The sequence below is a fragment of the Dactylosporangium sp. NPDC049525 genome (assembly GCF_040676755.1).
In the GTDB taxonomy this organism is placed as follows: Bacteria; Actinomycetota; Actinomycetes; order Mycobacteriales; family Micromonosporaceae; genus Dactylosporangium.
On sequence record NZ_JBFAPO010000005.1, the window covers coordinates 1 to 57671 of the forward strand.

General features: G+C 72.2%; 52 protein-coding genes and 1 tRNA gene. 37 read left to right on the forward strand and 16 right to left on the reverse strand.

Annotation, left to right across the window (positions count from 1 at the left end; genetic code table 11):
* Together AB0K00_RS10380 and AB0K00_RS10385 are read right to left on the reverse strand one after the other, a co-directional pair.
* A partial coding sequence (locus AB0K00_RS10380) for a hypothetical protein (protein WP_363518345.1) occupies positions 1-399 on the reverse strand: 399 nt, incomplete at its 3' end.
* A gap of 21 nt (positions 400-420) precedes the next feature.
* The gene (locus tag AB0K00_RS10385; RefSeq protein WP_363518347.1) at positions 421-978 is read right to left on the reverse strand and encodes a CGNR zinc finger domain-containing protein; all 558 of its coding nucleotides are present in this window, start codon (positions 976-978) and stop codon (positions 421-423) included.
* Between the two features lie 88 nt (positions 979-1066).
* On the opposite strand from AB0K00_RS10385, the gene AB0K00_RS10390 reads away from it, so the two are divergent.
* The gene (locus AB0K00_RS10390; protein WP_363518349.1) at positions 1067-1480 is read left to right on the forward strand and encodes a hypothetical protein; all 414 of its coding nucleotides are present in this window, start codon (positions 1067-1069) and stop codon (positions 1478-1480) included.
* A 64-nt stretch (positions 1481-1544) separates the two neighbouring features.
* Positions 1545-2759 carry an NADP-dependent isocitrate dehydrogenase gene (locus tag AB0K00_RS10395; RefSeq protein WP_363518351.1) on the forward strand — a complete coding sequence of 405 codons (1215 nt, stop codon included), beginning with the start codon at positions 1545-1547 and terminating at the stop codon, positions 2757-2759.
* 127 nt (positions 2760-2886) lie between these two features.
* Here the strand turns inward: AB0K00_RS10395 and AB0K00_RS10400 are convergent, their stop codons facing one another.
* Positions 2887-3813 (reverse strand): glycosyltransferase, encoded by a 927-nt coding sequence (locus AB0K00_RS10400; protein ID WP_363518353.1) that lies wholly within the window; start codon positions 3811-3813, stop codon positions 2887-2889.
* Positions 3810-4733: a sulfotransferase gene (locus AB0K00_RS10405; RefSeq protein ID WP_363518355.1), complete on the reverse strand. Its 924-nt coding sequence runs from the start codon at positions 4731-4733 to the stop codon at positions 3810-3812. The genes AB0K00_RS10400 and AB0K00_RS10405 overlap by 4 nt, the downstream gene beginning before the upstream one ends.
* A gap of 79 nt (positions 4734-4812) precedes the next feature.
* Between AB0K00_RS10405 and AB0K00_RS10410 the strand changes: the two genes are divergently transcribed.
* The gene (locus tag AB0K00_RS10410) at positions 4813-5625 is read left to right on the forward strand and encodes a WecB/TagA/CpsF family glycosyltransferase (protein ID WP_363518357.1); all 813 of its coding nucleotides are present in this window, start codon (positions 4813-4815) and stop codon (positions 5623-5625) included.
* A 51-nt stretch (positions 5626-5676) separates the two neighbouring features.
* Here the strand turns inward: AB0K00_RS10410 and mfd are convergent, their stop codons facing one another.
* The gene (gene mfd, locus AB0K00_RS10415; RefSeq protein ID WP_363518359.1) at positions 5677-9273 is read right to left on the reverse strand and encodes a transcription-repair coupling factor; all 3597 of its coding nucleotides are present in this window, start codon (positions 9271-9273) and stop codon (positions 5677-5679) included.
* A 305-nt stretch (positions 9274-9578) separates the two neighbouring features.
* Between mfd and ppc the strand changes: the two genes are divergently transcribed.
* The 11 genes from ppc to AB0K00_RS10470 all read left to right on the forward strand — a co-directional run bounded on the left by ppc (position 9579) and on the right by AB0K00_RS10470 (position 24439).
* Positions 9579-12404 carry a phosphoenolpyruvate carboxylase gene (gene ppc, locus AB0K00_RS10420; protein WP_363518361.1) on the forward strand — a complete coding sequence of 942 codons (2826 nt, stop codon included), beginning with the start codon at positions 9579-9581 and terminating at the stop codon, positions 12402-12404.
* A gap of 56 nt (positions 12405-12460) precedes the next feature.
* Positions 12461-14005 (forward strand): adenylyl-sulfate kinase, encoded by a 1545-nt coding sequence (gene cysC / locus AB0K00_RS10425; protein WP_363518966.1) that lies wholly within the window; start codon positions 12461-12463, stop codon positions 14003-14005.
* Between the two features lie 112 nt (positions 14006-14117).
* Complete coding sequence (locus AB0K00_RS10430; RefSeq protein ID WP_363518363.1) at positions 14118-15932, forward strand: Wzz/FepE/Etk N-terminal domain-containing protein; 1815 nt, start codon at positions 14118-14120, stop codon at positions 15930-15932.
* 70 nt (positions 15933-16002) lie between these two features.
* The gene (locus AB0K00_RS10435; RefSeq protein WP_363518365.1) at positions 16003-17373 is read left to right on the forward strand and encodes a hypothetical protein; all 1371 of its coding nucleotides are present in this window, start codon (positions 16003-16005) and stop codon (positions 17371-17373) included.
* Positions 17370-18578 carry a hypothetical protein gene (locus AB0K00_RS10440; protein ID WP_363518367.1) on the forward strand — a complete coding sequence of 403 codons (1209 nt, stop codon included), beginning with the start codon at positions 17370-17372 and terminating at the stop codon, positions 18576-18578. The genes AB0K00_RS10435 and AB0K00_RS10440 overlap by 4 nt, the downstream gene beginning before the upstream one ends.
* Positions 18579-18580: 2 nt before the next feature.
* Entirely contained in the window at positions 18581-19468 is an 888-nt protein-coding gene (locus tag AB0K00_RS10445) for a sulfotransferase domain-containing protein (RefSeq protein ID WP_363518369.1), read from the forward strand.
* A complete protein-coding gene (locus AB0K00_RS10450) occupies positions 19465-20949 on the forward strand; it encodes a lipopolysaccharide biosynthesis protein (RefSeq protein WP_363518371.1) in 1485 nt (494 codons plus the stop codon). Before AB0K00_RS10445 ends, AB0K00_RS10450 begins: the two co-directional genes overlap by 4 nt.
* Positions 20946-21692: a methyltransferase domain-containing protein gene (locus AB0K00_RS10455; RefSeq protein ID WP_363518373.1), complete on the forward strand. Its 747-nt coding sequence runs from the start codon at positions 20946-20948 to the stop codon at positions 21690-21692. Before AB0K00_RS10450 ends, AB0K00_RS10455 begins: the two co-directional genes overlap by 4 nt.
* Positions 21693-21719: 27 nt before the next feature.
* The gene (locus tag AB0K00_RS10460) at positions 21720-22787 is read left to right on the forward strand and encodes a glycosyl hydrolase (RefSeq protein ID WP_363518375.1); all 1068 of its coding nucleotides are present in this window, start codon (positions 21720-21722) and stop codon (positions 22785-22787) included.
* 2 nt (positions 22788-22789) lie between these two features.
* A complete protein-coding gene (locus AB0K00_RS10465) occupies positions 22790-23485 on the forward strand; it encodes a hypothetical protein (RefSeq protein ID WP_363518377.1) in 696 nt (231 codons plus the stop codon).
* Between the two features lie 6 nt (positions 23486-23491).
* Entirely contained in the window at positions 23492-24439 is a 948-nt protein-coding gene (locus tag AB0K00_RS10470; RefSeq protein WP_363518379.1) for a MazG family protein, read from the forward strand.
* Here the strand turns inward: AB0K00_RS10470 and AB0K00_RS10475 are convergent.
* Genes AB0K00_RS10475 through AB0K00_RS10485 form a run of 3 tightly spaced genes read right to left on the reverse strand, consistent with a single transcriptional unit; the run spans position 24409 to position 27205 of the window.
* Positions 24409-25542 (reverse strand): Fic family protein, encoded by a 1134-nt coding sequence (locus AB0K00_RS10475; protein WP_363518381.1) that lies wholly within the window; start codon positions 25540-25542, stop codon positions 24409-24411. The genes AB0K00_RS10470 and AB0K00_RS10475 overlap by 31 nt on opposite strands.
* Positions 25543-25574: 32 nt before the next feature.
* Complete coding sequence (locus AB0K00_RS10480) at positions 25575-26363, reverse strand: patatin-like phospholipase family protein (protein WP_363518383.1); 789 nt, start codon at positions 26361-26363, stop codon at positions 25575-25577.
* Complete coding sequence (locus tag AB0K00_RS10485) at positions 26249-27205, reverse strand: DMT family transporter (protein ID WP_363518385.1); 957 nt, start codon at positions 27203-27205, stop codon at positions 26249-26251. Before AB0K00_RS10485 ends, AB0K00_RS10480 begins: the two co-directional genes overlap by 115 nt.
* A 69-nt stretch (positions 27206-27274) precedes the next feature.
* Between AB0K00_RS10485 and AB0K00_RS10490 the strand changes: the two genes are divergently transcribed.
* The 5 genes from AB0K00_RS10490 to AB0K00_RS10510 all read left to right on the forward strand — a co-directional run bounded on the left by AB0K00_RS10490 (position 27275) and on the right by AB0K00_RS10510 (position 32762).
* Entirely contained in the window at positions 27275-28642 is a 1368-nt protein-coding gene (locus AB0K00_RS10490; RefSeq protein ID WP_363518387.1) for a PLP-dependent aminotransferase family protein, read from the forward strand.
* A 10-nt stretch (positions 28643-28652) separates the two neighbouring features.
* Positions 28653-30266, forward strand: a complete 1614-nt coding sequence (locus AB0K00_RS10495) for a DUF885 domain-containing protein (RefSeq protein ID WP_363518389.1) — start codon at positions 28653-28655, stop codon at positions 30264-30266.
* Between the two features lie 87 nt (positions 30267-30353).
* On the forward strand, positions 30354-31631 hold the full coding sequence (gene eno, locus AB0K00_RS10500) for a phosphopyruvate hydratase (protein ID WP_363518391.1): 1278 nt from the start codon (positions 30354-30356) through the stop codon (positions 31629-31631).
* A gap of 64 nt (positions 31632-31695) precedes the next feature.
* Positions 31696-32235 (forward strand): septum formation initiator family protein, encoded by a 540-nt coding sequence (locus tag AB0K00_RS10505; RefSeq protein WP_363518393.1) that lies wholly within the window; start codon positions 31696-31698, stop codon positions 32233-32235.
* A 2-nt stretch (positions 32236-32237) separates the two neighbouring features.
* Positions 32238-32762: a DUF501 domain-containing protein gene (locus AB0K00_RS10510; RefSeq protein WP_363518395.1), complete on the forward strand. Its 525-nt coding sequence runs from the start codon at positions 32238-32240 to the stop codon at positions 32760-32762.
* A gap of 310 nt (positions 32763-33072) precedes the next feature.
* Here AB0K00_RS10510 and AB0K00_RS10515 read toward each other — a convergent pair whose 3' ends face one another.
* The 3 genes from AB0K00_RS10515 to AB0K00_RS10525 all read right to left on the reverse strand — a co-directional run bounded on the left by AB0K00_RS10515 (position 33073) and on the right by AB0K00_RS10525 (position 35320).
* Complete coding sequence (locus AB0K00_RS10515; RefSeq protein WP_363518397.1) at positions 33073-34014, reverse strand: phosphotransferase; 942 nt, start codon at positions 34012-34014, stop codon at positions 33073-33075.
* A gap of 66 nt (positions 34015-34080) precedes the next feature.
* Positions 34081-34824: a hypothetical protein gene (locus AB0K00_RS10520; RefSeq protein ID WP_363518399.1), complete on the reverse strand. Its 744-nt coding sequence runs from the start codon at positions 34822-34824 to the stop codon at positions 34081-34083.
* Positions 34825-34867: 43 nt separating this feature from the next.
* A complete protein-coding gene (locus AB0K00_RS10525; protein WP_363518401.1) occupies positions 34868-35320 on the reverse strand; it encodes a cellulose binding domain-containing protein in 453 nt (150 codons plus the stop codon).
* Positions 35321-35359: 39 nt separating this feature from the next.
* Here AB0K00_RS10525 and AB0K00_RS10530 point away from each other — a divergent pair, with 39 nt between their 5' ends.
* Both AB0K00_RS10530 and AB0K00_RS10535 read left to right on the forward strand, forming a co-directional pair.
* Positions 35360-35866, forward strand: coding sequence for an amino-acid N-acetyltransferase (locus AB0K00_RS10530; protein ID WP_363518969.1), 507 nt, complete (start codon positions 35360-35362; stop codon positions 35864-35866).
* 9 nt (positions 35867-35875) lie between these two features.
* Positions 35876-36799 carry a Ppx/GppA phosphatase family protein gene (locus tag AB0K00_RS10535; protein WP_363518403.1) on the forward strand — a complete coding sequence of 308 codons (924 nt, stop codon included), beginning with the start codon at positions 35876-35878 and terminating at the stop codon, positions 36797-36799.
* On the opposite strand, the gene AB0K00_RS10540 is transcribed toward AB0K00_RS10535, so the two are convergent.
* Positions 36800-37222, reverse strand: a complete 423-nt coding sequence (locus AB0K00_RS10540) for a hypothetical protein (RefSeq protein ID WP_363518405.1) — start codon at positions 37220-37222, stop codon at positions 36800-36802. It lies immediately after the preceding gene.
* A gap of 156 nt (positions 37223-37378) precedes the next feature.
* Between AB0K00_RS10540 and AB0K00_RS10545 the strand changes: the two genes are divergently transcribed.
* The 10 genes from AB0K00_RS10545 (at position 37379) to AB0K00_RS10590 (ending at position 45922) form a co-directional block, all read left to right on the forward strand.
* Entirely contained in the window at positions 37379-38068 is a 690-nt protein-coding gene (locus AB0K00_RS10545) for a hypothetical protein (RefSeq protein ID WP_363518407.1), read from the forward strand.
* Positions 38069-38176: 108 nt separating this feature from the next.
* Entirely contained in the window at positions 38177-38500 is a 324-nt protein-coding gene (locus tag AB0K00_RS10550; RefSeq protein WP_203845204.1) for a PadR family transcriptional regulator, read from the forward strand.
* Positions 38497-39447: a hypothetical protein gene (locus AB0K00_RS10555; protein WP_363518409.1), complete on the forward strand. Its 951-nt coding sequence runs from the start codon at positions 38497-38499 to the stop codon at positions 39445-39447. The genes AB0K00_RS10550 and AB0K00_RS10555 overlap by 4 nt, the downstream gene beginning before the upstream one ends.
* A 9-nt stretch (positions 39448-39456) precedes the next feature.
* Positions 39457-40149: a uracil-DNA glycosylase gene (locus AB0K00_RS10560; RefSeq protein WP_363518411.1), complete on the forward strand. Its 693-nt coding sequence runs from the start codon at positions 39457-39459 to the stop codon at positions 40147-40149.
* A 19-nt stretch (positions 40150-40168) separates the two neighbouring features.
* Positions 40169-40891: a DUF4129 domain-containing protein gene (locus AB0K00_RS10565; protein ID WP_363518413.1), complete on the forward strand. Its 723-nt coding sequence runs from the start codon at positions 40169-40171 to the stop codon at positions 40889-40891.
* Positions 40881-41549, forward strand: a complete 669-nt coding sequence (locus AB0K00_RS10570) for a hypothetical protein (protein ID WP_363518415.1) — start codon at positions 40881-40883, stop codon at positions 41547-41549. The genes AB0K00_RS10565 and AB0K00_RS10570 overlap by 11 nt, the downstream gene beginning before the upstream one ends.
* Positions 41546-42535 carry a MoxR family ATPase gene (locus AB0K00_RS10575; RefSeq protein ID WP_363518417.1) on the forward strand — a complete coding sequence of 330 codons (990 nt, stop codon included), beginning with the start codon at positions 41546-41548 and terminating at the stop codon, positions 42533-42535. The genes AB0K00_RS10570 and AB0K00_RS10575 overlap by 4 nt, the downstream gene beginning before the upstream one ends.
* Complete coding sequence (locus tag AB0K00_RS10580) at positions 42528-43877, forward strand: DUF58 domain-containing protein (protein WP_363518419.1); 1350 nt, start codon at positions 42528-42530, stop codon at positions 43875-43877. The genes AB0K00_RS10575 and AB0K00_RS10580 overlap by 8 nt, the downstream gene beginning before the upstream one ends.
* Complete coding sequence (locus tag AB0K00_RS10585) at positions 43874-44446, forward strand: hypothetical protein (protein WP_363518421.1); 573 nt, start codon at positions 43874-43876, stop codon at positions 44444-44446. Before AB0K00_RS10580 ends, AB0K00_RS10585 begins: the two co-directional genes overlap by 4 nt.
* A 99-nt stretch (positions 44447-44545) precedes the next feature.
* The gene (locus AB0K00_RS10590) at positions 44546-45922 is read left to right on the forward strand and encodes an NAD(P)/FAD-dependent oxidoreductase (RefSeq protein WP_363518423.1); all 1377 of its coding nucleotides are present in this window, start codon (positions 44546-44548) and stop codon (positions 45920-45922) included.
* On the opposite strand, the gene AB0K00_RS10595 is transcribed toward AB0K00_RS10590, so the two are convergent.
* Positions 45919-47631: a hypothetical protein gene (locus tag AB0K00_RS10595; RefSeq protein ID WP_363518425.1), complete on the reverse strand. Its 1713-nt coding sequence runs from the start codon at positions 47629-47631 to the stop codon at positions 45919-45921. The genes AB0K00_RS10590 and AB0K00_RS10595 overlap by 4 nt on opposite strands.
* A 148-nt stretch (positions 47632-47779) precedes the next feature.
* Here AB0K00_RS10595 and AB0K00_RS10600 point away from each other — a divergent pair.
* From AB0K00_RS10600 to AB0K00_RS10615, 4 genes are all read left to right on the forward strand, one after another.
* Positions 47780-47863, forward strand: a tRNA-Leu gene (locus tag AB0K00_RS10600).
* 194 nt (positions 47864-48057) lie between these two features.
* Positions 48058-51144 (forward strand): lamin tail domain-containing protein, encoded by a 3087-nt coding sequence (locus tag AB0K00_RS10605; protein WP_363518427.1) that lies wholly within the window; start codon positions 48058-48060, stop codon positions 51142-51144.
* A 104-nt stretch (positions 51145-51248) separates the two neighbouring features.
* Positions 51249-52079, forward strand: coding sequence for a Bax inhibitor-1/YccA family protein (locus AB0K00_RS10610; RefSeq protein WP_363518429.1), 831 nt, complete (start codon positions 51249-51251; stop codon positions 52077-52079).
* Positions 52079-52396: a hypothetical protein gene (locus tag AB0K00_RS10615; RefSeq protein WP_363518431.1), complete on the forward strand. Its 318-nt coding sequence runs from the start codon at positions 52079-52081 to the stop codon at positions 52394-52396. The genes AB0K00_RS10610 and AB0K00_RS10615 overlap by 1 nt, the downstream gene beginning before the upstream one ends.
* Positions 52397-52450: 54 nt before the next feature.
* Here AB0K00_RS10615 and AB0K00_RS10620 read toward each other — a convergent pair whose 3' ends face one another.
* The 3 genes from AB0K00_RS10620 to AB0K00_RS10630 form a co-directional block, all read right to left on the reverse strand.
* Positions 52451-53698 (reverse strand): acetyl-CoA C-acetyltransferase, encoded by a 1248-nt coding sequence (locus tag AB0K00_RS10620; RefSeq protein WP_363518432.1) that lies wholly within the window; start codon positions 53696-53698, stop codon positions 52451-52453.
* Positions 53699-53769: 71 nt separating this feature from the next.
* Entirely contained in the window at positions 53770-54555 is a 786-nt protein-coding gene (locus AB0K00_RS10625) for an SGNH/GDSL hydrolase family protein (RefSeq protein WP_363518434.1), read from the reverse strand.
* Positions 54552-55598, reverse strand: a complete 1047-nt coding sequence (locus tag AB0K00_RS10630; RefSeq protein WP_363518436.1) for an SGNH/GDSL hydrolase family protein — start codon at positions 55596-55598, stop codon at positions 54552-54554. Before AB0K00_RS10630 ends, AB0K00_RS10625 begins: the two co-directional genes overlap by 4 nt.
* Positions 55599-55916: 318 nt before the next feature.
* On the opposite strand from AB0K00_RS10630, the gene AB0K00_RS10635 reads away from it, so the two are divergent.
* Positions 55917-56267: a DUF1232 domain-containing protein gene (locus AB0K00_RS10635; protein WP_363518438.1), complete on the forward strand. Its 351-nt coding sequence runs from the start codon at positions 55917-55919 to the stop codon at positions 56265-56267.
* Between the two features lie 27 nt (positions 56268-56294).
* Positions 56295-57659, forward strand: coding sequence for a cystathionine beta-synthase (locus AB0K00_RS10640; RefSeq protein WP_363518440.1), 1365 nt, complete (start codon positions 56295-56297; stop codon positions 57657-57659).
* The last annotated feature ends 12 nt before the right edge of the window (positions 57660-57671 follow it).

The window sequence follows — 57671 nt, forward strand, 5'->3', positions numbered from 1 at the left end:
CCGCGCTGCGCGCGCCCCGCGACGCGGTCGTCGAGGTCGACGGCGAGAACGTGGTGCCGGGCCGCCGAGCCCGACGCCGGCGCTCGGCTCGACCAGCCGGGCGAGGCCGATCGCGACCAGGGTCGCGGCGAGCCCGGCCACGGCCGCGACGGCGGCGGTCAGCCGGAACCGGCGCGGCTCGGTGCGCACATAGGCCAGGCAGAGCCCGCTGAGCAGCGGTCCGAGGAACACGATGCCGGCGATCGTCACGACGTCGGGGTGGCGGCTGCCGGCCAGGGTCCAGGGCAGCGCGAGGCCGGTGATGACGGCGGCGGTGCCGAGGGCGAGCGCGACGAGCCCGGTCCCGCGGATGACGGGACGCACGGCGAAGCGGCCAGCGGGACGGGCGATGGGATTCACGAGGAACAGGATGCCGGGTACCTACGACAATTTCACGCGGCGCTTCTGTCGGTAAGCGGCGGACTTCGCGCGGTTCTGGCACGCGAGCGAGCAGAACCGCCGCGACGCGTTCTTGGTGACGTCAAGGAAGTACGCGTCACACGCCTCGGCGTCGCACCGGCCCAGGCGGTGGGTCTGCCGGGTGCCGACGAGAAAGGCCAGGCTGGCGGCCGACTCCGCGGCCCAGGCATCGACGATGGTCGCGTCCACGGCGTGGAAGGCGAGGACCGGCGCGTCGTCGGCGGAGGCGTGCAGGTTGGGCACCGCGCCGTGGTCGGCGAGGACGCCGTTCAACACCCCCGCGGCGCCGTGCAGGTCGCCGGCGAGGCAGGCGTCCACCGCCACCCGCAGCCGGGCCGCGACCGCCGCCAGGACGTCGACGTCGGCGTCGGACAGCGCGAAGCCGCGCAGCCGCGGGCTCAGCGCGAGGTCGGTGAACGCGGTGCCGATCCGCTGGTCCACCCCGAAAGACCGGCCCTGCCGCGGGGACACCGTCAGGTCGTTGACCAGCGTCAGGCACAGATCGACGTGCGCGAGCACGTAACTGTCTATTTCGCCTTGACCAGTGATGCCGTTGCCGCCTATCGTCACTGGCATAGCCTAGCTTGATAGTGACGGGGAGTCCGAGATGCAGTTCGAGTTCACCGATGCCGGTCGCATCCTTGCCGGCATCGCCCTGTTGTCGATCGTGACGATCGAGGTCGGTGGCTGGTTCCTCACCAAGATCGTGCGTGGTGACGTGCCGATGACGCCGTTCCAGCAGGCGTTCGCCCGCGCGGGGCACGCGCACGCCGGCGTCCTGGTCACCCTCGGCCTCGTCGGCATCCTCTATGCCGACCTCGCGAGGATCGAGGGAGTGCTCGGCTGGTTCGCGCGCGCCGGTGTACTGGTCGCCGCCATCCTCATGTCCGGCGGCTTCTTCGCGTCGTCGGCGGGCAAAGGCCGTACCACGCCCAACGGCGCCATCGCGATGGTCTGGATCGGCGCACTGTCACTTGCGACCGGGGTGATCAGCCTCGGAGTCGGGGTCCTCGGCTCCTGATCCCTTCGATGCAGTACGCTCGTACTGCTAAGCGAAGGCAAGCCGCGAGAGGAGCGCCCGGCCGATGGCGAAGATCAAGGTAAACAACCCTGTCGTCGAGCTCGACGGCGACGAGATGACCCGCATCATCTGGAAGCAGATCCGCGAGCAGCTGATCCTGCCGTACCTCGACGTCGACCTGAAGTACTACGACCTGTCGATCGAGTACCGCGACCAGACCGACGACCAGGTCACCGTCGACGCCGCCAACGCCATCAAGCAGCACGGCGTCGGTGTCAAGTGCGCGACGATCACGCCCGACGAGGCCCGGGTCGAGGAGTTCAAGCTCAAGAAGATGTGGCGGTCGCCGAACGGCACCATCCGCAACATCCTCGGCGGCGTCGTCTTCCGCGAGCCGATCATCATGTCCAACGTCCCGCGGCTCGTCCCAGGCTGGACCAAGCCGATCATCATCGGCCGTCACGCCCACGGCGACCAGTACAAGGCCACCGACTTCGTCGTCCCCGGCCCGGGCAAGGTCACCGTGACCTACACGCCCGACGACGGTGGCGCGCCGATGGAGTTCGAGGTCGCCAAGTTCCCCGGCGGCGGCGTCGCCATGGGCATGTACAACTTCGACGACTCGATCCGCGACTTCGCCCGCGCGTCGCTGCGCTACGGCCTCGACCGCGGCTACCCCGTCTACCTGTCGACCAAGAACACGATCCTGAAGGCGTATGACGGCCGGTTCAAGGACCTGTTCGCCGAGGTCTTCGAGAGCGAGTTCAAGGCCGAGTTCGCGTCGGCCGGCATCACCTACGAGCACCGCCTCATCGACGACATGGTCGCCGCCGCCCTGAAGTGGGAGGGCGGGTTCGTCTGGGCCTGCAAGAACTACGACGGCGACGTCCAGTCCGACACCGTGGCGCAGGGCTTCGGCTCGCTCGGCCTGATGACCAGCGTGCTGATGACGCCGGACGGCAAGACCGTCGAGGCGGAGGCCGCGCACGGCACCGTCACGCGGCACTACCGCCAGTGGCAGAAGGGCGAGAAGACCTCGACCAACCCGATCGCCTCCATCTTCGCGTGGACGCGCGGCCTCGCCCACCGCGGCAAGGTCGACGGCACGCCGGAGGTCACCGCGTTCGCCGACACGCTCGAGCAGGTCTGCGTCGACACGGTCGAGGCCGGCCAGATGACCAAGGACCTCGCGCTGCTCATCTCCCGCGACGCCCCGTGGCTGACGACCGACGAGTTCATGAACGCGCTCGACCAGAACCTGGCCAAGCGCCTCGCCTGATCAGGCGACCGACCACGACGGACCGGCCGGGGTGTCCCGCATGGACACCCCGGCCGTTCGCAACACCGCCCGGATCGCGGCCACGCAGCCGTCCACGTCCCGCGCCTCGTAGCGCCGGCCCGGGCAGCTAGATGCCGTGGCCCCGGCGGTGGAGGGCGCCGAGGACGCTTTCGACCTTGACCATGCCGGTGACGGCGGCGAGGGCGATGGCGGCGCGGGGCTCGCGCCAGTTGGAGCGCATCGCGGCCTTGGTCCACAGCCAGGCGTCGCGGCGGTTGCCGGAGGCGGCGGACCAGCAGGCGAGCTGGCCGTAGACGCGGCCGGCGCCGGTGCCGGAGCCGGCGATCTCCGGATGGCGGGTCATCATCCAGCGCAGTGAGGCCATTTTGGTGGCGTACTCGTAGGCGAACATCGAGGTGCGGCCCCACAGGACGCGCACCAGCGGCTCGTCGACGTGGACGATCTCACCGCGCTTGGCGGCGCGCAGCAGCAGGTCCCAGTCCTCGTTCTGGCTGCCGGGGGCGTCCTCGGCGACGAGGCCCATCTCGTCGCCGGCGAACACGAAGCGGCGCACCAGGAACGTCGAGGAGTGCAGCATCGACATCCTGGAACGGACCAGGTCGTCGAGGCCCACCAGAGACGCGCCCGCCAGGCGTGGGGTGAGCCGGTCGCCGAACTCGACCTCGATCGCCGCCGTGCAGAACTCCGCCTGGGGTCGCTGCTGCAGCGCGTGTACCTGACGCCGAAGCTTTGTAGGAGTCCAGGCGTCGTCGTCGTCGCAGAACGCCACGAGGTCCGTGTCGAGGGCCACGATGCCGGTGTTGCGGGCGCCGGCGAGGCCGGGCTTGCGCAGGTTGGGCAGGACGTCGAGGGGGCGGTCGCCGCCGCGGCACAGGGTCGCGTCCGGGTCGTGCTGGTCGAACACCACGATCGTGCGGACCGGGCCCGGGTAGTCCTGGGCGACGATGCCCTCCACGGCGCGGGCGAGCAGCTCGGGCCGGTTGCGGGTCGGCACGACCACGCCGACGCTGGGCCAGTGGCCGGCGGTGTTCATCGGGCCCCCCGGTAGCCGTACATGCCGAGCAGCGGAGCCGTGAGTGCGCTGACGACCCGCCGTTGCCGCCCCGGCAGGGCGGTGCGCCAGGCGTCGTCGCGGCGCAGCGGCACCGGTCCGACGGTGAACCGCATCGGGTTGCCGGCCGCGCTGTGGCAGGGACCGAGCTCGGCGGTGCCGCCGCGAAGGAAGTCCATGCCGCCGCTGGCCAGTCCCGAAAACTCGGAAATCTCCGACAGCACCGTCTCCGGGGAGTCCAGCAGCGACTCGTAGCGGACCCGCATCACCGGTACCCCGCAGCGGTCCAGCACCGACAGCGCCATGTTGTGCGCGTTCCACAGCAGCGCCGACCGGCCGGGGGAATACCGGGTCATCTCCTCCAGCCCGTCGGTCTCCGGCCGGGTCACCGTCTTCGTCCAGGAGTACGCCACGCCCCGGCTGTCCCGCACCATGTGCACGACCCGCAGGTCGATGCTCGGCGCGAAGCGCAGGCAGTACGCCAGCGCCGCGTGCTTCGACGAGTCGACCAGCACTGAGGCGCCGGACACGACCGCGGCCGCCTCGTAGAGCCGGGCGTACCAGTCCGCGTACTCCTCGACGAGCAGCCGGTGCGCCGGGCTCATCCGCACGCTGGCCAGCCGCGGGATGTGCCGCGTCCGCTCGACCGCGTGCCGCAGCGCGAGCACCCGCCACACGTCGACGTGCTGCCACCCGCCGAACGCCTTCTCCCCGACCGCCTGCCAGAAGTCGCAGGACGAGAAGTGGGCGCCGCAGGCGCAGCGTTCGTCACCGGCGACGTCTCGCTCCCACAGGTGGACGACCTCGCCGAGCGGGCACACGCCGGGCAGCTCGCCGAGCAGGCGCTCCAGCAGGGTGGTCCCGCTGCGCCCGAGCCCGCCGAGGAACAGAACGCGTACCAACCGTCCTCCTTGGTCGTTTTGACAGATATGTCAGCTGTGCTGGCATCTGTTAGCTCTAACGACGAATTACGGATGAACGATGCTGCACACCAGAGCGCGCTGGCGGCGGGTCCCTCTCGGCGGCCTGTCCGTGGACCCATTGACCGAGGCGGAAGTCGTCTCCCACGTACGATCGGCGCTCGCCCGCGGCGAGGGAGGCTGGATCGTCACGCCCAACGTCGACATCCTCCGCCACGTCTCCCGCGACCCTCAGCTGCGCGCCCAGCTCCGCGAGGCCGACCTCGTCGTCGCCGACGGCACCCCGCTCGTCTGGGCCGCCCGCCTCGCCGGCTGGAACCTCCCTGCCCGCGTCGCCGGCTCCGACCTCATCTGGTCGCTGTCCCGCGCCCTCGCCGAGGACGGCGGCAGCGTCTTCGTCCTCGGTGGCGCTCCCGCCGCCGACGGCCCCGACGGTGCCTACCGCGCCGGCGCCGTCCTCGCCGACACCTGCCCTGGCCTGCGCGTCGCCGGTACGCTGTGCCCCCCGTTCGGCTTCGACGCCGACCCCGCGAGCCTCGACGCCGCCTGCGCCGCGGTCATCGACGCCGAGCCTGACATGGTCTACGTCGGCATCGGCTTCCCGCGCCAGGAGCACCTGATCCGCCGTCTCCGCGAGGCGCTGCCGGGCACCTGGTTCCTCGGCTGCGGCGCCGCGGTCAACTTCGTCGCCGGCGACATCCAGCGGGCCAATCCGGCCATGCAGAAGGCCGGGCTCGAATGGCTGGACCGCCTTGCCCGCGAACCCCGCCGGCTGGCGCGCCGCTACCTGCGGGAGGACGCCCCGTTCGCCGCGGCGCTCCTGGCGCGCTCCCTCCACCACCGCCTGACGCACCGGCCGGCCCATCGAGCCTGATGCGCCGGCTACCGTCCGGCCCGGCCCGCGCGGGCCGGGCCGGAACGTTGGTCAGGCCTTCGCCGCGGCCGGAACCGGCTCGCCGAGCACTGACTTCAGCAGCTCGGCTCCCCACTCCAGCAGTTGCGTGTCGCGCATCGGCTCGCCGCCGACGCGGCGGGTCGACGGGCGGGGCAGGGAGACCGTGTCCGCCGCCGTCTTGTAGACCGACTCCGGATACAGCCGCTTCAGCCGCATCTGCTTCGAGTCGGCGAGCTGCAGCGGCCCGAAGCGGACGTGCTTGCCCTGCAACGACACGTCGGTCAGGCCGTAGGCGCGGGCGAGGAACCGGAACCGGGCGACCGCAAGCAGGTTGGCGACGGGCAGCGGCGGCTCGCCATAACGGTCCTTCATCTCGGCGACGATCTCGTCGAGGGCGGCGTCGTCCTTGGCGCCGGCGATCTTGCGGTAGATCTCCAGGCGGAGACGCTCGGCGGCGATGTACTCCAGCGGCAGGTGGGCGTCGACGGGCAGGTCGATCTTGACGTCGGGCTCCTCCTCCTCGGGGCGCTCGCCCTTGAACTGCGCGACGGCCTCGCCGACCATCCGCACGTACAGGTCGAAGCCGACGCCCTCGATGTGACCGGACTGCTCGCCGCCGAGGAGGTTGCCGGCGCCGCGGATCTCGAGGTCCTTCATCGCCACATACATGCCGGCGCCGAGCTCCGTGTGCTGCGCGATGGTGGCGAGCCGCTCGTGGGCATGCTCGGTCAGCGGCTTGTCCGGCGGATAGAGGAAATAGGCATACGCGCGCTCGCGGCCACGGCCGACGCGGCCGCGGATCTGGTGCAGCTGGGACAGGCCGAGCAGGTCGGCGCGCTCGACGATGAGGGTGTTGGCGTTGGGGATGTCGATGCCGCTCTCCACGATCGTGGTGCAGACGAGGACGTCGAACTCCTTCTCCCAGAAGCCGACCATGATCTTCTCGAGGGCGTCCTCGCCCATCTGGCCGTGCGCGACCGCGATCCGCGCCTCGGGGACGAGCTCGCGCAGCCTCCGGGCGGCGCGCTCGATCGACTCGACCCGGTTGTGCAGGTAGAAGACCTGGCCGTCGCGGAGCAGCTCGCGGTGGATGGAGGCGGAGACCTGCTTGTCGTCCTGCGCGCCGACGAACGTGAGGACCGGGTGCCGCTCCTCCGGCGGGGTCGCGATCGTCGACATCTCGCGGATGCCGGTGATCGCCATCTCCAGGGTGCGGGGGATCGGGGTGGCGGACATGGTCAGCACGTCGACGGAGGCCCGCAGCTGCTTCAGGAACTCCTTGTGCTCCACGCCGAAGCGCTGCTCCTCGTCGACGATGACCAGGCCGAGCTGCTTGAACCGGGTCGCGGTCTGCAGCAGCCGGTGGGTGCCGATGACGATGTCGACGGTGCCGTCGGTGACCTTCTCCATGGTCAGCTTCGTCTCAGTCGGGGTCTGGAAGCGCGACAGCTGGCGCACCTCGACCGGGAACTGGGAGACCCGCTCGGAGAACGTGTTGAAGTGCTGCTGGGCGAGCAGCGTCGTCGGCACGAGGACCGCGACCTGCTTGCCGTCCTGGACGGCCTTGAACGCGGCGCGCACCGCGATCTCGGTCTTGCCGTAGCCGACGTCGCCGCAGATGAGCCGGTCCATCGGGGTCGGCTTCTCCATGTCGCCCTTGACCTCTTCGATCGCGGCGAGCTGGTCGGGGGTCTCCTGATAGGGGAACGCGTCCTCCAGCTCACGCTGCCACGGCGTGTCGGGGCCGAACGCGTGGCCCTGCGAGTTCTGCCGGACCGCATACAGCTGGATGAGCTGCGCGGCGATCTCCCGGACCGCCTTGCGGGCCCGTGACTTGGCCTTCTGCCACTCCGAGCCGCCCATCTTGTGCAGGGTGGGCGTCTCACCGCCGACATAGCGCGACAGCTGGTCGAGCTGGTCGGTGGGCACGAAGAGGCGGTCGCCGGGCTGGCCGCGCTTGGTCGCGGCGTATTCCAGGACCAGATACTCCCGGTCGGCGCCGTTGACGGTGCGCTGGACCATCTCGACATACCGGCCGATGCCGTGCTGCTCGTGCACGACATAGTCGCCGGTGCGCAGCTCCAGGGGGTCGATCTGGTTGCGCCGGCGGCTCGGCATCTTGCGCATGTCCTTGGTGGACGCGCCCCGGCCGCCGGAGATGTCGGTGCCGGTGATGATCGCGAGGCGGGCGCCCTCGTCGAGATAGCCGTTGCCCAGCGAGCCGGTGGTGACGGTGACGACGCCGGGGTCGGGCAGGTCGGTGATGCCGTCGACCAGGGTCACGCCGAGACCGGCGTCGCGGAGCACCTCGACGGCGCGCTGCGCCGGTCCGCTGCCCTCGAAGACCAGCACGAGCCGCCAGCCGTCGCCGGCGAGCCGCTTCAGGTCGTCGACGACCCGGGTGGTCTCGCCGTGATACAGCGGCGCGGGCTGCGCCGGCAACGCGATGGAGATCGCGTCGTCGGAAACGACAACCGGCGCATCCTCGCCCAGCCGCCAGGGCTCGTCCGGAACCGGAGCAGCGGCTAGGGAGAACGAGCTCAGCGACCACCACGGCAGGCCCAGCGACGCGGCGGCGGCCCGCACCTCGGACAGGCTCTTGAACGCGGCCGCGCCGAGGTCGATCGGCGCCTTCCCGCCGACCGCGGCGGCGGCCCAGCTCGCCTCCAGGAACTCCTCGCTGGTGCGGACCAGGTCGTGCGCCCGGGTGCGGATCCGCTCCGGGTCGCACAGCAGCACGTGGGTGCCGGCGGGCATGGTGTGCAGGACCAGCTCGAGGGAGTCGGTGTCGCCGAGCAGCGCCGGCGCCAGGGACTCCATGCCCTCCACCGGGATGCCACCGGCGAGCTTGTCCAGCAGCTCCGCCAGCTGCGGGTGGTCGGTGGACAGCGCCGCGGCCCGGGCCCGGACCTCGTCGGTGAGCAGCAGCTCCCGGCACGGCGGTGCCCACAGCCGGTCGACCTTCTCGATGGTGCGCTGGTCGGCGATGGCGAAGGTGCGGATCTCCTCGACCTCGTCGCCCCAGAACTCCACCCGCATCGGGTGCTCCTCGGTCGGCGGGAACACGTCGAGGATGCCGCCGCGGACCGCGAACTCGCCGCGCTTGGTGACCAGGTCGACCCGGGCATACGCCAGCTCGGTCAGCCGGGTGACGAGCGCGTCGAGCTCGGCGGACCCGCCGGGGTGCAGCTCGATCGGCTCCAGGTCGCCGAGGCCCTTGAGCTGCGGCTGGAGCACCGACCGGACCGGGGCGACGACGACCCGCGGCAGGCCCGCCTCAGGGGTCGGGTGGGCGAGGCGGCGCAGCACGGCGAGCCGCCGCCCGACGGTGTCGGAGCGGGGCGAGAGTCGCTCGTGCGGCAGGGTCTCCCAGGCCGGATACACCACGACCGACGAAGGGTCGAGCAGGCAGCCCAGCGCCGCGGCCAGGTCCTCGGCCTCCCGCCCGGTTGCGGTGACCGCCAGGACCGGGCGCTCGGCGGCGACGACCGCGGTGAGGAAGGTGCGCAGCGCCGGTGGCGCGGTCACGTCGACCTGGTCGCTGTGGCCGGCCCGGGCAAGGTCACGGGCGCGGGCGAGCGCGGGATCAGTGAGGGCGGCGGAGGTGAGACCGGCAAGCCTTGGCATTGGAGCACCCATCTGCACGGCAAACAGCCCCGCGCCCAGAACGGGCGGGGGTGTATCGAGCAGTACCAGACTAGCTCCGGGGTCTGACAAAACCACCGAGGGTGAGGGGCGGAGGGTTTGAGTGGGAGCGCAGCGAGCATGGTGAGGGTGTGGGGTGGAAATCCCCCACGGGACCGCTGGCGAATCCGACAGGCCGGAAACAGTGGCGCTACTCACCGGATGGCCACGGTGCGTTGGCGCAGCCGATACGATGCCGGTGAAAACGGACAGCGCCGTCCCAGCCGACTCGCCCGGAGGGATCCAGCATGTCTGCAGAGGCACCCGTGTCCAGCGACGCCGACGCCGCGCTGCGCGCCGACATCCGCCGCCTCGGCTCGCTGCTCGGGCAGAGCCTCGTGCGGCAGGACGGCCAGCAGCTGCTCGACCTCGTCGAAGAGGTCCGCGCGCTGGTCCGCAGCGACCCGGAGGCCGCCGCCGAGCGCCTGACCGGCCTCGACGTGGTGGCCGGCACGCAGCTGGCCAGGGCGTTCTCCACCTACTTCCATTTGGCCAACATCACCGAGCAGGTGCACCGGGCGCGCGAGCTGCGCCGCATCCGCGTGCGTGAGGGTGGCTGGCTGGAGCGGGCCGCGAAGCTGATCGCCGACCGCGGGGTCGGGGTGAAGGAGATCGGCACGATCGCCTCGAAGCTCGCGGTGCGGCCGGTGTTCACCGCCCACCCGACCGAGGCCGCCCGCCGCTCGATCCTGACGAAGCTGCGCGCCGTCGGCGACGAGCTGGACGCCGAGGCGCTCGCGACCGCGCTGGACGGCTCGCTCGAACCGGACAAGACCCGCACCGCCCGCACCGACCGGCGCCTCGCGGAGCTGCTGGACCTGCTGTGGCAGACCGACGAGCTGCGGCTGGAGCGGCCCGAGCCGAGCGACGAGGCCCGCAACGCGGTCTACTACCTGGCCGACCTCGCCGGTGGTGCCGCCCCGCAGGTGCTCGACGACCTTTACGAGACGCTGAAGGACCTCGGGGTGCAGCTGCCCCCGACCGCCCGCCCGCTGAGCTTCGGCACGTGGATCGGCGGGGACCGCGACGGCAACCCGTTCGTCACTCCGGCCGTCACCCGCGACGTCCTGCTGATCCAACATGAGTACGGCATCCGCGCCGCCGAAGGCATCATCGACGGCCTGATCGACGAGGTGTCGGTCTCCAAGCGCCTGCGCGGGGTGTCGCTGGACCTGTCCGCGAGCCTCGCCGCCGACCTGGACAACCTGCCGGAGCTGCCGCCCCGCTACCGGCGGGTCAACCTCGAGGAGTCCTACCGGCTGAAGCTGCGCTGCATCCGGCTGAAGCTGCAGCACACCCGCACGCGCCTGGCCACCGGCACGCCGCACAAGCAGGGCCGCGACTACCTCGGCACCGGCGAGCTCATCGCCGACCTGGAGCTGATGCGGGCATCCCTGGCGCGCAACGGCGGCCAGCTCGCCGCGACCGGCAAGCTGGCCTCGGCGATCCGCACGCTGTCCGCGTTCGGCCTGCAGCTGGCCACGCTCGACGTGCGGGAGCACGCCGACGCGCACCACGAGGTGCTCACCCAGCTGTACCGGCGGGTCGGCGAGGTCGACTACTCGCACCTGGACCGTGCCTCGCGCCGCCAGCTGCTGATCGACGAGCTCAACGGCCGCCGCCCCCTGGCGACCCGCGACACCGGGCTGACCGACAGCGCGCGCAAGACGTTCGACGTGTTCGCCGCGATCCGTGAGGTGCAGGACCGCTTCGGCCCGGAGGTCGTGGAGACCTACATCATTTCGATGACGCAGGGCATCGACGACGTGCTTGCCGCGGTCGTCCTGGCCCGCGAGTGGGGCCTGGTCGAGGTCAGCGCCGGCGCCGGGTTCGGCGGGGCGTCGATGGAGTCGGCCCGGGCCCGGGTCGGGTTCGCGCCGCTGCTGGAGCAGGCCCGCGAGCTGGAGATGGCCGGCGAGCTGCTGGACGACCTGCTGTCGATCCCGGTGTACCGCGCGATCGTGCGCGCCCGGGGCGACGTGCAGGAGGTCATGCTCGGCTACTCCGACTCCAACAAGGACGCCGGCATCACCACGTCACAGTGGATGATCCACAAGGCGCAGCGGCAGCTGCGTGACGTCGCCGCCCGGCACGGGGTTCGGCTGCGGCTCTTCCACGGCCGCGGTGGCACCGTCGGACGTGGCGGCGGCCCGACCCACGAGGCGATCCTGGCGCAGCCGTGGGGCACGCTCGACGGCGCGATCAAGGTCACCGAGCAGGGCGAGGTCATCTCCGACAAGTACACGCTCCCGGCCCTGGCCAGGGAGAACCTCGAGCTGACCCTGGCCGCCGTGTTGCAGAGCGCCTTGCTGCACACCGAGCCCCGGCAGCCCGCCGACGCCCTGGCCCGCTGGGACTCGGCGATGGAGACGGTGTCGACGGCCGCGTTCGCCAACTACCGCGCCCTGGTCGAGAACCCGGACCTCCCGGCGTACTTCTGGGCGGCGACCCCGACGGAGCTGCTCGGCGCGCTCAACATCGGCTCGCGCCCGTCGAAGCGGCCGAACGCCGACGCCGGCCTCGGCGGGTTGCGGGCCATCCCGTGGGTGTTCGGCTGGACGCAGTCGCGGCAGATCGTGCCGGGCTGGTTCGGCGTGGGCAGCGGCCTGGAGGCGGCCCGGGTCGCCGGCCTCGGCGACGTGCTGCGGGAGATGCACGAGAAGTGGCACTTCTTCGGCACGTTCCTGTCCAACGTCGAGATGATGCTGGCCAAGACCGACCTGGAGATCGCATCGCGGTATGTCGACACGCTGGTGCCCGGGCCGCTGAAGCCGGTGTTCGAGGTGATCCGCGCGGAGTACGAGAAGACCGTCGCCGAGGTCCTCGCGATCACGGGCGAGTCGACACTGCTGGAGCGCCAGCCGGTGCTGGACCGCACGCTGGGCGTCCGCGACAGCTACCTGCAGCCGCTGCACCACCTGCAGGTGTCGCTGCTCGCCCAGTACCGCGCCAGCAAGATCGCCGACAGCGGCGTCTGGGGCGGCGGCCGAAAGGCCTCGCCGGACCCGGCCCTGGAGCGGGCGCTGCTGACCACGGTCAACGGCATCGCCGCCGGCATGCGCAACACCGGCTGAAGCGGACCCCAGCGGGGTGAAATCAAAGTAAAGCTGCCAGACTGTCTCGCGTGTCTGTGAACGGTTGGGCTGTCGATGGATGGACGTTGCCGGACGAAGTGCTTCGGGACGCGCCGACCTACACGCCCAGGCCCTCGGAGATCGCTGACCTGGAGCTCCTGCTGTCGGAGGCGTACCGGCCGCTGACGGGCTTCCTCGGACCGGCCGACCTGACGTCGCTGCGGCGCAACGGCCGGCTCGCCGACGGGACCGCCTGGCCGGTGCCGGTGACCCTGGAAGTGCCGCAGACGGTGCTGCAGCAGCTCGACGTCGCCGACCCCAACAAGCGGGTGCTGATCCTCGCGGATCTGGAAGGCGCGCCGATTGCCGCGCTGGACACCACCGAGGTGTATCCGACGCGGGAGGGCTTCGGCGGGGCCGCCGGCCGGGTCAAGCGCCTCGGCGACGGCGGCCACGGGGTGTTCCGCCGCATGCGCAGGACCCCGGCGGAGGTGCGCGGCACCCTGCCGCAGGGCCGGATCCTCGGGGTCATCGCGGACCGCCCGCTGCACCGCCCGCAGCTGGCGCAGATCGCGCGCGCCGCCCGCACCCTAGCGGCGCACCTGCTCGTCCTGGTGCCGGTCGGCAGCCCGGGCCCTGACGGGCTGGCCCCGGAGGCCCTGGTCCGCTGCGTGCTCGCGGCGCGGGACCGGATGCCGGCCTGCACGATCGTGGCGCTGCCGCTGCCGCACCACGACGGTGACGACATCCGCGCGGCGATGCTGCGCACCCGGGTCGCCGCCGCCTACGGCGTCACCCACCTGCTCGCGTCCAGCGACTCGATGCTGTCCGGCGGCGGGCTGCGGGTCCTGGTGCCCCGGGAGCTGGCGTATGACGGCCGCGACGGGCAATGGCGCTCCCTCGACGACATCCCGCCGAAGCACCGCCGGCTGCCGCTGACGGCCGCCGAGATCGAGGACCACCTGGACCGGGGCACGATCCTGCCGGAGTGGCACACGCCGCCGGCGGTCGCCCGCGAGCTGACCCGGGCCCGGCCGCCGCGCCGGCAGCGGGGCCTGGTCGTGTTCTTCACCGGCCTGTCCGGCTCGGGCAAGTCGACGATGGCGACCGGGGTCGCCGACGCGCTGCAGGAGTCGGGGGAGCGCACCGTCACCCTGCTCGACGGCGACATCGTGCGCCGCCACCTGTCGGCGGGCCTGACGTTCTCCGCCGCGGACCGCGACACCAACATCAAGCGGATCGGCTGGGTCGCCGCCGAGGTGGGCCGCCACGGCGGGGTGGCGATCTGCTGCCCGATCGCGCCCTACCACGAGGCACGGGCCGCGGCGCGCGAGTTCGCCCGTAACGCCGGGGCGGGTTTCGTGTTGGTGCATGTGTCGACACCGCTCGCCGAATGTGAGCGGCGCGACCGCAAGGGGCTCTACGCAAAGGCACGGGCAGGCCTGATCAAGGGCATGACCGGCATCGACGACCCGTACGAGGCACCGACCGACGCCGAACTGGCGATCGACACGACGGACCTGTCCTACGGCGAGGCGGTGACCACCGTGCTGCGCTACCTGGGCAACAACGGCTGGCTCGACCCCCGCCCAATACCGTAAAGACGCCGTAAAAGTCGCCTGACGGAATAAAGCGGGCACATCAGCCCATTACGCCGGACGTCCCGGAAGCGTTAGCCCCTGGAGAACCTGACGCCGAAGGGGCCGCCGCTTCATGGACGCCAACCGCCAGCTTTCCGCCGATACCGACTCACCGGGCGTCGACCTGCTCGGCATGGCCCGGCGCCATTGGTGGCTGGTGCTCCTGATGGTCGGCGCCGGTCTCCTCGGCGCCGGGCAGTTCACCGGCATGCAGAAGAAGGTGTACGAGTCCGCCACCTCCGTCCTCGTCTCGCCGCTCGGCAACGGGCAGGACGCGAACTCCACCAGCGGCCGCACCAAGGGCGACATCAACCTCGACAACGAGGCGCAACTGGTCACCTCCACGACGGTCGCCACCGACGCCCGCGAGCTGATGCGCTCCACCACACTGCCGGACGAACTGGCCCGCAGCGTGCGGGTCGAGGTGCCGCCGAACACCACGTTCCTGGTCATCACGTATTCCTCGAACGACGCCCGGATCGCGCAGGGCGGGTCGCACGCGTTCGCCGAGGCGTACCTGCGCAACCGCGAGGAGAGCGCGAAGACCGAGGTCGCCGGGCGGATCGCGATCCTGCAGGACAAGCTCAACCAGCTCAACGCGAGCCTGCTGCAGATCAACACCAAGCTGGCCAACCTCCGGCCGACCGACCCGAACCGGCCGAACCTGGAGAGCCAGCGCACCACGGCGACCTCGCAGATCAACACCCTTGCGGGCCAGCTCAACCAGCTGCTCACCACGACCATCAGCCCCGGCAAGATCATTCGTGACGCGGAACTGCCGTCCCGGCCGGTGAAGCCCAACCGGCTGCTCAACCTCGCCAGCGGCGCCATGGTCGGCCTGCTGCTCGGCGTCGGCGCGGCCCTGCTCCGCGAGCGGCTCGACCAGCGCGTCCGCCGCCCCTCCGACCTGCCCCGCCGGGTCGACGTCGCGGTCCTCGCCGCGGTGCCCGGCCGGGTCAAGCCCCGCCTCGACGACGTGTTCGCGCCGTTCGGCGCCGGCGGCCGCATCTTCAACCGGCTCCGCAACGAGGTCCTCGCGAGCATCCCCGCGCCGAACGGCGCCGACGCCCGGGTCGCGCTCGCCGGCCAGGTGGTCGTCGTCGCCGGCGCCAGCCGCGGCGCCGCATCGACTGTCGTGGCGGCCAACCTCGCCGCCGCGTTCGCCCGTACCGGCGCCGAAACGGTCCTCGTCTGCGCGCACCTCCCCGACAGCCTCGTCGACACCGCCAGCGTCAACAAGATGCTCGGGGTCCGCTCCGTGCCGGGCCTGTCCGACGTGCTCGCCGGGCGGTTCTCCCTCAGCAGCGCCACCCAGCGCGCGCCGCGGCACCCGAACCTCAGCGTCGTCACCACCGGCGGCACCGCCAGCGCCGGCGGGCTGCTGCAGTCGCAGGCGCTGCGCGACACCCTCGCCACGCTGCGGGAGCGGGCCGCGTACGTGGTCGTCGAGGCACCCTCGACGGCGACCAGCGCCGACGCGCAGAGCCTGGCCAGCCTCGCCGACGCCGCGATCGTCGCGGTCGAGCTGCGGCGCACCCGCAACACCGAGGTCGCCGACGCCGCCGACCAGTTGCGCCGGGTCGGCACGCCCCTGCTCGGCGCGGTCGTCCTGCCGCGCCTGGCCGGCGCCCGCGGCACGGAGGAGCGCGACAGCCAGGAGATCACCGTCGCCGACGACATGACCACGGTCCTGGACAAGCTGCCGCCGAAGGAGCCCGAGGAGCCGATGGCCGCCAAGCGGCTCCGGACCGCCGCGGCGACCGCCACCGTCACGCCGCCGGCGGTCGTGCAGGCGCCCGCCGTGCCGAAGCGGCAGACCCGCACGATCTCCGTGACCCGCATCAACGCCGACGCCGCCGGCGAGAACGGCGCAGACAAGCGCCGATGAGTGAGCTTGCGAGCGAGTCATGTAGCAGGTTCGGGGCAGGCCGACGCCGGAGCGCAGCGGAGGTGGCGGTATGACCGCCCTCGCGAACCACCCCTCGCTGCAGGCGGTCCCCGAAACGCGGCGCCCCGGCCGGGTGCACCGCCTGCCCGCCTGGCCCGTGACCGGCCTGCTGCTGCTCTACCCGCTGTGGTGGGCCCTCGGCCTCGGCACCCTGATCTTCTTCCTGGTGGCCGTGCCGATGCTGGTGTCGCTGGTACGGCACCGCGCCTCGGGCCAGTTCGTCAAGCTGCCGCCCGGCTTCCTGCTGTGGCTGCTGTTCCTCGCGGTCGTCGGCCTGGGGCTGTTCAGCCTCGGCGCCGACCCGACCGGCACCGTGCCGGGCACCGCGGCCAGCCGGCTGGTGTCCTTCGCGTTCCGCCTCGGCGGCTACGTGGCGATGACCGTGATCCTGGTCTACGCCGGCAACGTCGACCGCCGGGAGCTGCCGCAGCAGCGCTTCATCCGGCTCCTCGCGTGGCTGTTCGTCGTCACCGTCGCCGGCGGGCTGCTGGGCATGGCCGCGCCGACCTTCGAGTTCACCGCGCCGCTGGAGCTGCTGCTGCCGGACCACCTGCGCGAGAACGGCTTCATCCAGTCCCTGGTGCACCCGACCGCCGCGCAGATCATGAACCTGCTCGGCGGGGAGACGCCGCGGCCCGGCGCGCCCTGGGGGTACACCAACACCTGGGGCAACAACGTCTGCCTGCTGATCGGCTGGCTGCTGGTGGCCGGCTGGTCGCTCACGAAGAGCCGGCGCACGAAGGCGTTCACCCTCGCGACGCTGCTGATCGCGATGGCGCCGATCGTCTACTCGCTCAACCGGGGACTGTGGATCGGCCTCGGGGTGATGGTGCTCTACGTGGCGGTGCGGCTGGCGGTCCGCGGCCGGTTCGCCGCGCTGGCCCTCGTCGGGGTCGCCGGCGCCGTCGTCGCGGTCGCCGTCGCCACCACGCCGCTCGGCGACGTCGTCACCGCACGCCTGGAGGACGGCAAGTCCAACGGCGTGCGCATGTACACCACGGAGAAAGCCGTCGGCGGGATGGCCGAGTCGCCGCTGATCGGCTTCGGCTCGACCCGCAACACCATCGGCGGGCGCAACTCGATCGCGGTCGGGGAGAGCGAGGACTGCGAGCGCTGCGGCAACTTCACCATCGGCGGCAACGGCCAGCTGTGGCAGCTCCTCTTCGCCCACGGGCTGCTCGGCACCGTCACCTACCTGGGGTTCTTCGTCGTGGGGCTGTGGCGCTTCCGGCGCGACGCGACCCCGGCGGGGCTGGCCGCCACCGCCGCGATCGTGTCCAGCTTCGCCGCGATGTTCTGGTACAACGCGCTCGTCACCCCGCTGGCGCTGACCTTCCTCGCGTACGCCGTCCTGTGGCGCAACCGTTTGGAGAGCCGATGAGTCCAGTGAAGACCGCCCCGGCCGCACTGCAGGTCGACGACGAACAACTGCGCGCGCAGTACATCGAGGAGGTCCTCGCCCTGCTGTACCCGGGGCAGGGCACCGCGGTCGTGGAATACCTGGTGGTGCCGAACGCCCGCAAGCCGCGGCTGCTCGTGCCCGCCGACGACCGCCGCCTCGCCGCCGCCGCCGTGCGCCGCTACGCCGAGCCGCAGTCCCGCATGGCCAAGCTCAAGCGCGACGCGGTCGTCGCCGCCCTGCGCACCGGCGCGTCGTCGGTGCTGCTGCGCGACCGGCTGCGCGTCACGCCCGGGGCCGACACCATCGACACCTACCTGCGCCGGGAGCTCGCCACCGACGTGCGGCTCAGCGTCCACATCGGACCCGCGCGGGCCAACCGCAAGCCGGTGCTGCAGCTGCTGACCGCCGACGGCGCCACCATGGCGTTCGCGAAGCTCGGCACGTCGGCGCTGACCAGGGCCCTGGTGAAGGCGGAGGGCAACGCCCTCGCCGCCGTGTCGACCGCCGGGCTCAAGGCCCTGCGGGTGCCCGAGGCGATCCACATCGGACAGTGGGGCGAGCACGAGGTCCTTGTGCAGTCGGCGCTGCCGGTGTGGCGGCCCAGGGTCGCGCTGACCGCGCCCCGGCTGGCCACCGCGATGCGTGAGGTCGCCGCCTGCTGCGGCACCCGCCGCGGCCGCCTCGACGACAGCGGCTACTGGACCCGCCTGCGGTCCCGGCTCACCGCCGTCGCCGACCACCCCGAGGGCGGCGCGCTGCGGACCGCGGCCGAGCGGATCGCCCGCACCGCCGGCGGCGTCCAGCTCACCTACGGCTCCTGGCACGGCGACTGGTCGCCGTGGAACATGGCCTGCCTCGCCGACACGATCCTGGTCTGGGACTGGGAACGCTTCACCCCCGGCGTCCCGATCGGCTACGACGCGCTGCACCACGCGCTGCAGGTCGGCATCGCCAAGGCACCGTCCGCCGCCAGGGCCGTCAACGACCTCATCGACGCCGCGCCCGAGCTGCTGCTGCCGTTCGGCGTGGTGCACCGCCAGGCGGTCGAGGTGACCACCCTGCTCTACCTCATCGACCTGGCCACCCGGTACGTCACCGACCGGCAGGCGGAGGCCGGCGCCCGGCTGGGCGTGCTCGGCAGCTGGCTGCTGCCCGTTCTCGTCGCGCGAGTGGAGGCACTGTAACCATGCCCGTGCAGGTTCCCGACACGCTGAAGCGGATCGTCCACTTCGGATCCCGCAACTACGGGCAGCTGACCGCCGGCCGGCGGATGCTGCCGCAGTTCCTGATCTGCGGCGGCCAGCGCTGCGGCACCACGTCGCTCTACCGTGCCCTCGCCACGCACCCCGCCGTCATCAAGGCCGTGCTGCACAAGGGCGTGCACTACTTCGACGTCGGCTACCACCACGGGCTGCGCTGGTACCGCGGGCACTTCCCGTTGCAGCGGCGCGCCGCGCGGATCCAGGACGAGCTCGGCGTCCCCGCGCAGACGTTCGAGTCCAGCCCGTACTACATGTACCACCCGCACGCCCTGGCCAGGATCGCCGCGGACCTGCCCGGCGTGAAGCTGGTCGTGCTGGTCCGCGACCCCGTCGAGCGCGCCTACTCCCAGCACGCGCACGAGGTCGCCCGCGGCTTCGAGCCGGAGGTCGACTTCGGCCGCGCCCTCGCCCTGGAGCCCTCGCGCCTGGCGGGGCAGCGCGAGCTGCTGCTCAACGACCCGGACGCGTACAGCTTCGCCCACCAGCACCACGCCTACCGGGCCCGCGGCGAGTACATCGAATACATCGAGCCGATGGCGGCGCTGCTCGGCCGCGACCGCATCCACGTGGTCGACAGCACCGAGTTCTTCCTGCGCCCCGAGCCGGTGTACGACGCCGTCCTGGACTTCCTCGGCCTGCCGCGGGTCGAGCGGTACCCGGCGTTCGACCGGCACAACGCCCGCCCCCGCAACCGCCTCGACGACTCGATCGCCTCGCAGCTCGCCGCGTACTACGAGCCCTTCGACGAGCGCCTGGCCACCTGGCTCGGTCACCGCCCCTCCTGGTTGTCCACAGCGGACAGTCCGGCGTGACGGCGACACTCGACAAGCCCACCCCCGGAGCAGGTCTCGAGTCGCGCAACGGCATGCTGCGCGGCGCCGCCCGGGGTGGGCTGGCGAACCTCGCCGGCACCGTCTGCACCGGCGTCGCCGGGCTCGGTGTCACCTGGCTCGCCGCCCGCGCCCTCGACCCGCACGGCGCGGGCGCGTTCTTCGCCGCCACGGCGGTGTTCGGGCTCGGTGTCACCGTCGCGAAGCTCGGCGTGCAGACGTCACTGGTGTACTGGCCGGCCCGGATGCGCGCGGTCGGCGACCTGTCCCGCCTCGGCGAGTGCCTGCGCGCCGCGCTGGTCCCCCTCGCCGTCGCGGCGCTGGTCCTCGCCGGTGGCCTGTGGTTCGCCGCGGACCTGCTGCCCGGCCGGGCCGACCTGGTGCGGACCCTCGCGGTGTTCCTGCCGGCGGCCGCGGTCAGCGACGCGCTGCTCGCCGCGACCCGCGGCCTGCGCGCGATGCGACCCACCGTGCTGCTCGACCGGGTCATGCGGCCCGCCGCCCAGCTGGTGCTGCTGGCCCTGGTGTGGGTGGCCGGGTGGGGGCCGGACGTGTTCGCCGCGCTGTGGGCGCTGCCCTACCTGCCCGCGGCGCTGTTCGCCGGGATCGCGCTGACCCGGCTGCGCGCCCGCATCACACCGGCCGAGGGGGAGCGTTCGGACTTCACGCCGCGCCGGTTCTGGGCGTTCACCGCGCCGCGCGCCGTGGCGAGCCTCGCCCAGATGGCGCTGCAACGCGTCGACGTGCTGCTGGTCGCGGCGCTCGCCGGCCTCGCGCCGGCCGCCATGTACGCCGTCGCCGGCCGGTTCGTCATCCTCGGCCAGTTCGTCAACCAGGGCGTCACGCAGTCGGTCCAGCCGCGCCTCGCCGAGCGGCTCGCCGTGCGCGACACGGCCGGCGCGAACCTGCTCTACCGGCAGGCGACCGCGTGGGTCGTGCTCACCTGCTGGCCGCTGTACCTGCTGATGTTCACCTACGCCCACCAGTACCTCGACCTCTTCGGCGAGCACTACGAGGGCGGCGTGCGCATCGTGCGGGTGCTCTCGGCCACGATGCTGGTTGCGACGGCGTGCGGGATGGTCGACGTGGTCCTCGCGATGGCGGGCCGCACCTGGTGGAACCTCGCCAACGTGGGCCTCGCCCTGGTCACGATGCTGTGCGTCGACGCGGTGCTGATCCCCCGGCACGGCGCGTTCGGCGCCGCCGTCGGGCTGTGCGCGGCGGTGCTCGTCAACAACCTGGTGCCGCTCACCCAGGTGGTGCGGGGCCTCGGCCTGCACCCGTTCGGCCGGGCCACGCTGCTCGCCGGCGCGCTGGCCACATTGTGTTTCGCCGTGCCGCAGCTGGCCGTGCTGCCGGTCCACGGACTGTTCGTGAAATTCGCCGCCACGGGGGCGGGTGCGGCCGCGTACTGCTACGCGGTCGTGCGTTTGAGGCACGTTCTGATGCAGGGGGAACGATGAGAACTGACTACGCGGAGGTCTTCCAGTCGGATGAGGCGGTCGACAAGTACGAACGGGTGGTCTATGCGCCGGAGACCTACTCCACGGCGGTGAGCGGCCGGCAACGCGCGTTCCTGCGCCGGCTGGTCCGCCGGGAGTTCACCGCCCGCCGGCCCGTCCAGCACGACTTCGCGTGCGGCACCGGCCGGGCGATCAAGCTGCTGCACGGTGTCGTCCGAGCGGCGCACGGCTACGACGTGTCCGCCCAGATGCTCGCGAAGGCCCAGGAGGCGGGCGTCTACGCGAAGCTGCACCAGGTCGACGGCGAGGGGCCGGTCCCGGAACCGGCCACAGTGGACGGACCGGCGCTGGTGACCGTGTTCCGGTTGCTGCTCAACGCGCCCAAGGACGTCCGGGACCGGGCGATCGCGTTCGCCGCGAAGATCCTGCCCGAGGCCGATTCGGGCCTGCTGGTGGTGGAGAACCACGGCAACCGTTCGTCGCTGCGGCACCTGCGGCACCGCTCCAACCGCGCCAACGTGTGGTTCGCGGAGCTGCACCACGCCGAGGTCGAGCAGCTGCTCGCGCGGCACGGGTTCGAGGTGATCGAGCGGCGCGGCTTCGCGCTGTGCCCGGCCGGCGCGTACCGCCGCGAATGGCTGCGACCGGTGGCCCGCCGCGCGGACGACCTCGCGGCCCGCAGCGGCCGCCTCTCCGGCATCGCCACCGACGTGCTCTACGTGGCTCGCCGGATACCCAAGTAGCGCTCGTAGCGGAGGGATGTTGTCGTAGTGAAGCGGATCGGGCTCGTCGTCGCCGTCGTGGTCGCCTGCCTGGCGGGCGCGACGGCGGTGACCCTCAGCGTGCTGTCCACGAAGGACACCCCGGCCCCCCGGCCGTCGCCGACCACCGGCCCGGCGACCCCGGGCGGCGCACCACCGGCGATCGCGACGTCCACCGGGCCGTTCGCGGCGGGTCCGATCGCACCCCCGACACAGGGCTCCTACCTGGGTGCGTGGGTCCGGCCGGAACACCTCACGGAATCCGGCCGGCTCACCGCGATGACGGCCTGGGAGAAGTCCGTCGGGCGCAAGATGGCGATCGTCAACACGTACCGCCGCTTCGACGAGAACTTCTTCAACGCCTCCGACGAGCAGTTCGCCGCCCGCGGCACGACACTCATGCTGTCGTGGGCGGGCGGCGACACCCGGCTCATCACCCTGGGCCGCTACGACGACCTGATCCGCGAGCGGGCCCGCGAGCTCAAGGCGTTCGGCCGTCCGGTGCTGCTGCGGTACCGGTGGGAGATGGACCGCCCGAACCTGCGCGCCCAGATGTGGTCCGGGGAGGACTACGTCGCGGCGTGGAAGCATGTGCGGGCCATCTTCACCGCGGAGGGCGCCACCAATGCGTCCTGGGTGTGGTGCCCGACCGTGGAGGGCTTCCAGGGCGGCTATGCGGCCGACTTCTACCCCGGCGACGACATGGTCGACTGGAACTGCGTCGACGTCTATGCCGGCACCAAGTACGACACGATCGGGGCGCTGATGCGGCAGTTCCTGGAGTTCTGCGCGGCGCACCCGACGAAACCGGTGATGATCGGGGAGTTCGGGGTGGCCCGGGCGTGGGGGACCGACCAGCGCGCGGCCTGGCTGCGCGACGCGTCCGCGACGTTCAAGGCCAACCCGCAGATCCGGGCGGTGATGTACTTCGAATCCGACCCGACCGACAACAAGGGCCCCACGCAGCAGTTCCAGGTCTCCGACGACCCCGCGGTCCTCGGCGCGTTCCGCGCGTCGCTGGCCCAGGACCCGCACTACACGCCGATGACCGGCGCCGCCAAGACCAGGAAGAAGTGATCATGTCTCGTGTCCGTGTGCTCGCCCTGGTCGCGGCGCTGGCGTGTGCGTTTCTCGCCGGCTGCCGGTCCGACCCGAACGTCGCGGCCTACCTCGGCGACGGCGCCGTCACCATCGAGGAGGTCGGCAGCGTCGCCGCCGACCTGACCTTCGCCCCGGCGCAGCGGGGCCAGGTCACCGGCTACGTCCTCGGCTCGATGATCATCCGGGACGTCGGCCGGCGGCTCGCCGCGGAACGCTCGCTCACCGTCCGGCAGGAGACCACCCCCGGCATGGTCGCGCAGTACTACGACCTGCCCGCCGACGCGCGGATCGTGACGCTGGTCACGGACACCCAGAACGTCCTGCTCACCCTCGCCGCCGCCGTCACCCCGGTCGAGCCCGACCGTGACCAGCAGCGGGCCGCCTTCGATGCGCTGTTCTTCGCCAGCGGCCGCCCGGTCTCCGAGCGGTACGCCTTCGAACAGGTCCAGTACCTGCTCAACCGCGACAGCATCGGCCGGATGATCGCCCTGCGCCAGCTGCTCGACGACGCCGTCGCCGCCTCCGGCATCACCGTCAACCCCCGCTACGCCGGCCTCACCTACGGCCTTCCGGTCGAGGTCCGCCTCGGCCAGAACGGCGGCCCGGCCCGCGCCAGTATCCTGGTCCACCTGACCGTGGACGAGGTGTCTGCCGTATCTGCCGAGGAGGCCTGAGCGACTGTGCCGGGCAGTGTGGTCCTGCTGGTGACGTCACCCCGGCTCCCCGCCGGCGTGCTCACCGCCCAGGCGTGGGACCTGGTCCGCGCCCACCCCGTCCTGACCGCCGCCGAGTCCGCGCAGGTCGACGCCCTGCGCGCGGCCGGCGCCACCGTCACCGTCGTCGAGCCCACCGTCGACGTCCTGCTCGACGCCCTGGCCACGCACGGCACCTTCGTCTGGCTCGCCTCACCCGACGGCGACGAGCAGCTCGCCCGTTCCCTGGGCCTCCGGCTCGCCCGCGAGCCCGGCCTGGCCACCCTCGAGCTGCTCTACGGCTCGTGGGACCCGCCCGGCGCCCGCGTCCTGGACGCCGTCACCGTCATGGACCGGCTCATGCACCCGGAGACCGGCGACGCCTGGAAGCGGGCACAGACCCACGAGAGCCTGGCACCCTTCCTCCTGGAGGAGTCCTACGAGCTCTACGATGCCATCCGCGACCAGGACCACGAAGCGGTCCGCGAAGAGCTCGGCGACGTCCTGCTGCAGGTCGTCCTGCACGCCCGCCTCGCCGAGGAGGCCGCGGACGCCACCGACAGGTTCACCCTCGACGACGTCGCCGGCGACCTCGTCGACAAGCTCATCCGCCGCAACCCGCACGTCTTCGCCGACACCGAGGTCGGCGGCATCGACGACATCATCGCCAACTGGGAGCAGATCAAGCAGGCCGAGAAGTCCCGCGCCTCCGCCGTCGACGGCGTCGCCCTCTCCCAGCCCGCCCTGGCCCTCGTCGCGAAGCTGCTGCACCGCGTCGCCCGCGCCGGCCTCCACGTCGACTTCACCCCGGCCGACCCGCTCGGCGCCGCCCTCTTCGCCCTGGTCGTCCAGGCCCACGAGGCCGGCCAGGACCCCGAGGCCGCCCTACGCACCGCCGCCCTGTCCTACATGGACGCCGTCCGCCGCGCCGAGTAAGGATCCCGCAGCGGCGCCGGCTTCTCGAGGCTTGCCGCCACGTCGAGGACCGGCCCGGCCGCGACGTAGAACCGCCCCCTGGTCTGCCCGCGCTGCTCCAGCAGTCCACGGTCCAGCAGCATCCGCAGGTCCCGGGTCGCCTGGTCCGTGGTCAGGTCCTCGTCGCGCTGGTACGACGTGCGCCGCACCCGCCCGCCCGACGCCGCCGTGTACAGCGCCGACGTCGTGCGGCCCGGCAGCCCGAGACCCTCGAGCCGCTCCCACAGCATCGCCGCGACGTCGAGCCGCTGCCGGACCCGCTGCATCTGCATGTGGTGCGCCCGCAGACAGAACCGGACCCACGGCAGTGTCTCCGCATGCGGCTGCCATTGCTCGCGCCCGACGTCGCGCAGCGCGTCGTAGTAGTCGAAGGTGTTGCGCCCGTTGCCGAGCCACTCCTCGATGGAGGAGAACTCAGGCGCCAGAACCGCGTCGCGGGCGAGCACCAGCGTGTGCAGGCACCGCGACATCCGCCCGTTGCCGTCCCGCCACGGGTGGACGCGGACGAGGTTCAGGTGCGCCATCGCCGCGCGGACGAACAGCGGCGCGTCCAGGTCCCCGTCCTGCAACCAGTCGGCGAGCTCCTGCATCAGGCCCTGGACGGCGTCGGCGTCGGGGCCGGTGTAGACGACCTCGCCGGTGGAGTGGTCGGTGATCCAGATCCCACCGGGACGGAACCGGCCCGGCCACCGGTCCGGGTGATGCTTCAGCAGCATGTAGTGCAGGCCGTTGAGCAGCATGTAGTGGTAGCGGAACTCGGCGGAGTGGGCCAGCTGCTGGACGTAGGTCAGCGCGTCCCGGTAGCCGGCGATCTCGTCCCAGACCGCGGCGTCCGTGTCGAGTGGCTCGTCGCCCGCTGCCGCCGCGACGGCGTCGTCCATCGACACCTGGTAGCCCTCGATCGAGTTGGACCCCTTGATCCCCCTGGCGACGAGCTGCCGCCGGAGCTGCCCAGTCCACCGATGCGGCGTCGCGACCTGGAACCGAAGGCTCTCCCGCATCCGATCCAGCTCGTCGAGAACCCGCCGGTCCGACGCGGTCAACTTGGGCGTGAGGTAGAGCATGCCGGAATTATATCGGCATTATCCCGGGATCTTCACATTATCTGGGTGGTGCCCTGGTGGGTTGCGGCGGTGACGACGGCGGACCAGCGGGACGGGTCGAAGACGTTGCCGCCGATGGCGGACTGGGAGGCGGCGTCGGGTTCGATGACGGTGGCGGTGTTGGTGGCGAGGTCCGAGTCGCGTTGCAGCATCGGGATGCGGGGCGCCAGGACGACGACCCGGTCGTAGCCGTCGGCGAGGTCGGCGTTGGTGCGGGAGTGGACCCCGCCGTCCATGTACCGGCCGCCGTTGACGGACACCGGCGGGAACAGGCACGGCACGGCGCAGCTGGCGGCGACCGCCGGGACCAGCGGCACCCCCGACGCGGCCGTCCAGGTGACCGGCTCGCCGGTGGCGGTGTCGACGGCGGTGATGAGCAGGCGGTCCGGGAAGTGCTCGATCGGCAGCCGCCGGGCGAACGACGCCAGCCACGGCTCCGGCGGCCCGACCTCGGCCTCCAGAGCGATGGCGCCGATGCGGCGGCGCAGCTCCGGAGCCGGCAGCGACGTGTCCTGCAGCAGCTGGAACGCGACGGCGCCGCGGGTCCAGTCGGCGCGGATCGGTGGGTCGCCGGGGCCGAGCGGCGCCTCCATCGCGGCCGCCTCGCGGGGGTCGTGGCCGGCCGCGACGAGGGCGCCGGTGACCGCGCCGGCCGAGGTGCCGACGATCAGGTCGGCGCCGGTGAGGTCGATTCCCTGGTCGCGCAGGCCGATGAGGAGGCCGAGCTGCCAGGCGACGCCGGTGATGCCGCCGGCGCCGAGGACGAGAGCGGTGCGCTGCATGCATCCTGCTTAACACGGCCCAGGCCGATCGCCAGGCCGGCGGCGACCGCGAGGACCCCGGCGAGCTGGCGGACATCGGGCCTGACCTGGTCCGCGACGGCCACCGTGGCCAGGGCGAAGACGGGAACGAGGCCGACGAAGACGCCGGCCCGTTCGACGCCGAGGTGGGCGACGCCGGTGTACCAGCAGACGAACGCGACCACGGTCAGCACCAGGCCGAGGAACGCCAGCGCGGCACCCTCGCCGGCGGTGGGCAGCCGGGGACGTTCGCCGCTGAACGGCAGGACCACCAGCAGCAGCGGCACGGCCAGGGCGGTGCTCCAGGCCGACACCCGGACCGGGCCGAGGCGGGGCAGCAGCGGCGCGGCCAGCAGGGAGAACGCGGCCTCGCAGGCCAGTACCCCGACGGCGGCGGCGAGGCCGGGTGCGTCGATACGGCCGCCGCCCTCGACGAGGACCGCGCCGAGGACCACGACCGCGGCGGCAAGCAGCAGGCGCGGGGAGGGCCGCCGGCGCTCCTGCAGGGGGCCGAGCAGGGCGAGCAGCAGCGGGCTCACCCCGACGATCGTGCCGATGGCGGCCGGGTCGGCGTGGTGCAGGGCGTACATGAGCAGCACGTTGAAACCGACCAGGCCGGTGGCGGCGACCCCGGCCAGCCGCAGCAGCTCGCGGCCGGTGGGGCGCAGCCAGGAGGTGAGCAGGGCGAGCGCCGCCGCGGCCAGGGTGTACCGCAGGGCCTGCCCGGTCAGGACCGGATAGTCCACCAACGATCGGCTGACCGTGAACGACGAGCCGAGGATCGCGCAGGTCAGCACGCAATAAAAGGTGTGCAGCCGGTTCATGACAGCGAACTTACGATCGGCAGTGGTCCACGCTACAGTGCCACCGAGCCCCGCGTTTGGAGGTCCACTTTGTCGGTCTGGGAGGCGTTGGTCGAGCTTGACCGCACTCGGCCGAGGGTCGGCGACCAGCTTGTCGGCGCGCTGCGGGAGGCGATCACCCGCGGGCGGCTGGCGCCCGGGACGCGGCTGCCCTCGACCAGAGACCTCGCCGCCGACCTCGGCGTCTCCCGGGGACTGGTCGTGGGGGCGTATGAGCAGCTCACCGCCGAGGGGCGGCTGCTGACCCGGCGCGGATCCGGCACCGTGGTCGCCGCCGTGGCCACAGCGGTCCCGCGCCGGCGCAGCGACCCGCCGGACCGGCCCGCGACCGTCGCGCCGCTGCGGCCGGGCGTGCCGGACCTGGGGATGTTCCCGCGCACCGCATGGCGCCGGGCGTACGAGACGGCGCTGACCAGCGCCCTGGACGCGGACTTCGACTACGGCGACGCGACCGGCGCGCCCCGGCTGCGCCGTGAGTTGTCCAGCTATCTCGGACGGGTGCGTGCCGCGCTGGTACCCCCTGAGGGGCTGATCGTGACCGCCGGTGTGACGCAGGGCCTGGCGCTGCTGGCGAAGGTGCTCCTCGACGGCGCCGTGCGGCGGATCGCCCTGGAGGACCCGGGGCCGGCCGCGCTGCGGGAGCACCTCGGGCGGCTCGGGCTGGAGGTCGTCCCGGTGCCGGTCGACGGCGACGGCCTCGACGTGCGGGCGCTCGGGCGCAGCAGGTGCAAGGCGGTCGTGGTCACCCCGGCGCACCAGTTCCCGACCGGTGTCGTGCTCGCGCCGCAGCGGCGTACCGAGCTGATCGCCTGGGCCCGCAGGGTCGACGGGCTCATCGTCGAGGACGACTACGACGCGGAGCACCGGTATGACCGGGAACCTGTCGCCTGCCTGCAGGGCCTGGCCCCGGACCGGGTCGCGCTGGTCGGCTCCGTGAGCAAGGTCCTCGCACCGGGGCTGCGGCTGGGCTGGCTGGTGGCGCCGCAGGCGATGCTGGAGCAGCTGTGCGCGGCGAAGGCCGACGCCGACAACGGCGGCCCGGCACTGCAGCAGCTGGCGTTCGCGGAGTTCCTGGCCGGCGGCGGCTACGACCGGCACCTGCGCCGGGCCCGCCGGCTGCACCGGGAGCGCCGCGACGGGGTCGTCGCGCCGCTGCGCCGGCACCTGCCGCGGGCCCGCATCGGCGGCATCGCCGCGGGGTTGCACCTGGTGGTGGAGCTGCCGCCCGAGATCGACGACCGGGTCGTGTCGCAGCGCGCCGCCGAGTGCGGGCTCGGCCCCCTCGCCCTGTCATCGCTGCGGGTGCGCAAGGGACCGCCGGGGCTGGTGCTCGGCTACGCCGCGCACACTCCGCACGAGCTCGCGAGAGCGGTCAGGACCCTCGCCGGTCTCATATAGGTTCGAACACATGCCGCATGACTTCGTGCCCCTTGCCGAGCACATCGCCGACGCGCTGCTGGAGTCCGATCCCCGGCTCGCGGCGTCGGCCGGCGACCACCGGTTCGACGACCGGCTGCCCGACCTGTCCACCGAGGCGGTCGCCGGCGACGTCGACATGCTCCGCGACGCCTCCGCCGCGCTGACCCAGGTCGACCTCGACCTGCTCGACCCGCAGGAGCAGGTCGACCACGCCGTGCTGCTCGCCCGGGTCGAGCGGATGCTGTTCGAGCGGACCGAGATCCGCGAGCACGAGTGGAACCCGCTCGTGCACAACCCGGCGACGCTGCTCAACGCGCTGATCTCCCGGCCGTTCGCGCCCGCCGAGGAGCGGCTCATGTCGGTCGCGGCCCGGCTGTCGGCGATCCCCGACGCGCTCGCGACCGCCCGCGCCACGCTCGCCGACTCGCCGCGGGTGCACCTGGAGACCGCGACGGGCCAGTTCCAAGGCACCGCGCGGCTGGTCCGGGACGAGCTCACCGAGCTGCTCAAGGAGGCGCCCGGGCTGGCCGACGTGGTGCGGCCGCTGCAGGAGCGGGCCGCGGCGGAGCTCGACGACTTCGCGGGCTGGCTCCGCGACCGCGTCGAGGCCGCCGACCGGGACCCGCGCCTCGGCCGCCGGCTGTGGGAGGCCAGGCTGTGGCACACCCTCGACACGGAGCTCGGCGCGGCGACGGTGCTGGCCCGCGCCGAGGACAACCTCGCCCGGGTGACCGCGCAGCTGCGGGCCGCGGCGGCCGAGCTGACCGGCGGCCCGGAGACCGACGACACCGTCCGCGCCGCGTTCGCGCAGGCGGCGCTCGACGTTCCGGACAACGACTCGATCGTGGAGCTGGCGAAGGTGTCCCTGGACGAGGCGACCGCGTTCGTCCGCGACCACGACCTCGCCACCCTCGTCGACGACCCGCTCGTGATCATGGAGATGCCCGAGTTCGCGCGGGGCGTCGCCGTCGCCTACTGCGACCCGCCGGGGCTGCTGGAGCCGGCCGACCTGCCGACGTTCTTCTGCATCTCACCCACCCCGTCGGACTGGTCGGCGGAGCGGGTCGCGTCGTTCTACCGCGAGTACAACAGCCACATGCTGCGCGACCTGACCGTCCACGAGGCCACCCCCGGGCACTTCCTGCAGCTCGCGCACGCCCGCCGCTTCCGGGGCCGCACCCGGGCCCGGGCGATCGGCTGGTCCGGGCCGTTCGTGGAGGGCTGGGCGGTCTACGCCGAGGAGCTGATGGCCGAGCGCGGCTTCGGCGGCCTGCCGGTGCGCCTGCAGCAGCTGAAGATGCAGCTGCGGATGAGCATCAACGCGATCATCGACCAGCGGATCCACTGCGACGGGATGACGGAGCAGGAGGCGATGGCGCTGATGATGGGCGCCGGCTTCCAGGAGGAGGGTGAGGCGGCCGGGAAGTGGCGGCGCGCGCTGCTGTCCTCGACGCAGCTGTCGACGTACTTCGTGGGCTACACCGAGGTGCGTGAGATCGCGGATGAACGGCCGGTGGACGTCACGCTGCGCGACTGGCACGACCAGATGCTCGCGCACGGCTCACCCCCGCCCCGCCACCTGCGAACCCTGCTCAACCTCTAGGTGCGGGTCGGCAAGATCCGCGCAACCGATAGGCTCAGGGGTGCCGCACCGTGGCGGCCGACCAATCTTTGTCTGCAAGGAGTGACAGTGGCCACGATTGAAGCAATCGGCGCCCGGGAGATCCTGGACTCGCGGGGCAACCCGACCGTCGAGGTCGAGGTCGTCCTCGACGACGGCACCCTCGCCCGCGCTGCCGTCCCCTCCGGTGCCTCCACCGGCGCCTTCGAGGCCAACGAGCTGCGCGACGGTGACTCGAAGCGTTACCTCGGCAAGGGCGTCGAGAAGGCCGTCGAGAACGTCAACGAGCGCATCGCCGAGGCCGTGCGCGGCTTCGACGCCACCGAGCAGCGCCTCATCGACCAGGCCATGCTCGACCTGGACGGCACGCCGGAGAAGTCCAACCTCGGCGCCAACGCGATCCTGGGCGTCTCCCTGGCCGTCGCCAAGGCCGCCGCCGACTCGGCCGGTCTGAGCCTCTTCAAGTACCTCGGCGGCCCCAACGCGCACCTGCTGCCGGTGCCGATGCTCAACATCCTCAACGGTGGCTCCCACGCCGACTCCAACGTCGACGTCCAGGAGTTCATGATCGCCCCGATCGGGGCGCCGACCTTCCGCGAGGCGCTGCGCACCGGCGCCGAGGTCTACCACTCGCTGAAGTCGGTCCTCAAGAAGAAGGGCCTGTCCACCGGCCTCGGCGACGAGGGCGGCTTCGCGCCGAACCTGCCGACCAACGCCGCCGCGCTCGACCTGATCGGCGAGGCCGTCGAGAAGGCCGGTTACACGCTCGGCAGCGACATCGTGCTCGCGCTGGACGTGGCCGCGACCGAGTTCTACAAGGACGGCGGCTACAAGTTCGAGGGCGGCTCCAAGTCCTCCGACGAGATGATCGCCTACTACACCCAGCTGGTCGACGCCTACCCGATCGTGTCCATCGAGGACCCGCTGTCGGAGGAGGACTGGGACGGCTGGAAGGCGATGACCGACGCGATCGGCGGCCGGATCCAGATCGTCGGAGACGACCTGTTCGTCACCAACCCGCAGCGCATCGCCCGCGGCATCGCCACCGACACCGCCAATGCGGTGCTCGTCAAGGTCAACCAGATCGGCTCGCTCACCGAGACGCTCGACGCCGTCGACCTGGCGCACCGCGCCGGGTTCCGCACGATGATGAGCCACCGCTCCGGCGAGACCGAGGACACCACCATCGCCGACCTGGCGGTCGCGGTCGGCAGCGGCCAGATCAAGACCGGCGCCCCGGCCCGGTCCGAGCGGGTCGCGAAGTACAACCAGCTCCTGCGCATCGAGGACGAGCTCGACGACGCGGCGCGCTACGCCGGTCGCGGCGCGTTCCCGCGGTACCGTTAGTCCGGTTTCATGTCCGCGGCCCTCTTCGGTGAGGGCCGCGGGTGTGTGCCACAAGGGGGAGGGCATGCAGCAGCGCACCAGGCCGGGCGGGCGGGCCACGCCCACCAGAGCCTCGGGCCCCCGCGGCGCACAGCGCACCGGGGCCGGCGGGGCGGGCAGGGCACCGGCCAGACCGACCGTCGCCAGGCGGGCCGTGTCCTCCGGCGGCGCCGCCATGCGCACCCGCGCCCCGCAGCCGAAACGGTTCACCAGCCGCGCCGTGGTCCTCAGCCTGGTCCTGCTGGTCCTGCTGCTGGCCTACGCGTATCCGGTCCGTGTCTATCTCGCCCAGCAGGCCGAGATCACGGCCCTGGAGCAGAGCCAGGAGCGGCAGACCGCCAAGATTGCCGAAATGTCGGCCCGGGCGGCGAAGTGGGAAGACAACGAATACGTGATCAGCCAGGCCCGCCAGCGGCTGCACATGGTGCTGCCCGGTGAGAAGCCCTTCGTCGTGGTCGACCCGTCGCGCAGCCAGCAGACCGACCCGACCGCGATCCCGGGCGCGGAGAAGGCGCCGCGGCCCTGGTATGACAAGTTGTGGTCGAGCGTCGAGGCAGCGGACTGAAGATGACCCAGGATTCTGAGCCGACCACGTTCGAGCCGGCCACCGAGGAAGACCTCGCGGTGGTCGCCGCCCAGCTCGGCCGCACGCCCCGCGGCACCCGGGCGGTCGCGCACCGCTGCCCGTGCGGCCTGCCCGACGTGGTCGAGACCACGCCCAGGCTGCCCGACGGCACGCCGTTCCCGACGCTGTTCTACCTGACCTGCCCGCGGGCCGTGCACGAGTGCAGCCGGCTGGAGTCCTCCGGCCTCATGCGCGAGATGGGCACCCGCCTCGCCGAGGACCCCGACCTGCGCAAAGCCTATGAGGCGGCGCACGAGGACTACCTGCGCCGCCGCGAGCAGGTCGGCCACGTCGACGAGATCGCCGGCGTCTCCGCCGGCGGCATGCCGACCCGGGTGAAGTGCCTGCACGTCCACCTCGGCCACGCCCTCGCCGCCGGCCCGGGCGTCAACCCGTTCGGCGACGAGACCCTCGCTAGAGCCGCCGAGTGGTGGGCCGCCGGCCCCTGCGTCCCCCCACCCTCCTGACCCGTTCGCGGGCCCAGCGGAGGTCAGGTCCGACCACCCCGTCCGGACAGCAGTGTGAAGACCCAGGCGCCCGTGGACGCTCCCGCGACTTCACATTTTGCGAGAGCCGACCGGGCCGGGAGGTCACGTCCTTCGGGGGCAAGGTGGGAGTGGTCGGTCCTGCCTTCGCGTCTCGCGCGATGGTCAGGCGAGCTGGACGACAGACCTGGTGCGCCTCGAACCTCGACCACCGGTCTTTCAGATGCCACGCGCATGCGTGTGAGTCGGCCGCGCGAAGCGCATGGCCGAAGGCCGCGGCGGAAGAAACAGCTCAGATGCGGGTGACGACGGAGCGGAGGATCTCCCAGCCTTCGAGGTCGTCGGCGGTGCCGGTGTGCGGGCGCCGGAAGCGGCGCACCTCGACGGCGATGTCGGTCAGGGCCCACCGCAGCTGATACAGCATGATCGTCGACGGGCGGGGCAGGACGCCGGTGGCGGCGGCATACGCGGAGAAGATGGAGCCGTCGCCCGGCTCGATGAGCCACAGGTCCCGCTCCGGCGGGGAGACCAGGACGGTGTCCCAGTCGATGAGGCGCCAGCCGCTCGGGGTGAGCATCGTGTTGCCCGAGTGCGGCTCGCCGTGGGTGAGCACCGCGCGGACGGGCTCGCCGTGGCTGTCCAGCACCAGCTCGTCGTAGCGGGCCAGGAGGCCGGCCAGGGCCTCGCGGTGGCCGGCGAGCAGCTCCGCGGCCAGGCGGGCGTAGGGGCCGCAGTCGGGGCCGGGGGCCTTGAGCGCCGCCTCGATCTCGCCGCGGCCAGGGACGGCGAAGTCGTCGACGCGGGCGTGCCGGTGGACGATCGCGGGCGCGGTGTGCAGCTGGATGATCATGTCGAGGGTGGCCTGGCGGTGATCGGGACCGCGGAACGCGTTCCAGTCGAAGCTCTGCCCGTCGACGAAGGGGTAGACGGTGACGGTGAAGTCACCCAGGACGACGAGCGGCGCGCCGGTGCGGGTGGGCACCGGGGCGACCGCGAAGGTCCGGCCGATGGCGTGCAGGTCCACGGCGACGCTCAGGGACGCGGTGAGCCGTCCGACGTCGGCGTCCTGGTCGACCGTGACGAACCAGCGGTTGCCGCCGTCGTCGGCGACCTCCCAGTGGTGGCTGCCGAAACCGACCGCACGGTAGTCCAGCGACGCGACGGGGAGCCCCCAGTCGCGTCGCAGGGCCTCCTCGAGAGTGTCTTCGGTGAGACCAGCGGGCGGCGTCAGCACGGTTCTGCACGTTACGGCAGCCCCGCCACCTCTGCCGCCCGAGTACTACCGGCAGGGCAGGAAAGTTTACTTACCTGGGACCGGCGGCGTGGTGCTCTCGACGATCTGGGCGCCCTTCGGCGCGACGAACGCCTGGGCGTCGACCTTCTCGCTGTACTTGCTGAGCTCGACGCCGATCGCCTTGTCGTCGGTGCCGACCCCCTTGAAGCGGGTGAGCAGGCCACTCTCGGCGACGCAGACGTGGAACTCCTTGGCCGAGACGTCGTTCGGGCCGGCGTTGCTGTCCTGGGGGATGCCGGTGACGTCGAGGCAGTCGCTCTTCTGGCCGGCGATCGTCGCGGTGTTCTGGGCGATCTTGACACCCGGCACCACCGCCGCCGCCGTCATCAGGGCGAGGGCCATCTCGGTGTTGATGAAGCCACCGCCGGCCACGGCGGCGAGGTAGGCGGCCTGGTCGGAGGAGGAGAGCTGGCCGGTCTGCACGGCGCTCTTCTGGCACACGACCTTCTGGCCGGTCTTGCCGTTGCAGACCAGCAGCGCGTCCTCGGTGAGGATGAAGCGCCCGTCCTTGCCGATGTAGGCGGCCTTCGGCGGCTGCTGCACCACGGTCGTCGCGGTGCCGTCGTCGGTCTTGTACTCGGCGGTGAAGGTCAGCTTGCCGGACTTGCCCATCCGGTCGGCGAGGTCGGTGATCGCGGAGACGTTGTCGACGGTCTGCTTGACCTGGTTGATGAGGCCGCAGCCCAGCGCGCCGGCGCCGAGCGTGGACGCGAGCACGACGGTCAGGATTCGGGTACCGGCACGATGCATGCCGCCCAATGTGGGGCCGGTCACCGGGTCTGGCAACGAACTGTCAGCAGGGCGACCCGTTGACCGTGCAGCTGACCGGATCGGCGGCCTTGCCCTTGGCCTCGAACCCCATCCGGATCGAGCCGCCCGGCTCCAGATAGGTGTTCCACGACTGGGAGCGCAGCGTCAGCTTGTTCGCCTTGTGCTCGGCCGTGGCGCCCCAGGTGGACGTCAGGTCCACGCCCGGCGGCAGCTGCAGCTGCACCGTCCAGCCCTGCAGCGGCTGGCTGCCGATGTTCGTGACGGTCACCTCGGCGTTGAAGCCGTCCTTCCACTTGCTGCGGACCGCGTAACCGGCCTTCACGCCCCCACCACTGCGGACCGGCGCCGCGCTCGTGGTCGGCGTCGCCACGTGGGTCCGCTCCACGGTGACCACCCGCGGGGCGTCGCGGGTCACGAACAGGACGGTCATGGTGCCCGCCACGACGGTCGCCACCGTGGCGGTGACGACAAGCACGCGCTCACGTGTCAGATGCCACATCCGCGCGCCACTACCCTGACCGTCATGGAGGTAACCGTCCGGCGGGCCCGGACCGGAGATGTGCGGGGCATCCGGAGACTGGTCGCCATGTACGTGGCGGACCGCCGGCTGCTGTCGAAGCCGACTGTGGCGCTCTACGAGGCGGTGCAGGAGTTCTGGGTCGCGGAACGCGACGGTGTGGTCGTCGGCTGCGGCGCGCTGCACGTGATGTGGGAGGACCTCGCCGAGGTGCGCACGGTCGCCGTCGACCCGCTGATGCGCGGGCACAAGATCGGCCACAAGATCGTGGCGGAGCTGCTCGCCGCGGCCCGCGAGATCGGCGTGCGGCGGGTGTTCGTCCTGACGTTCGAGACGCAGTTCTTCGGCTCGTTCGGGTTCGTGCCGATCGACGGCACCCCGGTCACCCACCAGGTCTATGAGGAGCTGCTGCGCTCCTACGACGAGGGTGTCGCGGAGTTCCTGGACCTGGAGCGGGTCAAGCCCAACACCCTCGGCAACCACCGGATGCTGCTGCATTTGTAGGCTTCCGGCATGACCCGGGTCGCTGCGATTGACTGTGGAACGAACTCCGTCCGCCTGCTGATCGCCGACGTGCGCCCCGACGGGTCCCTGGTGGACGTGACCCGGCAGATGCGCATCGTGCGGCTCGGCCAGGGTGTCGACCGCACCGGCCGGCTGGCCGAGGAGGCGATCGAGCGCACCCGCGTGGCCCTGGTCGACTACGCCGCCGAGATCGCCGCCGCCGGGGTGGACCACGCCCGCATGGTCGCCACCAGCGCGAGCCGTGACGCGTCCAACGCCGAGGATTTCCGGGCGATGGTCACCGCCACCCTCGGCTTCGCCCCGGAGGTCGTCAGCGGCGACGAGGAGGCCCGCCTCACGTTCGCCGGCGCCGTGCAGGGCCTGCAGGCGAAGCCGCCGTTCCTGGTCTTCGACATCGGCGGCGGCTCGACCGAGTTCGTCGTGGGCTCCGGCGAAGGGGTCGACGCCGCGATCAGCGTCGACATCGGCTGCGTCCGGCTCACCGAGCGGCACCTGCACGACCACCCGCCGACGCCGGCGCAGGTCGCGGCCGCGGAGAAGGACATCACCGCCGCGGTCGACCGGGCCCTCGCCGCGGTCGACGCCGGCCGGGCCCGCACCTTCGTCGGCCTCGCCGGGTCGGTGACCACGGTGACCGCGCTCGCGCTGGGCCTGACCGAATACGTGCCGGAGCGCATCCACCGCGCCCGGGTCTCCACCGAGGACGTGGCGAAGGTCACCGCGGACCTGCTCGCCGCCACGCCGGAGCAGCGGCTGGCCAACGCGGTCATGCACCCGGGGCGCGCCGACGTGATCGGCGCGGGCGCGCTGATCCTGCGGATCATCCTGGAGCGGTCCGGCGCCGAGTCCGTGGTGGCCTCCGAGTCGGACATTCTGGACGGCGTTGCTATGTCGTGTTTACGTCAGTCCTGATCAGCCGGTGCGGCGGACCTCGGCGCGGGACTGCTCGCGCGGCTCGGCGTCGTCGCGGGACCACCACCAGCCGTAGGTGAGCACGCCCTCCGCCGGCATAGTCATGATGATCTTTGCCGGCATGGGGCCCTCGTAGGCGTTGAAAACGCCCGCGTCGTTTTCCACAAATCTGGTCACGCCGGGCAATTCCAGGCAGGTGACATGCAGTTCGAGCCGGCCGGCCTCACTCGCTGTGAGGATGGTGTGCTCAACGTGTTGCAGTCCCTTGCTGTCGCTGACCGCCTCGTAGTCGAGTGTTATCGCATTGCCGCGCACCACCGAGGTCACCTTGATGCGGGCGACGAACGGTCCGGACTCCAGCCCGTCGCCACGCCCGCGGTAGACACCGGGCGCCGAGGCGAGGCGCTTCAACAGATCGGTCACGGCGCACACCGTAATACCTGCGCGCACCGGACTGTATGCATCACCTGTCTGCGGTTATCGTGAGCCGTCTCCCGCGGACCGGTGGGTCGCTTTTGCAGGCCCAGGAACCCTTCGCCCGTTAGGGTGATATTTGCGGCATACCCCGGAAGGAACCCCATGTCAGATCAGTACCCGCCGCCCGGCAGCTACCCGCCGCCTCCCGGTGGTGGCGACCCCTATGGGCAGCAGCCGCCCCAGTACGGGCAGCAGCCGCAGTACGGGCAGCCGCAGTACGGGCAGCAGCCGTCCAGTGGCGCGCCGCAGTACGGGCAGCAGCCCTCCAGCGGCGCGCCGCAGTACGGGGACCAGCCGTACAGTGGTGCCCCGCAGTATGGTGGCGCGCCGCAGTACGGCGACCAGCCTCAGTACGGATCGCCACAGGGCGCGCCCTTCGGTGCCCCGCCGCCCCCGCCCCGCCGGGGCAAGGGCGGCAAGATCGCGCTGATCATCATCGGCATCATCGTGGCGTTGTGTCTGGTGTGCGGCGGCGTCCTGTGGTTCACCGGCAACAGCATCTTCGACTCGATCAAGAACAGCTCCACCAACGCCAAGGTCGGCGACTGCCTCGAGGGTGACGAGATCACCGGCACGGACACCAAAGAGGTGGACCTGAAGATCGTCGCGTGCACCGATGCCAAGGCGAAGTACAAGGTCATCGGCATCAAGGACGGCGTGAGCAAGGCCGAGTCGCTGAAGCAGGGCACCACGGTGTGCGACGACTACATCGAAAAGGGCGCCGAGTCCGTGCTCTGGCAGGGCACGAACGTGGCCAGCGGCCAGGCCCTCTGCCTCGCCCCGGCCAAGTAGCCGAACAACCCCTCAGCTCGTCCTGACGGGCGGCCCGCGACACGCGGGCCGCCCGTTTCGTTATTCCGTGCTTGATAGTACTGCGCATTGCGTACTACTCTGCTTCACGTGGACACCACCCAGCTGCTCAAGGGGGTCCTCGACCTGGCCGTGCTCGCCGTCCTGCGGGACGAGGACGGATACGGCTATGACATCCTGCGCCGGCTGCGGTCGGCCGGGCTCGACGAGGTCGGCGACGCCTCCGTGTATGGCACCCTGCGCCGGCTGTTCCAGGCCGGGATGCTCACCACCTACGTGGTCCCCAGCGAATCGGGACCGCACCGCAAGTACTACGCGCTGAACGCGGCCGGACGCACGCAGCTCGGCGCCTCGGGCAAGGTGTGGCGGGGCTTCGCCACGACCATGGACCAGCTGATCGGGGAGACGTCGTGACCGAGGCAGCCGCGATCGAGATCGACTACTACTACGAGCGGGTGGCCGCGGCCCTCGCCGACCTGCCCCCGGAGGCCCGCGACGAGCTCCTGGAGGACCTGCCGGCGCACTTCGCCGAGGTGATCGCGGAGCAGGGCGGCCCGCTCGTCGACCGGCTCGGCCCGCCGGCGACGTACGCCGCCGAGCTGCGCGCCGCCGCCGGTCTCGACGCCGGCTCGGACAAACGCGACGGCCGGGCGCCGGTCGTCGTCTACTACCAGCGCTTCGTCGCGGCGCTGCCGGAGCTCGACCAGCGGGCCGGGCGGGTCATCGGCTACCCGAGGGCAACCGACTTCCTGCGGCTGCTGCGTCCGGCGTGGTGGATCGCCCGGGCGGTCGGGGTCGTGGTGCTGATCTTCGCCGCCGACATCCTGCCGACGGACCGCTTCGACGACCCGATCGGCTGGCTCTTCGTCGCGGTCGCGATCGTCATCTCGATCCGTATCGGCGTCACGGGCGTGCCCCAGGTGCCCCGCTGGGTCGGGTTCGCGGGTACCGCCGTCGCCGTCGTCGGCATCCTGTTCGTGATCGCCAACGCGCCGAACATGCTGCGAGGCAGCGACCCGCAGGGCTACTACCCGGCCAGCGGCGGACCGTTCGACGGCGTGACCAACGTCTTCCCCGTCGACGAGCACGGGCGGCAGCTGGACCACGTCACGCTGTACGACCAGAACGGCAACCCGATCCAGGTCGGCGACTACTGGCGGTGCATGACCGGGCCCGGCGAGAAGCCGGCGAGCTACCCGCTGTGCCTGCGCACCGGCGGCCCCGGCGAGACCGTGGAGCCGACGGACACGGCGTCGCCGCCGTCGCCCAGCCCTTCGGTCTCGCCCAGCCCGTCGGGGTCACCCAGCGCTTCGGTCTCGCCCAGCCCTTCCACGTCGGTGTCGCCGAGCCCGTCCCGCTAGTTTTGGGGCGTGACGGACGCCCTTGACCGCCTCGACGCCGAGATCTCCGGCTGCCGGCTGTGCCCGCGGCTGGTGGCCTGGCGGGAGGAGGTCGCGACCACCAAACGGGCCGCCTTCCGCGACGAGGAGTACTGGGGCCGCCCCGTCCCCGGCTTCGGCGCCCACGACGCACGGCTCGGCATCCTCGGCCTGGCACCCGCGGCACACGGGGGGAACCGGACCGGTCGCATCTTCACCGGCGACCGGTCCGGTGACGTGCTGTTCGCCGCCATGCACCGGGCCGGCCTCGCCAACCAGCCGACCAGCGTCAGCCGCGACGATGGCCTCACGATCACCGGCACCCGGATCTTCGCCGCGGTGCGGTGCGCGCCGCCGGACAACAAGCCGACCCCCGTCGAGCGCGACACCTGCGCGCCCTACCTGCACCGCGAGCTCGCCCTCATCCGCCCTGAGCTGCGGGTCGTCATCGCGCTCGGCGCATTCGCGTGGGCCGCTTTCTGGCCCGCCCTGCGCGCCGTCTACGGTGTAGCACCGGCACGGAAGGTACCGTTCGGCCACGGCGCCCTGTGGCAGGCCGACGGCGCCCCCGCGTTGCTCGGTTGTTACCACGTGAGCCAGCAGAACACCTTTACCGGCAGGCTCACGCCAGGAATGCTGGACGAGGTTTTCACCCGTGCGAAGGCACTCGCCGGGATCGGATGACGCTGAGCGACGGGATGTCATGGACCGCACCTTCAACCGCTGGTTGCCGGTGCTCGCCGTCATTGCCGTGCTCGGGGTCGCCGCCGTCGCCGCCTCCACCTCCTCGCCGGAGATCAGCAAGCTGCCAGTGCCGCCGCTGGACACCACCCCGCCCGTGCCGTCCGACCTGCCGACCGCCGACACCGTGGCCACGGTCGCGCCGTCCGCCGCGCCCGAGCAGGCGTCGTCGTTCGCGTTCCCCGACTGGGTGACGTACACCGCCGGGGTCCTGTGCGTGCTCGTGCTGGTCGTGGCCGCCGGCGTGCTGGTGTGGTCGCTGCTGCGCAACGGCGACCCGAAGCGCAAGGCGCGGCTGTTCGTCGAGCCGAAGCGGCCGACCCCGATGACGGACGACGGCGGCGCCGCGGTGATCGCGGCCGTCGACGCCGGCATCGTCGAGCTGTCCGACACCGACACCGACCCGCGCCGGGCCGTCATCGCGTGCTGGGTCCGCCTGGAGCGGGCCGCCGCGGCCGCCGGCACCCCGCGGGAGACCGGCGACAGCCCCACCGACCTGGTCACCCGGCTCCTCGCCGGCCATCAGGTCAGCCGGCCGACCCTGGAAGGCCTGGCGTTCGTGTACCGCGAGGCCCGCTACGCGACCCATGCCGTCGACGAGCGGTCCCGGCAGGGCGCGATCGAGGCGCTGCGGCAGCTGCGGACCGAGCTGGCGCTGCGTGGAGGTGCCGTCCGTGGCGCGTAAACCCGACGAGATGGTCAGCCTCGAAGAGCTCTTCGACGTCGGCCGCACCGCCGTCGCCGCCGACCCGCGGCCGGTGCGCCGCCCGTCCCGGCCGTATGACATCCGGTGGTGGGTGCGCCGGCTGTTCATCGCGCTCGCGCTCACCACCGTCGGGTGGGGGCTGCTGTACGTGTTCGGCCTGACCGTGTCGTACCCACTCGTCTTCCTCGGCATCCTCGCGGCCGGCATCATCCAGGAGGCGCTGAAGCAGGTGCACGCCGACGAGCTGCCGGTCGCCGTCACCGGCCGCGGCCTGACCCCGGTCCGGCCGCCGACCCTGGCGAAGAAGAAGGCCCTGGCCAAGACCCGGCGCACCGGCGAGATGCTGGACGGCATCCCGGTCCTCGACGGCCTGCGGCTGGCGGTCGGCCGGTGGGAGGACCGGCTGGTCTGGGGCGAGCGCGACGCGAAGCGGTTCGGCGCTCTCGTCGTGCCCCGCATCGCCGACCTGGTGGACACCAGGCTGCGGCAACGGCACGGCATCACCCTGGCGGGCTCGCCGAGACAGGCCCGGGCACTGCTGGGGGAGGACCTGTGGACGCTGCTGCACCAGCCGCCGTCGCGCGTGCCGAGCCCAGGGGACGTAGCATCGATCGTCGCGAAGGTGGAGGAGCTATGAAGACGCTCGCACCGGCCGAGGTTGGCCGGATCGCCAAGGTGGTCCTCGACCAGGTCGGCACGGTGGTCGTCGGCAAGCGTGACTCCCTGGAGCTGGTCCTGGCCGGGATTCTCGCCGGTGGGCACGTGCTGCTGGAGGACCTGCCGGGCCTGGCCAAGACGCTGACCGCGCGGTCGTTCGCGCAGACGCTCGGCATCGGGTTCCGCCGGCTGCAGTTCACCCCGGACCTGCTGCCCGCCGACGTGACCGGGTCGTTCCTCTACGACCAGCGCTCGCACGAGTTCACGTTCCGCGCCGGGCCGGTCTTCACGAACCTGCTGCTCGCCGACGAGATCAACCGCACCCCGCCGAAGACGCAGTCGGCGCTGCTGGAGGCGATGCAGGAGCGGCAGGTCTCGGTCGAGGGCGCCACCTACCGGCTCGACCCGCCCTTCCACGTCCTCGCCACCGCCAACCCGATCGAATACGAGGGCACCTATCCGCTGCCCGAGGCCCAGCTCGACCGGTTCCTGCTCCGCGTGTCGTTCGGCTACCCGGACGCCGACGAGGAGTGGGAGGTCCTGCGCCGCAGGATGACCCGCCGGCAGGAGGAGGCGGTGATCGAGCCCGTCGTCGACGCCGAGACCCTCCTCGCCATGCAGGGCGCCCTGGAGGACGTCAGCGTCGAGGACTCGATCGGGCGGTACATCGTCTCGCTCACCGCGGCGACCCGCTCACACCCGCAGGTCCTCGTCGGCGCCTCACCCCGCGGCTCGCTCGCGCTGCTGCTGCTGGCCCGGGCCGCCGCCGCGCTCAGCGGCCGCGACTACGTCATCCCCGAGGACGTCAAGGCGGTCGCCGTGCCGGCGCTGTCGCACCGCATCACGCTGCTGCCGGAGATGTGGCTCAAGCGCATCGACCCTCGGGCCGTCGTGGGCGAGGTGCTCGCGCAGACCCCGGCTCCGGCCAGCGGCGCGCTGCCCACCTACGGCGGAAGGCGTGGCTGAGCGTCGCCCGTCCCCGACCGGCGGTGCAGGCCGGCGGTCGCACGCCCGCGCCTTCGAACCGACCCGGGCGCTCGGCCGTGCGGTCCTCGTCGCCGGGGTGCTCGTCTTCGTCGCCGTGCTCACCGGGCGGTTCGACCTGGTCGTGCTCGCCACCCCGTTCGCCGTGGGCACCGCCCTGTCCCTGGTGCGCCGCCCTGGCCGCGCGCCGACGGTGGAGGTCACCACCGCCGAGCCGTTCGTGGTCGAGGGCGCCGAGCTCGACGTGAACATCGGCGTCGGCAACCCCAACCCCGGCGGCTTCGACCTCGTCGTGGTCCGCCTGGCCGTGCCCCGCTGGGTCCGCCTGGAGCAGAGCGACCGCCCGTACGTCGTCGCCGTCGACCCCGGCACCATCGCCGGGGTCGACCTGCACGGCCGGGTGCTGCGCTGGGGCCGTCACCCGCTCGGCCCGGTCACCGCGCACGGCTTCGCCGCCGACGGCCTGCTCATCAGCCGGGCCATGCAGGCACCCGCGCTGCCGATCAAGGCGTACCCGGCGATCGAGCACTTCGACGCCGACGAGGCCATGCCCCGCGCGGCCGGGCACGTCGGCGGCCACCGCTCCCGCCGCCCGGGCGAGGGCGGCGAGCTGGCCGGGGTGCGCCGCTTCGGCTCCGGCGACCGGCTGCGCCGCATCGACTGGCGGGTCTCCCTGCGCACCCGCGAGCTGCACGTCGTGAGCACCCTGTCCGACCGCGACGCCGAGGTCGTCGTCCTGCTCGACGCGCTGCACGAGGCGGGCCGCTCCGGCGGCATCGACGGCCGCGCCTCCGTGCTGGACGTCACCGTCCGCGCCGCGGCCGGCATCGCCGAGCACTACCTGCGCCGCGGCGACCGGGTCGCCCTGCTGCAGTACGGCGGCCAGATCCGCCAGCTGCGCGCCGCCAGCGGCCGCCGGCACTACATGACCACCCTGGAATGGCTGCTCGACATCGCCCCCGCACAGGTCGCCGACGAGCCGCCGCCCTCGGTCTTCGGCCCGCACATGGTCCAGCACAACGCGCTCGTGATGGTCCTCACCCCGCTGCTCGACCCGCGCTCCGCCGCGATGCTGGCCAACCTCGCCCGCGCCGGCCGCTTCGTGGTCGCCGTCGACACGCTCACCGCGCCGTCGACCGCCCTGCGTGGCACCGGCCCCTGGGGCCAGGTCGCCCACCGCCTCTGGGCCCTGGAACGCGACAGCGTCATCGGCCAGCTCCGCGAGCACGGCGTCCCGGTCGTCCCGTGGGGCGGCGCCGGCAGCCTCGACGAGGTCCTGCGCGGCGTGACCCGTGTCGCCCTGTCCCGGACGGTCACCAAATGATCGAGGAACTGCAGGACTTCTTCCTCACCCGCCTCGGCCGGGTCAAGGACATGCTCGAACGCGCCGCGGCCGGCCCGCTCCTGGTCCGCTTCATGGTGTTCCTGCTCACCCTGGTCGCGGCGCTGGTCGCCTTCCCCGCCGAGGTGATCCTGCGCCCCGCCGCGCTGGCCTTCGCGGCGGTACTGGCAGCGCTCCCCGCTGTCTTTCCCCGCACCCGCCTAGTCGGCCTGGCGATCCTGCTCTGCGCGTTCGGCTGGCTCCTCGGCACCTACGCCTACGGCCAGATCATCACGATCCCCCGCCTCATCGGCCTGGCCACGGTCCTGTACCTCACCCACTCCCTCGCCGCCCTGGCCGCCGCCCTGCCCTACGACGCGATCGTCTCGCCCGGCGTGCTGGTCGCCTGGCTGCTGCGCGCCCTCGCGATCGTCAGCGTCAGCGCCATCGTCAGCGTCCTGCTCCTGGCGGTCGTGAAGGTCGTCATCGGCCCGGTCTTCCTGGTCGCCTCCCTCGTGGGTGTCCTCGCCGCGGCAGCTCTGGCCTGGCTCATCACCCGCAAAGCCTCGTGAAATCCGCAGCGTGTGGTGTCCGTTACAGCCTTGGTAACGGTCGTTACATGTCTGTGGCCTGACTGAAGGGGAGGGGGTTTCGCGGCTAGCGTTGCTGACGTGGCTGCTAAGAGAATCCTTATCGTCGGTGCCGGGCACGTCGGGCTCTACGCCGCTCTGCGCATGTCCAAGAAGCTGCACCGCCACGAAGCCGAAGTGACGGTTGTCGACCCGCAACCGCACATGACCTACCAGCCGTTCCTACCGGAGTCGGCGGCCGGCAACATCTCCCCGCGGCACTCGGTCGTGCCGCTGCGGCGCGAGCTCAAGCGCTGCCACGTGCTCTCCGGTGAGGTCACCCGGATCGAGCACGCCCGCAAGGTGGCCATCGTCCAGCCGATCGTCGGGCCGCCCCGCGAGGTGCCCTACGACCACATCGTGGTGGCGCCGGGTTCGGTGTCGCGCACCCTGCCGATCCCCGGCCTGCGCGAGCAGGCGGTCGGGTTCAAGACGATCGGCGAGGCCATCTTCCTGCGCAACAGCGTCCTGGACCGGCTCGACGTCGCGGCGACGACGAGCGACCCGGCGACCCGGCGCCGCGCGCTGACCTTCGTGTTCGTCGGCGGCGGGTATGCCGGGATCGAGGCCCTCGCGGAGATGGAGGACATGGTCCGCGGGGCGTTGCGCTACTACCCGGAGATCCCGCAGGAGGACGTGCGGTTCATCCTCGTCGAGGCGGCGCAGCGGATCCTGCCCGAGGTCGGCCCCGAGATGGGCGCCTACACGGTGGTGCAGCTCACCCGGCGCGCGATCGACATCCGGCTCGGCACCCGCCTGGAGTCGTGTGTCGACGGGATCGTGAAGCTGTCCGACGGTGACGAGTTCCCGGCCGACACGATCGTGTGGACGGCGGGCGTCAAGCCGCACCCGATGCTGGAGCACACGGACCTGCCGCGGACCCAGCGCGGCGCGATCACCTGCCTGCCCACGCTGCAGGTCGTGGACCCGCACGGGGACGTCGTCGAAGGTGCCTGGAGCGCCGGCGACTGCGCCGCGGTGCCGGACCTCTCGTCGAAGGTGCCGGGGACGCTGTGCTCGCCGAGCGCGCAGCACGCGGTGCGCCAAGCGGCGCGGCTCGCCGACAACATCACCGCGGTCGTGCGCGGCCGCCAGCCGGTCGACTACAAGCACAAGCACGTCGGTTCGGTCGCCGGCCTCGGCCTGTACAAGGGCGTCGCGCACGTCTACGGGGTGAAGGTCCGCGGCCTGCCGGCGTGGTTCATGCACCGGTCGTACCACCTGAGCCGGATTCCCACGCTCAACCGTAAGATCCGGGTGCTGGTCGACTGGACGCTGCAGCTGGTGCTGCGCCGCGAGGTCGTCGCGCTGGGGTCGTTGCACGAGCCGCGCGAGCCGTTCCTGACGGTGGCCCCGCCGATCCCGCTGCCCACGAAGACGGAGCAGCCGGAGCCGGCGAAAGCGGTGAAAGCCGCCTAAGGCGCGCGCCACACCCAGACGTCCTCCACCCGTTCGCCGGGGCCGAGCAGCCCGTCCATGGTCTGCTTGAGCACCCCGGCGTTCGGGTGGCGCTGGTCCAGCACGAAGGACGCCGCCCGCCAGTACGCGACGTCGCGGGTGAGGGCCTGCCGGTCCTGGTCGGTGACGGTCACCGGGATGCCGGACCGCGCGACCCGTTGCAGCAGCTGCGACGTCGGGCGGGGGTAGACGCCGACGGCCGCGGCGCCGCCCTTGCCGTACGGCCCGATGAACCAGCCCTGTGGCGTGGCGATCCGCGCGTCGGTCGCCGCGGCCCAGCGCATCGCGTCGGGGTCCCGGGGGTCGGGCAGCGGCACCGGCACGACCACGCCGTCCTCGGGCGCGTACACCCGCCAGTACCCCTCGGTGAAGAAGCGGGGCACGGGCGCCCGGTCGGCCACGGGCAGCGGCGCCGGGGCGAGGGGCACGAGGGCGGCGACCACGGCGACCGGCACGAGCAGCCGCAGCGTCTCCGTCTGCGTGATCGCCGCGTCGACGACCCGCGCCAGGATCACGGCCAGCAACGGGATCGCGGCCAGGGCGAACCGCGTCGGCAGCGCCGACTCGATCACCGGCAGCCCGGACAGCAGCGCGAAGAGGCCCCGCTGGTCGGTCGGCTCGTCGTCCACGACGACATACGGCCCGAGGGCGAACAGGCACAGCACGACCGCGGTGACCGCGGACGCGACGACGGCAGGACGCCGCCACATCCAAATCGTCGCCCCGAGCGCGACGAGCAGCAGTGGCGCCCCGAAGAAGGTGGTGTACTCGGCCGGCCCGCTGACCAGTCGCGCGGCGCTGTCGTCGCCGGCCAGGGACAGCGGCGAGATGGCGGTGAAGCTGAACAGGTCGGTGGAGAAGAACGACGGCGCGAAGACGCCGCCCTCGACGCTCTGCGGCCCGTGGAACTGCAGCCACAACGGGTAGGCCAGCAGCGCCGTGGCCAGCCCGGCGGCGATGCCCAGGCCGAAGACGAACGGCGGCGCCACCCGCGGCGACGGCCGGGCGGCCACCACGAACACGAGCGTGAACAGGGCCAGGGTCACCGCGCTGAGGAACAGCACCTCCTCGCCGACGAAGAACTGCGCCGCGACGAGCCCGCCGAGCAGCAGCCCCGTCCGGGCGGTCCGCCAGGTGACCTCCGTCTGGTGGGCGAGGCGGACCACGCACCAGACGATCGGCGGCACCAGCCACGCCGCCGTCATGTGCAGGTGCGCGTTGGACTGCGACACCATGCCGGGGGCGAAGGCGGCGAACGCGGCGCCGATCAGCGCGCCGGTCCGGTGCACGCCGAGGCTCCTGGCGAACAGCAGGTACCAGCCGATCCCCGTCGCGGCGAGGTTGCCGGCGACGAGCACGCTGAACGTCACCGGCGCGCCGAACGCCAGGGTGATCGGCGCGAGCAGCAGCCCCATGCCGATCAGTGAGGCGTTGCACAGCAGGTTGACGCCCTCGGGCGCGTTGAGCATGCCGGTCACGAGGGAGAAGTCGCCGCGGTACGCTCGGGTGGCGTAGGCGAGGAACCATTCGTCCAGCGCCTGGTCACTGGGGTTGAGGGCGAGCGCTCGTCCCGCCGGCCCGGGCCAGAGCCGGTGCGTCAGCAGCGCGGCGGCGAGGACGAAGAGCAGCCCGACGCCCGTGTCGACCAGCCAGCGGCGGGGCGCTTGCATCAGTTGACCTTCATTTGTCAAGGTCTCCGGCGGCGCCATCTCAACCTCGTCGGTCAGTGGGGTGCTGCTCACCCGGATGACAGTAACGGCGGTCCCCTTGTCGGTGTTGAGGGTTCGTCGGACGGGCTACCGTGAGACGCGTTTCTACGCCCGGGTGGTGGAACGGCAGACACGGCCGCCTTAAAAGCGGCTGCCGCGAGGCGTGCGGGTTCGAACCCCGCCCCGGGCACCATTACTAGCTGTCCCACCGCGGGCGGCGGGTCCCGCGCGGGGGTTCCCACCCCGCGGGCCCCGCATGCGCCGCAAGCGACGCACCAGGCACCTATTGTTTCGTCGTGCGTTCATGTTCCCTTCGTCGTCATGGTTGAGGCTTCGCGGAAAACACCTTTCCGCGAAAGGCCTGTCACATTGCGCACCCAGTTCCGAGTGATTGTTGCGGTAGCGACCGCATTTGCCGGTATCGCCGTCGGCTATTCGCCGGCGGTGGCGGCGGACGCGTCCGCCATCCGTATCAACGAGGTTGAGTCCAACGGCGGCACGCCCGGTGACTGGGTCGAGCTGGTCAACACCGGTGCGGTGGCCGTGGACGTGTCCGGTTGGGTCGTCAAGGACAACGACGACACCCACGTGTTCACCATCGCCGCCGGTACCAGTGTCGCCGCGGGTGGTTACCTGGCGGTGGACGTCGACCCGGTGTTCGGGCTCGGCGCCGCCGACTCGGCCCGGCTGTTCGCCGCGGACGGGGTGACGCCGATCGACTCCTACAGCTGGACCGCGCACGCCGCCACCACGTACGGCCGCTGCCCGGACGGCTCGGGCGCGTTCGTCACCACCAATGCCTCCACCCGCGCCGCGGCCAACGACTGCGCGAGCCCGGCGACGAAGGTGAAGATCAACGAGGTCGAGTCCAACGGCGGCACGCCGGGTGACTGGGTCGAGCTGCTCAACACCGGCGCCGTGGCCGTCGACGTGTCCGGTTGGGTCGTCAAGGACAACGACGACACCCACGTGTTCACCATTGCCGCCGGTACGAGTGTCGCCGCCGGTGCCTACCTGGCGGTGGACGTCGACCCGGTGTTCGGGCTCGGCGCCGCCGACTCGGCCCGGCTCTTCGCGGCCGACGGGGTGACGCTGATCGACTCCTACAGCTGGACGGCGCACGCCGCGACGACCTACGGCCGCTGCCCGGACGGCACCGGCGCGTTCGTCACGACCGCCTCGTCGACCCGGGCCGCCGCCAACGACTGCGCCACCCCCGCCGCGAAGGTGAAGATCAACGAGGTCGAGTCCAACGGCGGCACGCCCGGTGACTGGGTCGAGCTGGTCAACACCGGCGTCGCGCCCGTCGACGTGTCCGGCTGGATCGTCAAGGACAACGACGACACCCACGCGTTCCCGGTCCCGGCCGGCACGGTCCTGGCCGCCGGTGCCTACCTGGCCCTCGACGTCGACCCGGTGTTCGGGCTCGGCGCCGCCGACTCGGCCCGGCTCTTCGCCGCCGACGGGGTGACGCTGCTCGACTCGTACGCCTGGACCGCCCACGCGACCGTGACCTACGGCCGCTGCCCGGACGGCACCGGGCAGTTCGCCACCACGACCGCCGCGACGAAGGGGGCGGCCAACGCGTGCGCCGGCCAGACGCCCGCGTCGGTGTGGCCAGGCGGCGCCGCCGTCGCGACCGCCGACCTGCCGGGCGTGTTCGGCGGCAACATGAGCGGGCTGTCGTTCCAGAGCGGCTCCGTCCTCTGGGCGGTCAAGAACGGACCGGGCACCCTCTACCGCCTCACCTGGGACGGCGCGGCGTGGACCCCGGCGGCCACGACGGTGCTGCACTACGCGGACGGCACCGGTGACGTGGACGCCGAAGGCGTGGTGTGGCGGCCCGACGGGCTCTACGTGTCGACCGAGCGGGACAACGCGGTCAGCGGCGTCAGCCGGCCCACGATCGAGCGCTACGACGGCGTGAGCGGCACCGCGACCGCCGAGTGGAACCTCACCGCGGACCTGCCGACGGTCGCCGCCAACAGCGGGCTCGAAGGGATCACCTGGGTGCCCGACGCGTACCTCACCGCGCACGGGTTCGCCGACCAGCGCACCGGCGCCGCCTACGACCCGGCCGCGTACCCGGGTCACGGCGACGGGCTCTTCCTCGTCGGTCTCGAGGCCAACGGCAGCGTCTACGCCTACGCGCTCGCACCCGGCGGCGCGTTCACCCGGGTCGCGACGTTCGCCAGCGGGTTCCCGTCGGTGATGGACCTGGAGTTCGAGCCGGAGACCGGGCACCTGTGGGCGGTCTGCGACGACACCTGCAACGGCCGGGTCGCCACCCTCGACGTGACCGCCGGCGGGTTCGCCGTCAGCGGCCTGTACGAACGCCCGGCCGGCATGCCGAACCTCAACAACGAGGGCTTCGCGATCGCGCCGCAGTCCTCGTGCGTCGCTGGCGGGAAGCCGGTCGTCTGGTCCGACGACAGCAACACCGGCGGGAACGCCCTGCGCACCGGCACGATCACCTGCACCGACCTCGACGCCGACGACGACGGCATCCTGGACGCGGTCGACCCGGCGCCCGCCGACCCGGCCAACGACACGTTCGCCGCCGGCGCCGTCTCGGGCCGGATCACTGCCCGCGGCGACCGCACGGTCGCGGTGTCCCCCGGATCCGGCGGCGCCGTGCGGTTCGACGTCGGCGCCGGTACGACCCCCGCGTCGCTGCAGCTCACCGGCAGCACCGCGGCGATCACGCTCGGCCAGGGGTCGTATCTGGTCACGGGCGCGGTCGGCCTGTCCACGCTGTCCGGCGACCCGGCGAGCGTCGCGGTGACCTTCCGCGCCGTGCCGATCACGTTCGGCGTCCCGGCCGGCGGCTCGCTGGCGTTCACCGCGACCCTGACCGGCATCCAGCACACCGGTGCCGTCACGGTCCAGGCCGCCGGCCTGCTGTGCGGCGCCGTGGACAGCGTCGTGGTCGGCACCACCGGCAACGAGCGCCTCACCGGCACCGCCGGCGGCGACCTCATCGTCGGCCGGGGCGGCAACGACGTCGTCACCGGCGGTGGCGGCAGCGACTGCGTCGTGACCGGCCCCGGCAACGATGTGATCACCACCACGGGCGGCGACGACCGGATCGACGCCGGCGGCGGCAACAACGTCGTCGACGCGGGCGCCGGGACCAACACGATCATCGCGGCCTCCGGCAACGACGTGATCACCACCGGCAACGGCGACGACCGGATCGAGGCCGGCGGCGGCAACAACGTCATCCGGGCCGGCGACGGGACCAACGTCGTCATCACCGCCTCCGGCAACGACAGCGTGGTGACCGGCGCCGGCGACGACCGGGTCGACGCCGGCAACGGCAACAACACCGTCACCACCGGCGACGGCGCCGACGTGATCGGCACCGGCAGCGGCAACGACGCCGTCGACTGCGGCGCGGGCATCGACACCGCGTCCGCCGGCCGCGGCAACAACAGCAACACGGGCGGCCGCTGCGAGACGTTCGGCCTGTAGCTCTGCGAGCACCGCGGGTGCCCCCGGAAATCTGAGATCCACCTGCTGGGGGCACACGCGGTACGCTCGTACTACACATGAATGAACGCCCTTGGAGGCTGATCGTGCAGAGTTCGAACCCGGTGCTCAACCGCCTTGGCCAGGCGGCTGGACAGGGACGGTCGCAGGTGCAGCCGCCGCCGAGCTTCGGCGCACCGACCGGCTATGGGTATCCGCAGTCCGGATACGGCGTGCCCCCGCAGGCGGGTGCCACCCGGGCGATGACCATCGACGACGTCGTCACGCGCACCGTCGGCCTGCTTTTCGTCACCGGCATCTTCGGTGCGGCGGCCTGGACGCTCCTGCCGGACACCGGTGCCGTCACCGGCATCGCGCTGTTCGGCTCGCTCATCGCGGGTCTGGTCCTCGGCCTGGTCATCTCGTTCACGCAGGTGACCAACCCGGCCGTCATCATCCCCTACGCCGCCCTGCAGGGTGTCCTGCTCGGGGTGGTCAGCCGCTGGTATGAACATGCCTTCAACGGCATCGTCATCCAGGCGGTCATCGGCACGTTCGGCATCTTCGCGATCATGGCGGTGCTCTACAAACTGCAGATCCTGCGGGCGACGCCCCGGTTCACGAAGATGGTCATCGGCGCCCTCGTCGGCGTCGTTGTGCTGAGCCTGGCCAACTTCATCTTCTACCTGTTCGGCCTCAACCTCGGCCTGCGTGACTACGGCACGGAAGGCAAGGTCGGCTGGCTGCCGATCGTCTTCAGCCTGGTGATCATCGTGGTCGCGGCACTGACGTTCGTCCTCGACTTCGACGCGGTCGAGCAGGGCGTGCGGCAGGGGCTGCCGGAGAAGTTCGCGTGGTATTGCGCGTTCGGCATCCTGGTCGGGCTGATCTTCCTGTACTGGGAGATCCTGCGCATGCTCAGCTACCTGCGCCGCTGATGCAGCCCGACGACCCGCTCACCGTGACGGTGGGCAGGCTGGTCGGGCAGGTCGGACACTGGACGCCGTCCCGATGGGCGGCGTCCGGTGCGTCCGGGGTCCCGCGCGGCGACACGATGCACGACCTGGTCCAGTGGCTCGCGGACCGCTGCGCCGAAGCGGAGGGCCGGGACCGACTGCCGGTGCCCCGCCTCGACAACGACCTCGCCCTGCCGGACCAGCTGAAGGTGGTCGCGGCGGACCTGACCCGCTTCGGCGGCCCCGCCCTGGTGGACGAGGCCGCCGACAAGGTGCGGGCCGTGCGCGGGCAACTCTGACGCCTGCGCTTCAGTGAGGCTTAGGCGCCCGCGCCCGGCTGGGCACGACTCTAGCTACGACAGCCGCTCGATGACCATGGCCATGCCCTGGCCGCCGCCGACGCACATGGTCTCCAGGCCGATCGACTTGTCGTGCCAGCTCAGCGAGTTGATCAGGGTGCCGGTGATGCGGGCGCCGGTCATGCCGAAGGGGTGACCGACCGCGATCGCGCCGCCGTTGACGTTGAGCTTCTCGATCGGGATGCCGAGCTGCCGGTAGGACGGGATGACCTGCGCGGCGAACGCCTCGTTGATCTCGACCAGGTCGACGTCGTCGATGCTCATCCCGGCCCGCTTGAGCGCGCTGCGGGACGCCTCGACCGGGCCGATGCCCATGATCTCCGGCGACATGGCGGTGACGCCGGTGGACAGGATCCGGGCCAGGGGCGTGATGCCCAGCTCGCGGGCCTTGACGTCGCTCATGATGACGACCGCGGCGGCGCCGTCGTTGAGCGGGCAGCAGTTGCCGGCGGTGACCCGGCCGTCGGGGCGGAACACCGGCTTGAGCCCGGCGACGCCCTCCAGGGTGACCCCGGCCCGGGGGCCGTCGTCGGTGCTCACCACGGTGCCGTCGGGCGTCGTCACCGGCGTGATCTCGCGGGCCCAGAAGCCGCTCTTGATCGCGGCCTCGGCCAGGTTCTGCGACCGGACGCCGAACTCGTCCATGTCGGCCCGGGTGACGCCCTCGAGCTCGGCGAGGTTCTCCGCGGTCTGGCCCATCGCCACGTAGATGTCGGGCAGGGCGCCGTCCTCGCGCGGGTCGTGCCAGGCGTCGCCGCCGCCCTCGGCGCGCTTCGTGGTGCGCGCATACGCGTCGGCGAAGGCCGGGTTCTGCCACGGGCCGCCGACGGCCGCCTGCGCCTCGGCCGGCAGGCCGTCGGAGTTGCCCCGCGCGTAGCGGGACACGCACTCGACGCCGGCGGAGAGGAACACGTCGCCCTCGCCGGCCTTGATCGCGTGGAACGCCATCCGGGTGGTCTGCAGCGACGAGGCGCAGTAGCGGGTGGTGGTGGCGCCCGGCAGGTGGTCGAACCCGAGCAGGGTGCTGACCACGCGGGCCATGTTGAAGCCCTGCTCACCGCCGGGCAGGCCGCAGCCGAGGTAGAGGTCTTCGATGTCCCGCGGGTCGAGCTCGGGGACCTTGGCGAGCGCGGCGCGGACGATGGTCGCGGCGAGGTCGTCGGGGCGGAGGTCGCGCAGAGATCCCTTGGCGGCACGGCCGATCGGGGACCGGGCGGTGGCGACGATGACAGCTTCCGGCATACCCCTGACGCTACTGCAGGGTAATGAAGCCGGGCGAGCGGCTGTGAGAAATCTGCACGGTCAGTGCATCGTCAGTGCAGAAACCCGCGGACCGCGGTCGCTTCCTCGACGGCGGGCAGCAGCGCGTGCGCCCACACCCGGTAGCCGTCGGCGGACGGGTGGAACCCGTCGTGGCACAGCGTGCCCGCGTCCGCCCGGAACACCGCACCGGTCCGCGCCGCCAGGTCGACGACGACCGCGCCGGCGGCGCCGGCGGTCGCGGCCTGCTGCCGCGCCACGCTCCGGCTGCGCCAGCCGAGCAGCTGCCGCAGCGGCGGCGCGAACGCCCGCAGCGCCCCGAAGTCCGGGCAGGTGCCGACGACCACCGGGATGCCGGCGTCCCGCAGCCGCCGGCAGGCGGAGCCGAGATACTCCGCCGCGTCCGAACCGCGGCCGAAGTGCGTCACGTCGTTGGTGCCGACCAGGATGACCGCCACGTCCGGCGCCGGCCCCACCAGCGCCCGCGCCACCTGGGTCGCGAGGTCGGCGGAGCGGGACCCGGCCACGGCCACGCTGGACAGCTCCACCCGCCGGCCCGCGGTGCCCTCCGCGAGCAGTGCCGCCAGCTGCCCGCCGACGGTGTCGGCGACCCGGTCGACGCCGACGCCGAGCGCGGTGGCGTCACCGAGCAGGACCAGCCGCATCGGCGGCTTGCCGACCGCGCCGACCGCCGAGCGCATCGCCAGGCGCATGTCCGGCTTCGCGTAAGACCTGGTCCGGGCGGCCATCGCCTGCGCGGCGAGGACCGCGGCACCGCCGACCGTGCCGGCGATCACCGTGACCGTGGCCATCCGTGCCAGGCGCTTGATCGTGATCATGTCGACTCCTGGGGGTAGCGGTCCTCAGTACGGGAGGGCTCACGGGCCGCCTGCTGCGGCAGCCGGTGCCAGACCCGGTGGCGCAGCTGCGCCCAGCGGCCCGCCGGGCCGCGCTCGCTGCCGGCCACCTGCGCGGCACTGACCTCGGTGCCGGGGCGCTGCGCCGCCTCCGCCGCGGCGCGCGGCAGGGACCGCACGCCCTCGCCGGCCCGCAGCGACGTGGTCAACGGCGCCGCCACGTCGGGCTCGGTCAGCGACGCGACCACGGTCGGCAGGACTGCCTGCGCCGCGGCCAGATATCCGGCGCCGGAGGGGTGGAACCGGTCGAAGCTGAACATCCGGTCCGGCTCGGCGTAGAACAGCTCGCCGAGCAGGTCGCCCAGCGAGACGCTCCGCCCGCCGGCCTCGACCACCGCGATCGTCTGCGCCGTCGCCATCTGCCGGCTCCAGTGCCGGGCCAGCCAGCGCAGCGGCGGCTGGATCGGCCGGATCGTGCCCAGGTCGGGGCAGGTGCCGACGACGACCTGGATGCCGTCGGCCCGCAGCCGGCGCACCGCGTCGACCAGGTGCCGCACGGCCTTGGGCACGCTGACCCGGTGGGTGACGTCGTTGCCGCCGATGCAGATCACCGCGACGTCGGGGCGGTGCCGCAGGGCCACATCCACCTGCGGCGGCAGCCCCCGCGACTCGCAGCCGACGACGGCGAGGCAGCGCATCCACACCGGGCGCTGCTGCTGCTCGGCAAGGCCGGCCGCGACCGCGGCGGCGAAGGTCTCACTGGGCAGCTCGGCGCCATAGCCGGCGGCGGAGGAGTCGCCGAGCACGACCAGGCGGATCGGCTCGCCGTCGTAGTGCGCGCCGTAGGTGCCGTCGGCGCGTGGGGGAGGGCTCACGACCTGGGGGATGACCCGCCGGGCCAGCAGCGCCTGCCCGATGACCACGCCGTAGAACAGCGCGCCCGCGCCCGCGAGGCCACCACCGCCGACGGCGGCCGCCGTAGCGATCCGCCGCACCTGCTCCGACCGAAGCTTCAACGCCCCCATTGCCCTTCCCGCCTCCCGCATCCGCGCGACCTCCGAGGCTAACCCCCACTCCGCAAGTATCCGCCACTCTCGGTAAAGATCCCGATCGTCCTCATCCCGACCGATCGGGACCGGCGCGGGTCAGCTCCACCCTGCGCGGCACCCGCGGGGTGGTCCCTTCCGATTGCCCGGCGGCAGCCGTGGAGCAAACCTTCGATGCTTGGCACCGGTCCGTCAGGACCACACGGGGCCTCGCCGAGATCCATGCGTCATTCTTACCGCGCGCTGTTGTGGCCCGGCACCGTTACATTCATAGCCAGACGAGAGAGGGCGGCGATCATGGCGGACAGCACGCTGCGACGGCGGTTGGCGTGGACGGCGCTCCTGCGGGTGTTCAAGCCCGGCACGCCCGGGCTCGGCAAGCGGATCGGCGCCATCCCGCGGATGGTCAAGGCCACGCTGAAGGGCGAATACGACGGCGGCACCCGCCTGGCGCTGCTGGCCGCCTCGGCCGTCTACATCGTCTCGCCGATCGACGCCGTGCCGGAGCTGTTCCTGCTGGTCCTCGGCGTCGTCGACGACCTCGCCATGGCGACCTATTTCGCCGGGGCGCTGCTGGACGAGCTGGAGCGCTTCCTGGAGTGGGAGAAGCAGCGCGACAACGTGATTCCTGGACACGTCGTCAAGTAGCCGATTCCGGCGCTATACGCTGGCCGCGTGCGCTACTACGACAACGTCGTCGAATTGGTGGGCAATACGCCCCTTGTCCGGCTCCGTAACGTGACGTCCGGAATCTCCGCAACCGTCCTGGCCAAGGTCGAATACCTCAACCCCGGCGGCAGCGTGAAGGACCGCATCGCGCTGCGCATGGTCGAGGAGGCCGAGAAGGCCGGCCTGCTCAAGCCCGGCGGCACCATCGTCGAGCCGACCAGCGGCAACACCGGGGTCGGTCTCGCGCTCGTCGCCCAGCTGCGTGGGTACAAGTGCGTCTTCGTCTGCCCCGACAAGGTCAGCGAGGACAAGCAGAACGTGCTGCGGGCCTATGGTGCGGAGGTCGTCGTCTGCCCGACGGCGGTCGCCCCGGAGGACCCCCGGTCCTACTACAACGTCTCCGACCGGCTCGCCCGGGACATCCCCGGCGCGTGGAAGCCCGACCAGTACGCCAACCCGGCCAACCCCCGCTCGCACTACGAGACCACCGGACCCGAGATCTGGGACCAGACGGCCGGCAAGGTGACGCACTTCGTCGCCGGCGTCGGCACCGGCGGCACGATCTCCGGCGTGGGCCGCTACCTCAAGGAGGTCTCCGGCGGCTCGGTCCGCATCGTCGGCGCCGACCCCGAGGGCTCCGTCTACTCCGGCGGGACCGGCCGGCCCTACCTCGTCGAAGGCGTCGGCGAGGACTTCTGGCCGACCACGTATGACCGCGACGTCTGCGACGAGATCGTCGAGGTGTCCGACAAGGACTCGTTCGACCTGACCCGCCGCCTGGCGCGCGAGGAGGGCCTGCTCGTCGGCGGCTCCTGCGGCATGGCCGTCGCCGCGGCGCTGAAGGTCGCCCGCGAGGCCGGCCCCGATGACGTCGTGGTCGTCCTGCTGCCCGACGGCGGCCGCGGCTACCTCAGCAAGATCTTCAACGACGACTGGATGGCCAGGTACGGCTTCCTGCGCACCGCCGCCGAACTGCCGACCGTCGCCGACGTCCTTGTCGGCAAGGACGGCCGGATGCCGCAGATGGTCCACGTGCACCCCAACGAGACGGTCCGCGACGCCATCGACTACATGCGCGAATACGGCGTCTCCCAGCTGCCCGTCCTCAAGGCCGAGCCGCCCGTCGTGACCGGCGAGGTGGCCGGCTCGATCGCGGAGCGTGACCTCCTCGACGCGCTGTTCACCGGCCAGGCCCACCTCCACGACATCGTGGAGAAGCACATGGGCGACCCGCTGCCGATGATCGGCGGCGGCCAGCCCGTCAGCGAGGCCGTCGCCCTCCTGGAGAAGGCCGACGCCGCGGTGGTCCTCATCGACGGCAAGCCGGCCGGCGTCATCACCCGGCAGGACCTCCTCGCCCACCTGAGCTGAGCCGTCCCGTGC

Bases quoted from the DNA above. Each gene is read 5' to 3' on its own strand.
- AB0K00_RS10390 (WP_363518349.1), top strand. From the start codon at position 1,067: ATGCAGTTCGAGTTCACCGATGCCGGTCGCATCCTTGCCGGCATCGCC.
- AB0K00_RS10395 (WP_363518351.1), top strand. From the start codon at position 1,545: ATGGCGAAGATCAAGGTAAACAACCCTGTCGTCGAGCTCGACGGCGAC.
- AB0K00_RS10400 (WP_363518353.1), bottom strand. From the start codon at position 3,813: ATGAACACCGCCGGCCACTGGCCCAGCGTCGGCGTGGTCGTGCCGACC.
- AB0K00_RS10410 (WP_363518357.1), top strand. From the start codon at position 4,813: ATGCTGCACACCAGAGCGCGCTGGCGGCGGGTCCCTCTCGGCGGCCTG.
- mfd (WP_363518359.1), bottom strand. From the start codon at position 9,273: ATGCCAAGGCTTGCCGGTCTCACCTCCGCCGCCCTCACTGATCCCGCG.
- ppc (WP_363518361.1), top strand. From the start codon at position 9,579: ATGTCTGCAGAGGCACCCGTGTCCAGCGACGCCGACGCCGCGCTGCGC.
- AB0K00_RS10430 (WP_363518363.1), top strand. From the start codon at position 14,118: ATGGACGCCAACCGCCAGCTTTCCGCCGATACCGACTCACCGGGCGTC.
- AB0K00_RS10435 (WP_363518365.1), top strand. From the start codon at position 16,003: ATGACCGCCCTCGCGAACCACCCCTCGCTGCAGGCGGTCCCCGAAACG.
- AB0K00_RS10440 (WP_363518367.1), top strand. From the start codon at position 17,370: ATGAGTCCAGTGAAGACCGCCCCGGCCGCACTGCAGGTCGACGACGAA.
- AB0K00_RS10445 (WP_363518369.1), top strand. From the start codon at position 18,581: ATGCCCGTGCAGGTTCCCGACACGCTGAAGCGGATCGTCCACTTCGGA.
- AB0K00_RS10455 (WP_363518373.1), top strand. From the start codon at position 20,946: ATGAGAACTGACTACGCGGAGGTCTTCCAGTCGGATGAGGCGGTCGAC.
- AB0K00_RS10465 (WP_363518377.1), top strand. From the start codon at position 22,790: ATGTCTCGTGTCCGTGTGCTCGCCCTGGTCGCGGCGCTGGCGTGTGCG.
- AB0K00_RS10475 (WP_363518381.1), bottom strand. From the start codon at position 25,542: ATGCTCTACCTCACGCCCAAGTTGACCGCGTCGGACCGGCGGGTTCTC.
- AB0K00_RS10480 (WP_363518383.1), bottom strand. From the start codon at position 26,363: ATGCAGCGCACCGCTCTCGTCCTCGGCGCCGGCGGCATCACCGGCGTC.
- AB0K00_RS10485 (WP_363518385.1), bottom strand. From the start codon at position 27,205: ATGAACCGGCTGCACACCTTTTATTGCGTGCTGACCTGCGCGATCCTC.
- AB0K00_RS10495 (WP_363518389.1), top strand. From the start codon at position 28,653: ATGCCGCATGACTTCGTGCCCCTTGCCGAGCACATCGCCGACGCGCTG.
- AB0K00_RS10505 (WP_363518393.1), top strand. From the start codon at position 31,696: ATGCAGCAGCGCACCAGGCCGGGCGGGCGGGCCACGCCCACCAGAGCC.
- AB0K00_RS10510 (WP_363518395.1), top strand. From the start codon at position 32,238: ATGACCCAGGATTCTGAGCCGACCACGTTCGAGCCGGCCACCGAGGAA.
- AB0K00_RS10520 (WP_363518399.1), bottom strand. From the start codon at position 34,824: ATGCATCGTGCCGGTACCCGAATCCTGACCGTCGTGCTCGCGTCCACG.
- AB0K00_RS10535 (WP_363518403.1), top strand. From the start codon at position 35,876: ATGACCCGGGTCGCTGCGATTGACTGTGGAACGAACTCCGTCCGCCTG.
- AB0K00_RS10545 (WP_363518407.1), top strand. From the start codon at position 37,379: ATGTCAGATCAGTACCCGCCGCCCGGCAGCTACCCGCCGCCTCCCGGT.
- AB0K00_RS10565 (WP_363518413.1), top strand. From the start codon at position 40,169: ATGGACCGCACCTTCAACCGCTGGTTGCCGGTGCTCGCCGTCATTGCC.
- AB0K00_RS10575 (WP_363518417.1), top strand. From the start codon at position 41,546: ATGAAGACGCTCGCACCGGCCGAGGTTGGCCGGATCGCCAAGGTGGTC.
- AB0K00_RS10585 (WP_363518421.1), top strand. From the start codon at position 43,874: ATGATCGAGGAACTGCAGGACTTCTTCCTCACCCGCCTCGGCCGGGTC.
- AB0K00_RS10595 (WP_363518425.1), bottom strand. From the start codon at position 47,631: ATGCAAGCGCCCCGCCGCTGGCTGGTCGACACGGGCGTCGGGCTGCTC.
- AB0K00_RS10615 (WP_363518431.1), top strand. From the start codon at position 52,079: ATGCAGCCCGACGACCCGCTCACCGTGACGGTGGGCAGGCTGGTCGGG.
- AB0K00_RS10620 (WP_363518432.1), bottom strand. From the start codon at position 53,698: ATGCCGGAAGCTGTCATCGTCGCCACCGCCCGGTCCCCGATCGGCCGT.
- AB0K00_RS10625 (WP_363518434.1), bottom strand. From the start codon at position 54,555: ATGATCACGATCAAGCGCCTGGCACGGATGGCCACGGTCACGGTGATC.
- AB0K00_RS10630 (WP_363518436.1), bottom strand. From the start codon at position 55,598: ATGGGGGCGTTGAAGCTTCGGTCGGAGCAGGTGCGGCGGATCGCTACG.
- AB0K00_RS10635 (WP_363518438.1), top strand. From the start codon at position 55,917: ATGGCGGACAGCACGCTGCGACGGCGGTTGGCGTGGACGGCGCTCCTG.